Here is a 56,536-nt window from a genome sequence, read left to right as displayed (position 1 = left end):
CGACTTCAGAATCGCTTTCTCGATCGCGCCCAACGACGATTTGTCCCAAGGCTGGATGAACAGCGTACGCGCATCCGGTGTATTAATGTTGGCAAGCTGATTAAGCGGTGTCATCGCTCCATAGTACTCCACTTGAATCCGATCCAGTAAGGAGGGGCTTGCTTTGCCCGCTCTCAAAGTGGCTAAATCACGCTTCAGCGCGGATATCGCCTTCTCCATACGCTCTTCGGCATTTTTCTTAATCGCTTGTGGCATTACTTAGCACTTCCTCTCACTATCGTTCCGATTTTTTCGCCTTGCACAACTCGTTTTATATTGCCTTGCTCCGTAATTGCGAATACGATTAGCGGAATATTATTGTCCATGCACAATGAAGATGCGGTGGAATCCATCACACCCAGATTGCGGTTCAGCACATCCAGATACGTCAATTCCTCGTACTTCTCCGCCGTGCTGTCCTTGAACGGATCCGCGGAATAAACGCCGTCCACCTTGTTCTTCGCCATCAGGATCACTTCAGCTTCGATCTCGGCTGCCCTGAGAGCGGCAGTCGTATCCGTCGAGAAGTAAGGATTGCCTGTGCCTGCAGCGAAGATTACGACACGGCCTTTCTCCAGGTGGCGTATAGCGCGGCGCCGGATATACGGCTCTGCGATTTGCTGCATGGCAATTGAAGTTTGTACGCGAGTTGGCACATCAATTTGCTCAAGCGCGTCTTGAAGCGCGAGCGAGTTCATTACGGTTGCAAGCATCCCCATATAATCTGCGGTTGCCCGGTCGATGCCCTTCGCCGTTCCGGCAATGCCGCGCCATATGTTGCCGCCGCCGACGACGATAGCGACCTCTACGCCCAGTTGAACGACTTCTTTCACTTGCTCCGCAATGGAGGAGATTACTGAAGCCTCGATTCCATAACCTTCCTGTCCGGACAATGACTCGCCGCTGACCTTCAGTACGATGCGTTTAAATACAGGATGTTCCAACGTTTATACCTCCATCTTTCACCTCGCGCACGAGGTCAATCAATTATGTTGCCGTACACAGACGAGGCGGGGCGGACGCCCCGCCCCGCCGCTAGCGTTCGGATTAAAGTTTCGCTTGAGCCATAACCTCTTCAACGAAATTATCTTCTTTTTTCTCCAGACCTTCGCCAAGTTCATAACGAACGAAGCGGCGGATGGAGATGTTCTCGCCGATTTTGCTGATTTTCTCGTTCAGCATTTCGGAGATCGTTTTGTCCGGATCTTTAATGAAGGATTGCTCCATCAGACAGAACTCTTCATAGTATTTGGAGATGCGGCCGTCAACCATTTTCTCAACGATTTTTTCAGGCTTGCCTTCGTTCAGCGCTTGCGCCTTCAGAATTTCGCGCTCTTTCTCCAATTCGTCAGAAGGTACTTCTTCACGACGCACGAATTTCGGGTTTGCCGCTGCAATCTGCATCGCAATATCCTTTGCAAAATCACGGAATTGATCTGTTTTTGCCACGAAGTCCGTCTCACAGTTGATTTCCACAATTACGCCGATGCGGCCGCCCGCATGGATGTAAGATTCAACAACGCCTTCAGTTGCGATACGGCCGGCTTTCTTTGCTGCAGCCGCAAGCCCTTTCTCCCGAAGGACGCCAATCGCTTTCTCGATATCGCCGTTTGTCTCCTCCAGCGCTTTTTTGCAATCCAGCATGCCTGCACCTGTTTTTTCACGTAGTTCCTTTACCGCGCTTGCATTTACCGCCATATTAAACCCTCCTAATTGTTCAGTTCAAGTTATGTTCTATTGGAAAAACCTTTGCTCAAAAAAAGGGCAGCGAGAGGCTTTCACCATCTGACCACCCTTTGTTTTCATAAACAAATATGCAATTTAAAATTACGCAGTTGTTTGCTCGCCTTGGTTCGCTTCCACAATCGCATCCGCCATTTTGGAAGTGAGCAGCTTAACCGCACGGATCGCATCGTCATTGCCAGGAATAACGTAGTCGATTTCGTCCGGATCGCAGTTCGTGTCAACGATGCCTACGATTGGGATACCCAGCTTGCGAGCTTCAGCAACAGCAATGCGCTCTTTGCGAGGATCGATAACGAACAACGCGCTTGGCAGACCGTTCATGCCTTTAATGCCGCCCAGGAATTTCTCCAGACGATCTTTTTCCTTGCGCAGGATGATTACTTCTTTCTTAGGCAGAACCTCGAAAGTACCGTCTTCTTCCCACTTCTCCAGCGTTTTCAGACGATCGATACGCTTTTGGATCGTTTGGAAGTTGGTCAGCGTGCCGCCGAGCCAACGCTGGTTGATGTAGAAGTTTCCGCAACGCTCTGCTTCTTCTTTAACAGAATCTTGAGCTTGCTTCTTTGTTCCTACGAACAATACAGTACCGCCTTCTTCAGCGATGGATTTTACGAAGTTATAAGCCTCGTCAACCTTTTTCACTGTTTTTTGCAAGTCGATAATGTAGATTCCGTTTCTTTCTGTGAAGATATAACGATCCATCTTCGGGTTCCAACGACGAGTCTGATGACCGAAGTGTACCCCAGCTTCCAGAAGCTGTTTCATGGAAATAACCGCCATTCTTCAACACCTCCCGATTGGTTTTTGTGTGCTCCTCCGCCCGTCGCATCTTTCCCCAAAACTTTCGCCTGGCGAAAGCACCCTTGAGAAAATTGACCAGCGTGCGTTTTTAACACCGTCAATTAATATATCATATCTGTCTCCCGGAAGCAACTGTTGCGTTGCAAATCCGCTGGTTTGTTTACGAGTCGGAATCTAGCAGAAGCTGTTGCGCCATTTTGGGGGAGAGCGGCTCGCTTGTCACGATTTTGACGGCGTCCTTAATGCCGGTGCCCTCGGAAAACAAAAAATAGCCCGCGCGAACCATTTTATTTTGCTTTTTCATTTCTTTTATAAAGGCGGCGGCATTATCGATGGCCCCCGATGAAGCGAGCAGATTCGCTGTCTCCGTCAGATTGAATCCAGGCTCAATGCGGATGACGCGCTCGTCGGCCGTTATCGCCGTTACGCTGTCGGCCGTCGCTTCCTCCGCCTTATCCGCTTCAATCATGTTCTCGACATTCGCCGTCTCGTTTGCCGGTTGCTTCTCGGTTGGCAGCTCTTCATCCGCAGGCTCGTCCTGATTAGAGGGGGCTGCGCCGGATGCCTCAGACGGCATATTCCCATCTTGCGGCTCCGGCGACGGAATGCCTTCCTCCGCAGGCTGTTCGATCCCGACTCTGTCAAGCTGTTCCTGATTGCTCTGGCCGATAGAGAACAATTGAAAAAGCGTTGCGCCGATTATTATGCCTGCACCGAGTCCGATGAGCAAGGATCGCTTGTCAAGCACGTGCGGCCTCCTCCTGCTTGGCCAGCTGCAAGATGAGCTGAACCTCGCCTTTATTCATCTCCATACGCCTCGCGATCGCTTCGATGGATTTGCCATTGCGATGCAGTTCCAATAACGATGCATAGCGGGATTGAATCGTTGAGGATACGGCAACTTCCGATGGTTCGGCCCCATCTTCTACTAAAGCGGGCGGCACGCTGTCGGGTTGGGGCTGCGTCTCTACCTGCATCCCGACAGCAGCGGACGCTTGCGCCCTCGGATTGGAGGAACGCAGCGATTGAAGCTGCAACTCCAGCCGCGAGCAAGTTTGCTCCAGCCGGGCGATGCGCGTTTCATACAGCTTTTCCCTTTCGGCAGCGGCTTTGCCGGAGTCGGCCAGAAGCTCCATGAGCTCGCCGTTGTCCTTCTCCATGTTTTCCATGAATTGCTCCAAGGCGATCTCCATGTTTTGAAGCGATCCCCCCTGTTCGCCATTCCGTCCTTTGTTGCGGGGGATCAGGAAGGCGGCAACCAGGATAACCGCTCCGAGAAGTACAATAATTTGCCATGGCCCCATAGTCCAGCCGCCTTTCTTTCATTATAAGGTAATATCAAGATGATGACCCTTGTAGGGATGTACAGGCGCTTCGCTTTCCTCTTCTTCTTTTTCTCCCTGACGCTTGGTCTCCTTGCCGGCATACTGCTGCTTTGGCCCTTCGCCATCGGCGTGGACCATCGCTTTGGAAGCACCCTCCACCGCCGTATTTTGGGCTCTCAGCTCTTCGGTTTTCTTTGCAGCCTGATTCTCAAGCAACGACTGCTCCGCGACCGGTCGCTGCATCGCCTGCTGCTGCATGTTGCCCATCTCCTGTGTCCGCGGGATAGACATCTGCAGATCCAGTGATTTGAATGTCATACGGCCTAATCACCCCTTCGCTACGGCGAGTAAGGCACGATCGCAATGTCGCCTTCCATGTATTGAAAGGAAACCCTTTGCGTCGCATCCTTCACGAACTTCGTGTATCGCCCGATGACAATTTTGGTGCCTCCGAATACCGTCCCGCTGATGTCCACTTTCGAGCGCCCTGTGTCCTCCAGCGTTTTTTCGATTTCCAGCATCCGCTCTTTCGACTCGCCAAGTTCGGCATTCGCTTGCCGCTTCGTGGCATTCAGCTTCACTCTCATCGCCAGCCGATCCGGCGTCAGTTGACCGGAAGCCGCCATCGTATCCAGAATAACGAGCGCCTTCTCGGTTTTGTCCAGGTTATCATAAGTATTCTTGATGAGCTGGCGCAGCTCCTGGAGTTCATCCCGAAGCTCCGGATTGACACCAACCTCCACGAAGGTGGCGGTGGACATCGAATTGCCGATCATACGAGCCTGGACGCTAGTTCCGGCCTGGATGACTCCGCCAACGATCAATCCTTTGGCTCCGGAGCAGATAACGCTTCCGCCGGCTTTCACATTCGCGTGCATAATGCTCTGGCTTACGACAACATCGCCGCTCGCGTGCACATTGCCTTCCTGAATGAAGGAGCAACGCACATTGCCCGCAGCCTTGACGCTGCCCTTGCCTCCCGCCATGATGCCCCCGGTAATTTCAATGGAGCCGCTGGACTCAAGCTCCGCTCCCTCCACTCCGCCGACGACACGGATATCCCCGGTAGCATGAACCTTGAAGCCGCTGAGCACATTGCCGCGGATGACGACTGTCCCTACGAAATCGATGTTTCCGACGCTATAGTCGACGTCCCCGTTCACTTCATAGACCGGGAACACATTGATCTTCCCTTTATCCGTAATCGCGACAAGGCCGTCGATTGCCGCATACAACGCCGTTCCTTCCCCGTTCATGACGACGTTTTTGCCGATTTTAAAATGCGCCGGCTTTCCCGTAACTGGCTGAAGCTCCTCGCCTGTTACGGTTCGTCCTGCGGGTCCTGCAGTTGGCGCCATCAGCTCTGCAAGGAGTTGTCCCCGGTTGACGTTGTTCAGCCGGGTAACCTGTTTCAAGTCCACTTTACCGTGCTCATCCTGGGCAGGAGCGCTGCTCCCCGTATGCTTGTCGTACACATAAGATATTGAGCCGTTCCTACCCGGCATGGGGCTGTGTCCTTGAGCAACCAATGTCTGTTCCTTGCAATAGGCAAGCGGGTTAACGCATATTTGCTCCAGAACCTCGGTAAGAAGACCATGGACAATCCCCTTGCTGCGCAGGAAACGCCCCAGTTCTTCCGGTGTGCATGCGAATTCGTCGGTCATTCGGGCAAATGTTAAAAAGGCAGACAGCTTATCCGTTGATGTCTGTACACGCAGGTATGAGTCCAATGGGAAATTGTCCATCCTTCTCCTCCTTTCTAGTGCTGCAGTAATTGTTCTTTATGTTTAGCCAATACACCCCTGAGCCTTAGAATTGCCTTGGAGTGCAATTGGGAAATTCTCGACGGGGAAAGTGACATGACTTCAGCGATCTCGCTAAGAGAAAGCTCTTCATAATAAAAGAGAGACACGACAATTCGTTCTTTCTCGGTCAATCGTTCGATGCCCTTCACAAGCGATTCCTTCAAATAATACTCATGAACCTTATAGTCCGGATTTTTGGCCTTGTCATCAATAAGCAGCGACATGCGCGTCTCCGACTCTTCTTCTCGAATGGGGTCCTCCAGCGAGCATATCGTCGCGACGGATATATCTTGAAGCATCGTTGCAAATTCACGTTCGCTAACGCCCAGATACTGACTTATTTCCGTATCTGTTACCGTCCGCATATATTGCTGCTCCAACAGCTGATAAGCATCCTCCACACGTTTGGCCTTCTCCCTTACCGAGCGGGGGACCCAGTCTCCCTGGCGCAAGCCGTCGATAATGGCGCCGCGGATACGCCATGAAGCATAGGTCTCGAACTGCAGACCGCGCATATAATCGAATTTTTCGATCGCATCGATCAGTCCCATTACGCCGTTGCTGGCCAGATCGTCCCGCAGGACGTTTTTGGGCAGACCGATCGCCATCCGGTTCGTCACATAATCCACCAGAGGCAAGTAATGCTCAATTAGCCCTTTCTTGGCTTCGATATCACCGTGTTCCTTCCATGCCTGCCACATCTGGATGTTTGTCAAATGAGGCGTTTTTAGCTCTGCCATCGACTCACTCTCCTGTTAGATGACGTAGTGCTTTCGCCAAATGTTCTGGCTGTTTATCATCGGCGGATACGAACTGCGGCGGATTCAGCGGCTTGAAATCGGTCGCTTGAGCATCCTGCGCGTTAGCCTTGCCGGGCTTGTCCGCATCGCCTTGAAGCTGAGCCTTAAGCATATCGTTCAAATCTCCGGATTCGTCCGGAGTTACCAGATCAAGCTGCGAGCCGCCGTCGTCTTGACGATCCTCCGCATCGTCCGCAATGGCAGGCGGCTTCAATATAGCCGCCAGCGCAGCGCGAGCGGCGAACGCCAAGACAAAAAAAGAAACGAAGGCATACAAGCTGCGAAGCAGCACAACGGACATCGGATTGCTGTTCATCGAGAATACGATGATTAGCAGCGCTCCCAGCAGCCCAAAACCGATATTCCATCGCCACGATCCCAGCATTTTTTAAATCTCCTTTACTCCATATTGCATGCTCTTAATCCGCAGCACGCCGTTGTTGCTGTCCAATTCTATCGTTCTTCCAAAATTCCCGCCCGTATCTTGCGATAAGATCGGAATATGGTAGGCGTTCAGTATAGCCGTACAGGATTCTACATTGCGTGGTCCGATCCTCAGCGTGTCCGATTGGCTCGAGAGCGCGAACATTTGCGCGCCGCCGGCCATCTTCGCCTTGAGCCGCTCTCTCTTCGCACCGGCGGCAAACATGCGTTCCAATAATTCAGGGATGGCGGTATCGGCATACTTGGCAATGTTCACTTTCGCCTCCCGGGCAATGTCGGAAGAAGGAAGCATCACATGCGCCATCCCGCCTATTCGCTCAAGCGGATCGAACAACGTAAGTCCCACGCAGGAGCCGAGCCCTGTCGTCTTCAGCTGTGCACCATCACAAGCGATATTCAAATCAGCCATTCCCACCTTTACGAGCAGTTGTTCAATCATCGGAACTGACTCCCAGAGATTGGAATATTTTCCGGAAGGAATCGGGGTCCGGTATGAGGAAGAAATGGCCCTTCAAGGAATGGCAATCCTCTTGAAACTGTGTTTCTATCAATAGCGCCGAATCTCCCATCTCCCCGTATTGCATCAGGCCGTAGCTGAGAATGGCGCCTGCCATATCATGAGCGACAGCCGGCACGGAAGGGAACATGGGCAGCCGGGTGAAATCCGCAAGTGAAGACAAGTAGGAGCCTGCAAGAATATTGCCGATCTCGCAGAGGGCGGAAAGCTCCATCTCGGAGTAACCTTCCCCCTCTTGATGATCGATGGACAACAGCTGGTTCAGCATCCGGTTAACGGACTGCTCTTGAATAATGTAGAACATATTGCCCGGCGCTTCGCCTTCCACGCGAAGGAAGATCGCGATGACGATCTGCTCGGAGCCACCGACCAGCTCAGCCACTTCCTCGAAAGGCAGCAAGCTGACCTTCGGAACCGCCATGTCGACCGGCTTGTCGAGCAGCTTGGACAATGCCGTGGCGGCATTGCCCGCACCGATATTCCCCACTTCCTTCAATACATCCAGTTCAAATGCCTGAAGTCGATGAAATTGCGTCACGGTCTATACCTCCAGCCCCTCTAGCTGGATTATCTCATCCTTGTTCAGCACCTCGGACAGATTCAGCATGATTAGCAGCCTGTCTTCGTCCAGCTTGGCAATGCCGCGCAAGTACTTCGCCTTGATGCCTCCCACGATTTCCGGCGGGGAATCAATCTCATCGGCATCGATATCTGTCACATCGTTCGCCGAATCGACGATAAATCCGACTTCCATCTCGGCAACGGCAACGACGATAATGCGGGAATTGTCGGTAAGCTCCGTCTCGGCCAGATTGAATCTTCCGCGAAGATCGATGACCGGAACGACGACGCCTCTGAGATTGATAACCCCTTTAATAAAGGACGGCGTTTTCGGCACGCGCGTAATCGGGCACATCCTCTCGATCGTGCGCACCTTGTCCACTTCAATGCCGTACTCCTCATTGCCCAAGCCGAATACGATAACCTTCAATTCTTCTCCCATGTTGCAACCCCCCTATTTAATTAACGCATTAGGATCAACTATTAACGCAACTTGCCCGTCGCCCAATATGGTTGCCCCGGATATGGCATGCGTATTGGTCAAATACTTGCCAAGCGACTTCAGAACGATCTCGCTTTGTCCGATGAAGTCGTCGACCGTAACGGCAGCCCACTTATCGCCCTTCTGAATGACGACAATCTCCGTCTCCTCTTCCCCGCCTTCGTCGTAGTCGGGAGACTCCAGCACCCGGCTCAAGGAAACAAGCGGAATAATAGCGTCCCGGAAGCGAATCATGTGATTCCCGTGCACGTTCAGAATGGAAGAGCGCTTAATGATTCCCGTCTCCACGATCGAGGAGAGCGGGATCGCATACTTCTCGGAGCCAAGTTTGATCAGCATCGCGGAAATGATGGACAGGGTCAATGGAAGCTGAACCGAGAACTTCGTTCCTTTGCCCATCGCAGAGGTCACTGTCACATTCCCGCCCAGTGATGTAATCTTCGTTCGGACGACGTCCAATCCTACGCCGCGTCCCGATATATCCGACACTTTATCCGCCGTACTGAAGCCGGGAGCGAAGATGAGCATATTCACTTCATCCTGCGTCAGCTTCTTGCCTTCCTCCTCCGTCAGAACGCCGTTCTTGACGGCAATGCCAAGCACCTTCTCTCCATTGATGCCCTTACCGTCTTCTTCCACTTCAATGAACACATGATTGCCGCTATGGAACGCCCGAAGATGAACCGTGCCCGTCTCCGGCTTGCCCGCTGCAACCCGTTCCTGAACGGTCTCGATCCCGTGGTCGACCGAATTGCGGAGCAAGTGAACGAGCGGATCGCCGATTTCATCAATAACCGTTCTGTCCAACTCCGTGTCCGCGCCTGTAATGACGAGTTCGATCTTCTTGTCCAACGATTTCGCAAGATCCCGAACCATACGGGGAAAGCGATTGAATACGGCGTCAACGGGAACCATGCGCAGCTTCAGGACAATGTTCTGCAAGTCGGAGCTGACTCTGGACATATGCTCGACCGTCTCCGTCAGTTCCGTACGCTTGACTTCGCTTGCCAGCTGCTCCAGACGCACTCTGTCGATCAGCAGCTCGCTGAACAGATTCATAAGCGTGTCCAGCCTTTCGATATCGACACGAATCGTTCTGGAAGCCACTGCGGCCGTGCTCTTCTTGGCGGTGTCCGCTCCGCGTCCACTCTCAGTCGGCGCTGCCGCTTGCGCCTTCGGTGCCGCCTCTGCAGCGGCTGCCGCCGGAACTGCAGACAACGAGGCCAGCGACTCCGCATCCAGCAGCGTAAGCTGGGCGGATTCGATTTCGGAGATAGCCATAATTTTGCCCGTCAGTTCCTCCTCGGAAGCTGTCGTGACGATGAACACCGTGAATGACTGGTCGAACTTCTCCTGCTCCAAATCCTGGACGGAAGGCTCCGACTTGATCACCTCGCCGCTTCGCTCCAGCACATCGAACACCATATATGCTCTTGCCGCTTTCAACACGCAATTCTCGCTGACCGTCACTTTTATGTAATAGGCTTGATGCCCGCTTTCCATGGATTGCTGCAGGACGGAAGCCTGGAATTGATCCAGCATGGCCGCTTCGCCGGAAGCGCCCTTGTCGGAGGCGGATGTTGCGCTCCCGCCGTCGGTCTTGTAGTCTCCCTTCAGAATCGATTGAAGAGACTGTACAATAGCCGTCACATCAGACTTCCCGGTACCGCCGTTAATAATGTCCTGCACCATGGCTTCCAGCGCATCCAGCCCTTTGAACAACGTATCGAAAATAAAGCTGTCCATGCTGAGCTTACTATTGCGAACCAGATCCAGCACATTCTCCATCTCATGGGTGAGAGAGGCCAAATCCTCGAACCCCATCGTTGCTGACATTCCCTTCAGCGTGTGGGCGGATCGAAAGATGGATTGTACGATGGAGAGATCCTCCGGATCGCTCTCCAGCTTGAGCATATTCTCATTCAGCGCTTGCAGATGATCGTTTGATTCGTCGATAAACATGGACAAGTAAGCATTCATATCCATTCGCTTGCACCTCCTGTTGGAATAATTGCGTCTCCTGCTTAGGCTTTCATCACCGCCTGGACGATTCTCGAGGCGATCTCATGCAGAGGAACGATCTGCTGGACAGAGCCGTTCTCCACTGCCGACCTCGGCATGCCGTATACGATGCAAGTCTCTTCCGACTCGGCAATTGTCGTTACGGCTCCTTCATCCGCCAAGAGCTTCATCCCTTTCGCTCCGTCGCTTCCCATACCCGTCATAATGACCGCATGCCTTGCCAGCTCACCGTAAGGCGCTATAGATTCGAACATGACATCGACGGAGGGACGATGTCCATTGCGCGCCGGCTCGTCCGACAGCTGAACGACGTAGTCGCCCCCATGCCTGCTCAGCTTCAGATGTCGCCCGCCGGGAGCGATATAGACGGTACCGCGGCAAAGCTTCATCCCGTCCTCCGCTTCGATAACGCGCAGCGCGCTGAAGCTGTCCAGCCGCTGTGCCAGCGATCTCGTGAATTTGGGTGGCATATGCTGTACCACGAGAACAGGCGAAGGCAAGTCTGCCGGCAAGGAACTGACTACTTCGTGAAGCGCCCTCGGCCCCCCTGTCGAAGTCCCGATGGCAACGATATGATGGAACGCTTTCCCCGTCGATTGCGATGCATTTGCCCCCGCCGCAGCTCTGTCGCTTTCCGGCCGGGCCGTCTTGCTCGGTGTCGGTGCCGCGGAAGGCGCCGTGTTTTTCCTGGGCGGTGCGGGCTTCGCCGGAGCTGCCGCTGCCGGCGGCTTCCGTCCCTTGCTGCCGGTGGCCGGGCTCTGCGGCGCAGCGGCACGCTCATGTCGCGTAGGCGCTTCTGCCGCTATTCGCGGCGCGAGCGGCTTCTGCGGCAGTGTCGGACGCTGTATCTCTGTAGCTGAAGCCGGAGGCTCCTTCTTCACGGATACAGCTGCCCGGAGCTTGTCGAGCAGCACCTCTCCAACTTGCCTGATATCTCCCGATGCGGCGCTGGTGGGCTTGCGGATGAAGTCGAACGCTCCGTATTGAAGCGCCTTGATCGTCTCCCTTGTGTTTGCCTCGCTTATGCCGGACAGCATAATGATCGGCGTCGGCGTCCGCCTCATAATTAGCCCCAATGCCTCAATACCGTTCATAATCGGCATTTCCAAGTCCATCGTAATAATATCCGGCCTGTACTTCGCAGCTGCCGATACGGCTTCCGCTCCGTTGACTGCAGTTGCTACAATGGTGAATTCGCTGTCCTGGCTGATGAGATCGCTAATAATTTTCCGCATGAATGCGGAATCGTCTACCACTAATACGCGATGGGGTGCCATTAGCCTCCCTCCTTCCTCTCAAAGGACTATCTTGAACGACTGAATAATTTATGCAGGAATCCTTTGACGCCGCCGGCGGAAGCCGCGGTCTGCGGAACTTCTAGAAATGCTTTGGCAATGCTCATAATGGATGCGGAGGCGGCGCAGTCGGGATACAGCAGCGTGAACGGCTTCTGCCGCTTTACCGCTTTCGATACCGATGAATCGTCTGGAATGATGCCCAGAGCGGGCAGATCGCACTGCAGGAATCGTCTCGCTACAAGCTCGATCTTCTCTGCCGTCTCCGTCCCTTCTCTCCTGCTGGAAGCCCGGTTAACAATTAATCGGAAGGTAACCTGAGGCTCCATTCCCTTTACCATCTTGATCAGAGCGTATGCGTCCGTAATGGATGTCGGCTCCGGCGTTGTTACGACGATAGTCTGCTGGGCCGACATGATGAACTTGACCGTCTCCTTCGAGAGACCTGCTCCCGTATCGAACAGGATGACATCGTATTCGCCATGCAGCTTGCCAATTTCCGTCCCGAACCGCTCCAGCTCGCGATCGGACAGCTGCAGCAATTCGGTTACGCCCGAACCTCCGGCTATGTAGTGCAGTCCTTGCGGGCCAAGCTGAATGATATCCCATATCGTTTTATCCTGCTTCAGCAAGTGATACAGGTTGTAGCTGGAGGTGACGCCCATCAGCACGTCAATGTTGGCCATGCCGATGTCCGCATCGAAGACTAGCACCTTGCAGCCGAGCTTCTGCAAGGATAAGGCGAAGTTCAAGCTGAAATTGGATTTGCCCACCCCTCCCTTGCCGCTGGTAATCGTGACCACTCGCGTCGTTCTTTGATTGCGAATATTCTCCTGTTGTCTGACGAGATGACGCAGTGCTTCAGCCTGATCATTCATGGTCAGCCTCTCCCAGCAGCATCTCGACGTAACTCTTGCTATGGAAAGGCGCGATGTCGTCCGGAACAGTCTGTCCGCTTGCAATATGCGTCGGAAGCAACTCATATTCCATCACGAGATTGAATATCGCGCCGTATACAACTGTCTCGTCACACTTGGTAAAAATGGCTTTTCGTATGCCGTATTTTTTGAATCGGTCAGCCAGAAGCGTCATATCCTTGAACTTGCCCGTCAAGCTGAGCACCAGAATGATCTCGCTCTGTTCGCTGCTGTGCAGCAGACTGTTCACTTCCGACACATGCAGCTCGCTGCGGTAGTTGCGTCCCGCCGTATCCATCAATATGAGGTCACGATCCTCCAAAGCCTTGTAAGCCTTGGTTAAATCCGCCGGAGAGAACACAACTTCCATCGGAGCATCCAATATATTCGCATAAGTGCGCAACTGCTCCACGGCGGCAATCCGATATGTATCCGAAGTAATAAATCCGATCTTGCGCCCATGCTTGATGGACTGCTCTGCCGCAAGCTTGGCGATCGATGTCGTCTTGCCGACTCCGGTCGGTCCCACGAATTGAATAACGCGCGTATCCTCGCGGATTCCCTCGTTCGTAAAGGGCTTCAGCTTCGCTGAGAACCAATCGTAAGCTAGCGCCCAAGCTTCCCTCTGAGTCAGGATCTCGCCACGGGACTGCTCTTCCTGCTGCAGCGCTTCTGCCAATTCGTCTATCCAGCGCTGCTCCACCTCCTGCTCCAATAGCCGATTCTGCAGAGCAGCTATAGACTCGGAGTATGTCTGTGCGAACGCTCCGCTTTTGGACAGCTTCTTCATATAGTCGCGAAGCTCCCTGATTTCGTTAATAATGAATTGCTCCTTCTCTTCCTTGAGCGAAGCCGGCTTCGCGGGAGACGACTCTGTCGGTCGAGAGACGTTATGAGCAACCGGTGCGGACTCTGCTTCAGAAGCGGCCGCAGGGGAAACGGCAGCGGCTGTGCCCTTAGAGGATTGCAGCAGCAATTGCTGCAGAGCGGCCCCCACTTCCGGAGCGGGAACCTGCTTCGGCTTGGCAGGCGCCTTCCCGGCGCCTCCTTCGACTGCCGCAATGACTTCCATCTTTTTTTTGCGGAACATGCCCATGAAGCCGCCGACATGAATTTGCTTCGTTTCCAATATGACAGCGTCATGGCCAAGATCGGTGCGAATCATGGCCACGGCTTCAGGCAGTGCATTCACGATATATCGCTTCATTCTCATAGATTGACCACCCCGACGCTTTGTACTTCAATACTCGGCTCCAGCTCGCTGTAAGACAATACCGGCACATCCTGCATCGTTCTCTCAATGATTTGCCTCAGATACATGCGTATCGTCGGCGATGTCAGCACGATAGGCTGCCCGCCCGACTGAATCTGCCGGCTCACCTGATCGCTTAGCCGTTGATACACCTGCTGGGTTGAGACAGGGTCCAATGCGATGTAGCTGCCCTGATCCGACTGCTGAACCGACTCTGCAATCTTCTTCTCCAGTGCTGGTCCGATTGTAATAACCCTAAGCGTATCCCCCTCGGAGGAGTATTGCTGGGTAATCTGACGGGAGAGCGCTTGCCGCACATATTCCGTCAGTATGTCCGGGTCTTTCGTGTAGCTGCCGTGATCGGCCAGCGCTTCGAATATCGTAACCAGATCGCGTATGGAAATTTTCTCCTTCAACAGCTTCGCCAGCACCTTCTGCACATCGCCTACGGTCAAGATGGCAGGGATCAGCTCTTCGACAAGCGCCGGATAGGATTCCTTCACATTCTCGATCAGCATCTTCGCTTCCTGACGGCCAATCAGTTCATGCGCATGACGCTTGACGATCTCCGTCAAGTGTGTGGCGACTACCGAAGGCGGGTCGACCACTGTATAACCCGACAGCTCCGCTCTCTCCTTCATCTGTTCATCGATCCATATGGCAGGCAGCCCGAATGCGGGCTCCATCGTCTCGATGCCTACGATCGAATCGTCCTCGAAGCCCGGACTCATCGCCAGATAATGATTCAGCAGCAGATCGCCGCGCGCAACCGTATTGCCCTTGATCTTGATCACATATTCGTTCGGCTTCAATTGGATATTGTCCCTGATCCGAATGACCGGTACGACAAGTCCGAGCTCCAGCGCGCATTGCCGGCGGATCATAATGATCCGGTCCAGCAAGTCTCCGCCTTGCGAAGTGTCCGCGAGCGGAATCAAGCCGTAGCCGAATTCGAACTCAATGGGATCGACCTGCAGCAGGCTGACGACACTTTCCGGACTGCGCACTTCCTCGATCTCCTGTTCCTCTACAAGCAACTCTTCTTGCTCCTGCTTCTTCTCGAATGTGCGCTGCATGAACCATGCGCCGACGGCGAACAGAATCGCGAATGGCCATGTTCGCAGAATGCCGATCGGCGTCAAGCCGAGCATGGCGATCGCGCCAGCTGCAACGTACAGCATTTTCGGGAACTTGAGCATCTGCCCCGTCAAGTCCTCTGCCAGATTGCCCGTCGACGCTGATCGCGTCACGATCAGACCTGCTGAGGTGGAGATGAGCAATGCAGGGATCTGCGCGACAAGGCCGTCGCCGATCGTCAGAATCGAGAATCTTTCCATCGCTTCCTGGAAGCCCATGCCGTGAATGGCCATACCGACGATGAATCCACCGATCAGGTTAATGATCAGAATAATGATCGTCGCAATGGCATCGCCTTTGACGAATTTGCTGGCGCCGTCCATCGCTCCATAGAAGTCCGCTTCTCTCTCGATCTTGGAGCGGCGCTCCTTCGCCTGCGCTTCATTGATCAGCCCCGAATTCAGATCGGCATCTATGCTCATCTGCTTGCCCGGCATCGCATCCAGTGTGAATCTGGCCGCAACCTCCGCTACCCGCTCCGAGCCTTTCGTAATGACGATGAACTGCACGAGAACGAGAATGAGGAAGACGATAAATCCGATAATGACTTCACCGCCGCCCACCCATTTCCCGAAAGTGTCAATGACATCGCCAGCCTCTGCATGTTTCAGAATGCTTCTGGTTGTCGATACGCTGAGCGCCAGCCGGAATAACGTAGTGATTAGCAATATGGCGGGAAATATGGAGAAGTCCAGCGCTTCCCTTGTATTCATCGCTACCAACAGGATCGTCAGTGCGAGCGAGATATTCAGTATAAGAAGAATATCGATGAGAAGGGTCGGGATGGGAATAATCATCATAAGTACGATGCCAATGATTCCGACGATTACTATTAAATCCCTTACTTTCATGAGAGTGCCTCCTCCCGCACGTTGATGTAGACTTACACTCGACCCTTCATTTTATATACGTATGCCAGCACTTCAGCCACAGCCTGGAACAGATCGCCCGGTATCGCATCACCGATTTCGGCCCGTTCGTACAACGCTCTGGCCAGCGGCTTGTTTTCCATCGTTATGATGCCATACTCCTTGGCTACTTCCTTTATCCGCAAGGCGACGTGGTCCATCCCCTTCGCTACAATCGTCGGCGCATCCATCTTCTCTGCATCATACTTTAGCGCAATGGCGAAGTGGGTCGGGTTCGTAATGACGACATCGGCTTTGGGCACTTCCTGCATCATGCGCTGAAGCGCCATCTTCCGCTGCCGCTCGCGAATTCGGCTTTTGATCAGCGGATCGCCTTCGGATTTTTTGTACTCGTCCTTAATATCCTGCTTGGACATCTTGATACTCTTCTCATGCTCGTATCGCTGATACATAAAGTCGAAGTAAGCCAGCACCGCAAGCACGGCTCCAATCAATATGCCAAGCTTCACGGTCAATCCTGCGGCAAAGGAGAATATCCGCTCGATCGGCTGCATGGAGAGCACCAGCAAGTTGTCCCATTCGTTCATTATCGTGATATAGACCAAAATAGCGATAATTGAAACTTTCAAGATGCTCTTCAAAAACTCGACAAGGCTCCTCATGGAAAAAATCCGCTTAAAGCCCTCTATCGGATTCAGCTTCTTCAGCTGCATCTTCAACGGCTCTCCTGTGAACAGAAAGCCGAATTGTACAACGTTGCCTACTACGCCTATAACCATAACGATGGCGAATATGGGAAGGAGCATGAGCAGGCACTTCATCAATACGTTCATTAACAAGTCCATGACATTCTGCGGCGTTACTTGCAGCAGGAGCCAATCTTCGAACAAGCTGTGAAACAAACCGTATATATGCTGGCGGTAATAACTTCCTAGCATAAGGAATGAAGCAAATACGAACAGAAGAATAAATGCGCCCGGCAAATCAGCAGACTTGGCAACTTGTCCTTTCTTCCTGGACTCCTGCCTCTTCTTCGGGGTAGCCTTCTCCGTCTTCTCTTGGTTGAACAGCTGCAGATCCAGCCGAAATCTGTATGCTTGCATAATACCAGCCTCCTATTAAGCGCCAGGCGGCCCTTGTACAATTCCCATCAGCTGCTCTAGAGACTGGAACAGGATTGAAAACAGCTTCTCGAACAATATTGCCATCCCGGGCATTAGCAGGAAGAGCAAAAACAAGCCTACAATGATCTTGAGCGGAATGCCGATTACAAATACGTTGAATTGCGGCGCCGTCTTGGTCAGGAAGCCGAGCCCCACGTCCGTCAGAAACATGGCGACGACAAGAGGAGCCGCGACCTGCACAGCCAGCAGAAACGTATTGCCGAACACTCTTACCAAATAATCGGAAATGCTGCCGCTCATCATCCTCTGGAACAGCTCATTGGACAAGGGCATCCATTCGTAGCTGTCCATCAGGCCCGCCAGCAAGTAGTGGTGGCCGTTCATCATCAGAAAGACGAGCAACATCAGCATATACTTGAAGTAACCCAAGAGCGGAGCGGAAGCTCCGGTATGGGGATCGACCACATTCGCCATTGCGAATCCGATCTGCAGATCCATGAATGCACCGGCAGTCTGGACAACAGCAAAAAACAAGTAAACGACAAAGCCGAGCAGCAGGCCGATTAGTATTTCGCGTATCAGCACAAGCACATATTCCGCATTCGGCACCATTGTCTGGTCGAAGCCATAGGTCAAAAAAACAATAAGTGCGATAAAAAAACTCAAGCCAATCTTGAATACGTTGGGCACTCCTCTGGAGGAGAACACGGGAACAACGACGAAAAACGCTGTAATTCGACAAAAGATTAACAAAAAAATAGGAAAGCCTTGTACGATTGCATTCATTCATCCACGACCTAACCGATGTAATTATGAAGATTGTTCAGCAATTGGTAGGTGAAATCGACAACCGTATTCAGTATCCATGGACCGAATATAATGATGGAAATAAAGACAGCCACAATTTTCGGAACGAACGCAAGCGTCTGCTCCTGGATTTGGGTTGTCGCTTGAAACACGCTGACGAGCAGACCAACAACCAGAGCAAGCACTAGCATGGGAGCACTGGCTTTCAGTACCGTAAATACAGCCTCACCGGCCAGGCCGATGATGAAGTCGGCACTCATTCCTCTTCCTCCTCTTCAGGTTCCTCATGTGTTAAAGCTTAGCAGCAGGGATTTGACGATCAGATACCACCCATCGACGAGTATGAACAGCAGCAGCTTGAACGGCAGCGAGATCATAATGGGCGGAAGCATCATCATCCCCATCGCCATGAGCGTACTGGATACGATCATATCGATGACAAGGAACGGTATGAATATCATAAAGCCCATCTGGAAAGCCGTCTTCAATTCGCTAATGGCATAAGCCGGAATAAGAACCGTCAAGGGAATGTCCTCGTAAGATGCCGGCTTCTCCGTCTTGGTGTAGTTCATGAACAGCAGCAAATCCTTCTCCCTTGTATGGGAGAACATGAACTTCTTCATCGGTACGGCTGCTTGCTCGAAAGCTTCTGTCTGTGTAATCTCTCCCTTCAAATAAGGCTGCAATGCCACTTCGTTCACTTGGCCGAATGTAGGCGCCATAATGAAAAAGGTCAGAAACATGGCGAGCCCAATCAACACCTGATTCGGAGGCATCTGCTGCGTACCGAGAGACGTCCTGACAAAGCCAAGTACAATGACGATACGCGTAAAGCTGGTCATCAGCACCATAATGGCAGGCGCAATGCTCAATACCGTAATCAGCAGAAGAATCGATAATGCGCTAGTCCCCGGCGATTCGCCGCTGCTATCGCCGATATTAATTTGAACGTCGGGCAGAGAAGTAGCGAATGCTCCGCTCGGCATCATCAAACATAACAGAGCGACTATAGCAAGAGACAGCAACCTCTTATTTCTCATCATCCATCAACCGTTCATCTCTAGTTTTGTCTTGCAGCATGCTCTCGAGCTGCTGCTTGCGGTCGGCTTGCTTCAATAGCTTCTTCTGCAGCATCTGCTGGAAGGAGTCGGCATCATTCCGCTCCCTATGGTCCAAGGCCGATTGCTGCTCATCCTTCCCTTGCACTCCCGAACGCCACTTCTTCAGCTTGTCGCCCCAATCGGCGGACATCCATCCGCCCTCGCTCTGCTGCTCCATTGCAGCGACGACCGCGGCTGCCTGCTCCGGATCGTCCAGCTTGTCCAGCAAAGTGACATCTTCTCCCACACCTACGATGTAGACGCGACCTGCCAGCTCTACGACTTGCAGAGAATGACTCTGACCGAGCGATATTCCGCCGAGAGAACGAAGGGAGCGATTCGCCCCCCAAATTCTGTTGCGTCTGGAGAGCCACTTCATAGCGAATACGACAAGCACAATAACGATGGCCAGACTGACCATAACCCATACCAAGCTCCCCAGCAACTCCCCAGGCTCGCTTATCGGCTTCAGCTGATCATCCTCGGTTGTGCCGCCGCCGAAACCTCCTGCCCATGTACGGACAGGCAGGAACGGCAGCAATGCGCAGGATGCGGCTGCGACACGCGCGGCATATGTAAAGCGGCGCATCATTATCCCAACGTTTTCTTGATCGCTTCGATAACGCGATCGGATTGGAACGGCTTGACGATAAAGTCTTTGGCGCCTGCTTGAATCGCATCGATAACCATAGCCTGCTGTCCCATCGCAGAGCACATAATGACTTTCGCGCCGGCATCCAGTTGTTTAATTTCTTTCAAGGCCGTAATGCCGTCCATCTCCGGCATCGTGATGTCCATCGTCACCAGATCCGGCTTCAGCTCCTTGAATTTTTCAACCGCTTGTGAGCCGTCCTGCGCTTCTCCAACGACCTCGTAGCCGTTCTTAGTTAAAATGTCGCGAATCATCATACGCATAAATGCTGCGTCGTCTACGATAAGAATGCGGTTTGCCATCTTCATTTCCTCCCAGGGTGTTATTGTAATTTTTGAATTCGGTCCCATTGGCTGACGATATCTGTTACGCGCACGCCAAAGTTCTCATCGATGACGACAACCTCGCCCTTGGCAATCAGCTTGCTGTTAACCAGAATATCCACCGGTTCGCCGGCCAGCTTGTCCAATTCGATGATCGAGCCTTGCGACAGTTCCAGAATATCTTTGATCTGCTTCTGGGTCCTTCCTAATTCTACAGTGACTTTGAGCGGGATGTCGAGCAATAAATTCAGATTTGTCCCGTCTCCTTGCGCGTATGACGAAGAATTGAAATTCGCGAATTGTACAGGCTGCACATTCACATTTCGATTCATTCCTTGCGGCCCGCCTGCAGCGGAATTGAGCATCGACATATCGTAATGCTGAGGCGGCATCTGTCCCATCGGCATCGATGGCGGCACGTTCATTGATGCTGCGGCTGCCTGTTCGGCTGCAGCTTGCTGCATATAGGCTTGCTGTTCGGCAGCAGGTTGCGGCGGAGCAGACTGGGACTGCGGCGGCGCAACCTGCTGTGGAGCGGGTTGTGCTGGCGCCTGCTCTTGTACAACATCTTGGGACGCAGGCAGCGCATCGGATGTATCCTCGCCCATCAGCGTAGCGACCATCTGCTTGGCGAACGAGACCGGAAGCAACTGCATAATCGTAGAATCGATCAAATCGCCGATCGTCAGATGGAACGATACTTTAATGAAGACATCCACCGGCGGCAAATCATTCACACCGTCTCCGCTGCTGACATCCAGTATGTTGATGCCCGGCGGAGAAATGTTGACAAACCGGTTGAATATCGTCGACATCGATGTTGCCGAGGAGCCCATCATCTGGTTCATGGCTTCCTGAACGGCGCTAATATGTATCTCGTTCAATTCCTCAACGGTAATATCGCCTTCGCCGCCCAGCATCAAGTCCGCAATAACTTGCGCATCCTTCGTGCGAATGACCAGAGAATTGATGCCTTCGAACCCGTCCACATATTGTACAGTTACAGCTACATGAGGCTTGGGAAAGACATCTCCCAGCTCCTCCCTGCGAATCAGCGAAACTTGAGGTGTCGTAATGTCGACCTTCTTGCCCAGCAAGGTGGACAATGCGGTCGCCGCACTACCGAATGTAATGTTGCCGATTTCACCCAGCGCATCTTGTTCGATCGATGACAAATAATCCGAAAGCTGCACTTCGTTGGCAGGAGCCGGCACTTCATCAGGCTCATTGGAGGATTGACGAAGCAATGCGTCGATTTCCTCTTGTGACAAATAGTCTTTACTCGTCATAGTCTTCTTCCGCTCCTTCGCTTACAATCTGTTCCACTTGAATTGCCAGCCTATCTTTAACCGAGCCGGGGCTGCCGATAAATTTCAGCTTCTCTCCAACCTTTATTTTCAATCCTTCTTCAACAGGTTTGTCCAATACGAGAACATCGCCGGCAGTCAGCCCAAGAAACTCGCTAATGGTAATGGCAGTCTCTCCAAGCTCTGCAATAATAGGAAGCTTCGCTTTATGAACGCGCTGCTCCAGCATTTCCACTTCTTCCGGTATGCGATCTTTCTTCTGCGATACAAACCAATGATGAACGGACAGTTTTGGCATAATCGGCTCCAGCACGACATGCGGGATACACAGATTGATCATTCCCGTCGTATCGCCGATTTTGGTGCTGAAGGAAATCAATGCAATCGTTTCATTGGGCGATACGATTTGCATGAACTGCGGATTCGTCTCAAGCGCTTCAAGCCGAGGCGAAATGTCGATGACCGTCTTCCATGCTTCTTGCAGGCTGTCGAATGTTCGGGCGAAGATACGCTCCATGACGATCGTCTCGATTTCCGTCAAGCTGTTTATTTTTGAAGGCGCAGAGCCCGGACCTCCCAGCATCCGGTCCAGCATCGCGTAAGCGATGTTAGGATGCACTTCCAGCACCATCCGGCCTTCGAGCGGCTCGGCTTCGAATATGTTCAAGATCGTCATCTTCGGTATTGAGCGAATAAATTCGTCATAAGGCAGTTGTTCTACATCGACAACGTTGATCTGAACGAACGTTCGAAGCTGTGCAGAGAAATAGGTTGTCAAATATCGCGCGAAGTTCTCGTGAATACGAGTAAGACTTCGAATATGATCTTTCGAGAAACGAACTGCGCGCTTGAAGTCGTATACACTTACTTTGCGCGAGATCTCTTCCTTCTTCAAATCCTCGGCGTCCATCTCACCGGAAGACAACGCAGCGAGCAGAGCGTCTATTTCATTCTGCGATAGTACATCAACCACATCTCTCACCTCCTAGTGAGGGTATTCGCGTTACATTATGTCTTTTAAATTTCTGAGAGCAGGAAATTCGTAATTTCGACCTTGATCAGCTTTCCTTTTGGCAGCATAGGATTGATCAAGTTCAGCAGCTTGGCCTCCAGCGCGTCTTCGCCAGCCGATCCGTTAAGCTCGTCGACCGACAGGTCGGCGACCGTCCTGCTGATAACAGGTCTAATCTCGATCTCAAGCAGCTTGTCGAATTCTTCTTTCGTCTTTTTGCTATCCAGTTGAAACGCAAAATCCAGCATGACCAAATAGTCCTGATCCTTCAGATTTCTGCGAAAGTCCTTCAGCTCCGAAGTCACTTCCACCCGCTCTTTCGCAGAAAGCTCCTGTACCTTGACCGTCTTTGGCTTATTGGCGTCTGCGGTGTCCGAGAACATGGATTTGAACAGAATAATGCCTACAATTGCAATAAGCGTAATGGACAGTAATATCGTTATTAACCATGGCAGCATCTTTTTCATTATGCAGGATCCTCCGTTTGTACACTCTTGTCAACCGCGGCAACGAGCCCGATGGATTGAAGAAACTGTTGATTGAGCAGGATCAGCTCCGAAGCTCTCTCCTTAACTACAAGCTTGTTGCCGGTCGAAAGTGTAATGACCGTATCGGCCGCCTCTTCGATCATCTCGATCAGAAGCGCGTTGATGACCAGTTTCTTTCCGTTCAGACGCGTTACGGTAATCATCAGCTACCCCCTCCAATTGCGGGGGACGAAAATCGCCCCCCAATATCAGACCGCTAATTCATTATCGCTTCAAATTCACGACTTCTTGCAATATTTCATCAGAGGTGGTAATAATTCTGGAGTTGGCCTGGAAGCCGCGCTGAGCGACGATCATCTCCGTGAATTCGCCTGTCAAGTCCACATTGGACATCTCCAGCTGTCCGGCAATGATCTTGCCAGTGCCCACTTCCGGATCATTCGGAGCTACCAGCTCGAATTCGCCATCCGGGTTGGCATTGACGGTCATCCGGTACAGATTGCCGCCCATCTTCTCCAATCCTCCCGGATTGACCACTCTCGCCATTCCGATCTGTGCGACCTCCACTTGCCCATCAGCCGTCACGCCCAGAATCATGCCGTCTTGACCGATAGAGAATGCCGTCACCTCTTCATCCAGCACGATCGGCTCCCCGTCCACACTCAGGACGAACAAGCCGTCGCCATTCACAAGTTGACGGTTCGCATCCAGCGTGAAGTTGCCGGCACGCGTAAGCATCATCTCCGCATCACCTCCGGCGGATACGACGAAGAATCCGTCTCCGTCGATGCGCAGATCAGTCGCTTGATTCGTATTCATAGAGCTGCCTGGCGTATGTACCGTATCGATCGAGCTGATAGCAACGCCCAAGCCGATCTGCTTGGCATTGACGCCGCCGCGCTCTCCCTCTTCCGGTGCAGTTACGCCGGCGACGGTCTGGCTGAGAATGTCCTGGAACATAACGCGCCCGGCCTTGAAGCCAATCGTATTGACATTGGCGATATTGTTGCCGATCACGTCCAGTTTCGTTTGAAATCCTCTCATTCCGGAAACACCCGAGTACATCGATCTCAACATGGATAATATGCCTCCTATACTTTAGTCATGCATTGCTTGAGCTGCTTCAGTCGGTCCGCAGCCCGTGGCCCCCATTGCGGTCCGGCCTGTATCAAGATAAGATAATCGCACTATCGATCTGCGTGAACACATTGCTCTTCATCGCTTGGCCATCCAAGGCGGTCACGACGGTTCTCGTCGGCACATTTACGATCATGGCGATGTCGCGATAGACGATCAGGGAATCCTTAGCGCCCTTTAGCGCCGCTTCATCGACAGCCTTCATGATCTGCGTCAGCGATTCCGGCTTCAGCCTGATCCCCCGCTGTTCCATGCGAAGCTCGGCGTGATGGCTGAACTTAAGCAGCTCCGACTGGAGCATATTCCGGAATTCGGATGGAGCGGCGGTTTGCTCCTTCCCCTGCACTGCCCTTCTGTCAAGCGATAAGGGCGTTCCTTTTACCGGGAAGAAATGTCCAATTTTCACACTGTCGCTCATGCGCCTTCCCCCTCACCAGGGGTTCCGCCGTTATCGCCCGAATTGCCAGTACCACTGCTGTCCCCAGGATTCTCGGGATCAACTTCTCCAGGCTCTTCAGTGCCCGGCTCCTCCGGCTCAGGCTCTCCAGGCTCTTCGGTATCCAGCGGATCATCAGAGATCGAGATGACGTAATCCATGGCAACTTCCTCGTCCCCGACCTTCGCGTACAATAATCCGTCCTTCGATAGTACGGCATCCACTGTCCCGCTTAACGTAACCACTTCGCCTTGACCATCGTACTCGTGCCACTGTATCGACTTGCCGATAATACTGGACGCTGATCCGATGCTTTGGCGCAGCAGCGCCAGCTCGTTGGCCATGTTCATCTGTTGCTCAACAGCGGTGAATTGCGCCATCTGGGCGATAAAGTCCCGGTCCTGCATCGGCTGCATCGGATCCTGATTGCGCAGCTGAGCGACGAGAATCGAGAGAAACTGGTCTTTGCCCAATGCATCTGAAGGCTTCCGCTTATCCGCTTGCATAATATTATCTTTACTGTAATGTGGCCATACGACGCGAGGTCCAACTACGCTATCTGCCAATTCTGTTCACCTCCATTCTCAAGAAGCGGAAATGTCCACACACTAGATTGTTTCGTTGATGGCGCGTCCATAGCCAAGTCCTTGTATGGCTTCCTGCTGGGACAATTCCGATTGAAAGGCGGACTCGTTATCCCCGTCGGCATTGTGGAAGCCCTGCTCGCGGGATGGAGAGCCTTCCCCTTGTCCTCTGCCGTCATGGCCGGAGAACAAGTCGGCTGCTTCGCCTTGCGTCACTTCAAGCTTGTCGACGTTCAATCCTTGCATCTGTAAAGCGTGCCTCAGATGAGCCAGCTGATTTTCCAGCATTTCTTTCGCTATCGCATTGTCTGCCTGGAACAATGCCGTCAGCAGACCGTTCTGAACGGTGATCTTCACATCCACTTGACCTAGCTGTTCAGGGAACAGCATCAATTTGGCTTCGGATACTCCGCCATGAGCGGACAGCTGAAGCTTGGATACCAGTAGACCTGTCATCGTCTCCGCGAACTCGTCGGCCAACACATAGGCAGTCGGCGAGGATGCTTTGACCAGAAGCGGCATCATCTCTCTCGCATTATCGGGCCGCATGAACGGAATCGGCATGGTAGCCTCCCCTTCCGGCGTGTTGCGAATCGTATCCATCATGCCGGCTGTGCCCTCAGCCGTGTCCGTCACGACCGGTTGCATAACGGAAGGATGAAGCGACTGCTGATTAAGACGTTGCAAAAGCGCAGCGGCATCCTTCGTCTGTGGCAGCACCGCATCAGTCTTCAGCCAGTTCGGGAGCGTCTGCTGATCATTGTTGCTTCGCTGAACCTGCGGCTGTGCCTGATCATCCAATACAGCTTGCAAGGCTTGCAATTGATGAGCAATCAGCGTTAGAGGCTGAGCGCCTTGCATCGTCATTGGCCGATTGCCTTGCTGCAGCACCATCTGCATACGCAGCAGCGCGTCCTGAAGCATGTTCTTCACCTGCTCCGGCGCAGCATCCTGCAGTTGCTGTCCGGCTTCTGTCCCATCCGCTTGACCAGCGGCAGCCAGCGAAGCATTGGACAGCATCGGCGCCCCCATCCAAGCCAGCAGCTCTTCCATCTGCTGCAGCAAATCCCGCAGCTCATCAAGCTGCTCCTCGGTTAATGGCTTGCCGCCTTCTCCAAGCTCCTCCAGCTTATCGGTCAACAGCTCGATCATGGCCATTAATTGCTCAACCATAGAAGCGTCTCCCTCTGTCGCCTTTACCGTCACTCCCGCGAGCAAAGCTGCAACTTGCTGCATAGGCGCGGCTTCCATCATCTCGCCTTGCCCTGCTACATTCCCCGTACCGCTAATTTGCTGCACGAGCATATGCTGAAATGCCGGGGACGATCCTCTCCCGCCCGCAGCTCCGCCAATCTGGCCTGCAGGCTGAACGGGAGCAACACCTGGAAACATCATTTCCATTTTTTTCACCTCCTTTCCATGAGGAGTAGCCTCGAACCTTCATCACTACGCATCTGCCATTAATGCAGACACGATTTGAGCGGTCACTTTCTCATCCTGATCCGACATGGCCGACAATATCGCCGACCGCGCCCCGTCGTTGACAGAACGGAGCACCCGCAGCACTTTCGTTGCATTGATCTCGCGCATTTTCAGAAGCAGTTCGGCCGCGCTCACCGGGTCCATCGCCGCGAAGGTTGCGCCTAGCTGCTCTTCATCCAGCTTGGTGGCGGAGGCTCCGTTGTCGCCTTCTCCGTCCTTGTCCAGCCTTGCCTGCAGTGCCGCAATCTGCAGATCTTTTACCGGCACATTGTCCTTCAGCATCACTGTCGCATCAGCCGCTACTTTTGGACTCATCTTCTCCATGATCCGAACGCGGTCGTCCGCGCGCATATACGAGAACATGAGAACCATTTCTTCCAGCTGCATATTTTGGATGATAGGAGCTGCTTTGCTTGGCGTCATCTTGGTGAACATGCTCGCAAGCTCGCCAATTTTTGCGCCATATTGCTCGTCCTCCAGCTGCTCCGTTTCCACCATCCGTTTTAATTGTGCATTTTCTCCTTGCAGTTGCGCCACGATGTCTTCTTGCGTTTTTTTGTCTTCGTTGGCTTTAGCCAGATCGGCTGTCAGACTGGCTTGTTCTGTCTCCAGCTCCTCAATTCTTTCGGTCATCTTAATCGTTCGGATGCTTTCATCATCCATGGCATTGCCTGCAACCTTTGGTTCAGGCAGCACGTTATTAAGGACAGGAACCGATTGGCCGAATTGCAGCGCGCGATTGCGGAAGTCGACATCGAATATGGTCAACAGCACAAGGAGCAGCACAGCGACGAACAACAGCGGAATTGTGAAAAACATGAATCGTTCAAAGCCGCTAGTTCCTTTTTCAACACCTGTATCCGCCAATTTCATCACTCCCTCTTGCAGGCGTTCAACTTTCTCTTATGGGGTCGGTACCATGAAACGGACGGTTGCCAGCTCATCCAGCTCGTTCTGTTCCTTCAGCTGCAGCGCTTGACGAAAGCGGGATAACGCATGGTCCTTGGCTTTCAGCCAAACCTTCTCATCCTTCATCCGGTCGGCAAGCCGGTCGCGCTGCTGGGATACATGCCGCTCCGCCTGCTGCACGTCCTTCTGCTTATTGGCGATGCAGGAATCAAGATGGTCCAGATATTGGCCGATTGTCTGAAGCTCGGACAACGGGATGGCATTTTGAGCCGCGCTGTGAAGCCGCTCCTCCCATTCCTGCTTCGCTATAAGCAATTGCTGGAGGGACTGCTCTTCTGCGGCCAATGAGCTTAGGGCACTCGACAGGAGCCATTCCGCTTGCATTTTCTCGCTGCTCTTCAGATCGACAATTTTTTGGAACGAATATTGAAAGGTAGCCACTGATGCACTCAACTCCTATAAAATTCGTTGATCAAACGTTCTTGAGCTTCATGAAGCGTGGTCTTTTCCGACGTTTTTTGCTTAGTAAATGCCTGTATTGCATCAATATATTGCAAGGCCGCATCAATTTCTTTGTTGGAACCTTGTTGATACGCCCCTATATTGATGAGGTCTTCCGAATCTCTATAAATAGAGAGCAGACGCTTTAGCTCGTTAGCCGCATCAAGCTGCTGTTCCGACACGATTTCCTTCATGACGCGACTTACGGAGGCCATCACATCAATCGCCGGGAATTGGCCTTTGTGGGCCAGATGCCTGCTGAGTACGATATGGCCGTCCAGAATGCCCCTAACGGCATCCGCGATCGGCTCATTCATATCGTCGCCATCCACCAGCACAGTGTAGAAGGCTGTAATGGAACCGCTCTTGCCGGTACCGGCGCGCTCCAGCAGCTTCGGCAGCGCGGCGAATACGGACGGGGTGTAGCCGCGGGTAGCGGGCGGCTCGCCGATGGCAAGCCCTACTTCGCGAAGTGCCATCGCATAGCGTGTGACGGAATCCATCATAAGCATGACATTCAAGCCGCGATCGCGGAAATATTCGGCGATCGTCGTCGCGATTAGAGCGCCTTTCATCCGGATGAGCGCCGGCTGGTCCGAAGTGGCCACAATGACGACAGATCTGGCCAAGCCTTCCGGCCCGAGATCCTTCTCGATGAACTCCAGCACCTCTCTGCCGCGCTCGCCGATCAAGGCGATGACATTGACATCGGCAGAAGTGTTGCGAGCGATCATGCCGAGCAGCGTGCTCTTGCCGACGCCCGAACCGGCGAATATACCGACACGCTGTCCTTCGCCTACCGTAAGCAGTCCATCGATCGATCTGACGCCGATGCTGAGCGGATCTACTACTCTGGGCCTGTCGAGCGGATTGGCCGGCTCATTATGCGTCGAGTAGTGCGGCATTCGGCTAGGCAGCCGCGATCCGTCAAGCGGATGACCTAGACCGTCGAGCACTTTCCCCAGCAGCTCGGAGCCAACCTGGACGGTCAGCGGCTTGCCGGTGCCGACAACATCGCATCCGGGACTGATCGCATGCAGCTCGCCAAGCGGCATCAGAATGACCCGGTTATCTCGGAATCCGACGACTTCCGCTTTCAGCGGCTTTACCCCCTTGGCGGGATAGATCAGACAGACGTCGCCGATGCTGGCGTCGGGTCCTTCCGACTCTACCGTCAACCCGATGACTTGCGTTACCTTGCCGTTGACGCGCACGGGATCGATGGTTCGGATATGCTCGGTGTACTTGCGAATGTCAAGATTAACGCTGCTCATCGCTCAGTCCTCTCTCCTCGGCGCTATGATGGGCGATGCTGATCAGCTCGCGTTTGATCTCGGACAATTGCGTATCGATGCGGGCATCGATGCTGCCGAATACGGAACGGATGACGCAACCCTTGTCAGTTACCGACGCGTCGGGAAGAATATGAAGCTCGGCCTGCGAATCGATCGCGGCGTGCAGTTCTTCTCTTGCAGCCTGTACAAAGGCCAGCTCCGAAGGTGCGACACATAACGTAATGACGCCTGTCTCCCGTCTTCTGGAGAGCGACTTGCGTATCAGCTCAATTGCGACGTCAGGCGATAAGCTGAGCTGTTGTCCGATAATTTTCTCTGCGATCGTACAACTTAACTCAACGAGAAACGGCTCCGCTTCCTGAATGATTTGCTCGCGCATCGCATAAGCCTGCTTCAACACATCGGCCGACTCGCTCAGCCTATCTTGCCATTGCTGCTGCAGCTGCGATTTCACCTCTGATTCGCCTTGTGCGAATCCTTGCTCGTAACCAGACTGTCTGGCTGCTTCAGCCGCGGCTTCGTCATCTGCCCGCTTCTGTTGCCACCAGCCGTCGATTTCTTCCCGGGCGGATGTCAGCATCGCCTCGCATTCCTGAGCAGCCTCTTGAAGCCTGTTCCCAGCGAATGCCTGCGCATCCTCCAGAATCTGATCCCGAAGAGAGATCGTCTCTTCGTCCGGCTCCGGTTCCCGTTCGGGCTCCTGCACTTCTTCTTCTTCAGTCGCTGCAGGATAACGGTTCAGCCATTGCAGCTTTTTGAATTCATCGATCGGAATAACGCTGGAAGACTTGATCAATCTAGACAATGATGTCATCTCCTCCGCCGCGAGCTATGATGATCTCACCGGATTCCTCCAGTCTGCGTATCGTAGCGACAATGCGCGTCTGCGCTTCTTCGACATCACGCAACCTGACAGGACCCATGAATTCCATCTCTTCCTGGAACGTCTCGGCCATGCGCTTCGACATGTTGCGGAATATAGCCTCGCGCACTTCTTCGCTTGCCACCTTGAGCGCCAGCTGAAGATCTGCATTCTCGACATCGCGGATAATGCGCTGAATGGAACGATTGTCGATGTTGACAATATCTTCGAAGACGAACATCCGTTTCTTGATCTCTTCCGCCAGCTCAGGGTCTTGAATTTCCAAAGCGTCGAGTATGGTGCGCTCCGTGCCGCGGTCAACTCCGTTAAGCACTTGGACGATCGCATCGATTCCGCCTGCGTTCGTATAGTCCTGAGTAACTGTTGCGGAAAGCTTCTGTTCCAGCACTCTCTCCACTTGAGAGATGACTTCCGGCGATGTGCTGTCCATCAGAGCGATTCTTCGCGCCACATCAGCTTGCTTGTCTTGAGGCAGTGAAGACAGAATTTGCGACGCTTGCTCCGATTGCAAGTAAGACAATACAAGCGCAATTGTTTGCGAGTTCTCGTTCTGAATAAAGTTCAATATTTGAGCGGGGTCCGCCTTGCGGGCGAAATCGAACGGCCGTACTTGCAGTGTGGCCGTAAGCCTGGTGATGACTTCCATCGCTCTCGATTCGCCAAGCGCCTTCTCCAATATTTCTTTCGCATAGGAGATACCGCCTTGCGAGATGTACTCCTGCGCCAAACAGATTTGATGGAATTCGCTTAAGATGCTTTCTCGCGCTTCGCTGTCGACCTTGCGTACATTGGCGATCTCCAGCGTCAGCTGTTCAATCTCCTCGTCTCGCAAATGCTTGAATATTTGTGCGGACACTTCTGGTCCAAGTGTAATTAGCAAAATTGCGGCCTTCTGGCGACCCGTTAAACCTTGTGCAGCTTTAGACAATTTCAGCACCTCTATTCATCCACAAGCCAGGTGCGTAGAAGGTTGACGAATTCGTCAGGTTTGCGTTTGGCGAGTGTCTCAAGATTTTTGCGAGCTTGACTGTCGTTGTTGACACTTTCCAGATCAAGCGTCGGATATTCGACTTGGGAAGGCGTCTCCATCTCATACTCTTCCGGCTCTTCCTTCTTCCGCCTGCGTACGAGCATGATTCCGAGTCCACCGATCAGAGCAAGCGCGGCTGCGCCGATTCCGATTGCCCATGGTAGCGATATGCCTCCCGCTGTTGACGATTCGCCGCTATCCGCGAAGTCCCGAGCAATCAGGGATACCTTCTTGTTGATGAGCAGGTCGTCGTTTACTTCCTGACCGGAATCCGCCAACTGGGAACGAACCAGCGTCGTCAGGTAGTTCATGATTGATTCTCTGTCTGCTTCGTCCGCAAGCTGCTCAGCTTGAATGCCGACGCTGATGGACAAGTCCTTCAGCAAATAAGGAGACGACTCGATACTATTGTTGATGCGGTTCACTTCATAGTTCCGAATCTGCGAATTCGATTCGGATGTAGATTGATCCTGCCCTCCAGCTTGGTAGCTTGGAATATCCGTCTCTCCGGTACCCGCCACTCCGCCTACCGCTCCACTGGAACCTGTCGATGACGAGGATTGAATTTCTTCGCTAATGACAATACCGTTGTTGTTGTTGTTATCGAGCGGCTTCACCAGATTCTCCTCGCTGCGCTTCTTGTCGAAGTTCATGCTGCTGGAGACGCTGACGACGAGATTGTCCGGTCCGACGAGCGGACCAAGGAATTGCATAATATTGCTCTTCAGGTCTGTTTCGAATTTGCGTTGGATTTGAAACTGCATTTCTACTATTTCCGAACTTCCCTTGATCGTGTTGCCTTCGTGGGAAGGCACGAGCACGTTCTGTCTGCTGGAGATGGTAATGTCATCAATCGCCAGATCCGCTACTGTAGCGCTGACCAGATTATAATAACCATCTATTTCCATCTGGGATGGCCGATAGCCCGGCTTGAACTGCATGACGATGGCAGCCGATGCCTTCTTCGCATCCTCCGGCGTGAGAAACACGCTTTCTTCAGGAGAATTGATGAGTACCTTTGAACTCTCCACGCCTTCCAGACTGTTCAGAAGCTTCTGGACTTCGCCATTCAGCGCATTTTGATAGATGACGTTGAACTCGTTCTCCGTTGTCCCAAGCTGTGACGTCTTGGCGTTGAAGATGTCGAATCCGATGGAGCCATTTTGCACCAGTCCCTGTGAACCGGCTTCCACCTTAACTCGGGCAGCGTCCTTGCTAGGTACAGATATGCTTGTCCCTGCTGCGCTTAGCTCGTAGGGGATGCCGCTTGCATCCAAGTAACCCATCACAGCGGCTGAATCAGTAGCATCCAGATTTTGAAATGCGATTTCATATTCAGTTCGAGTAAATACGATCGTCAATAAAATAATCGCTATTAATATTCCGCCTACTGATGCCCCCAACCAATTTTTTTGTTTTTTGCCCATCTGACCCCAAAATTGCTTGAGCCTTTCGCGATATTGGGCGATTTTCTCGTTCACGTTGTCACCTCACCCAAATTCTGTGCTGGAAAAAGAAGTAGATTTAGATTTGCATCCGCATCATTTCCTGATAAGCCTCTACGACTTTGTTGCGGACTTGTGAGGTTAGCTGCAAACTGAGTTGTGCTTTTTCTGCGGCAATCATCACCTGTGTGACATCAACTTGCCCCGTTAAATACAAATCGTTCATTTTGTGAACATTTTTCTCTTGGGCGCTTACCCCATCCAGAGCTTTCTGCAGATATTGACCGAATGTTTCTGTCAATTCCGCTGGTGTCGCTTGTTGAATCAGTTTATTCTCGCTTGGCTTGACAAGCAAGCTGGAGCCTAACGACATCGCTTCGATCACTAATTATCCCTCCGAACGGTTATGTATTACCCTCGGCCTATCTCAAGGGCTTTGACGAACATCGCTTTCGTCGCGTTTAACGCAGTCACATTGGATTCATACGATCGCATGGCAGAGATCATATCGACCATTTCCTTGGCCATATCCACATTCGGCATATGTACGTACCCGTTGCCGTCTGCATCGGGATGGGTTGGATTATAGACCAGCTTGCTTGGCGTTTGGTCTTCTTGAATTTTAGTAACCTTGACGCCGCGCGCAGTTCCCTTGTTCCCCATTTCATTGGCCAACATGCTGGAGAATGACTGCTGCATAGGCTCCATTACAACCATTTTCCGCTTATACGGCTCGAATTTGCCATTGACGAAGCTCCCTCTTGTCGTCTCCGCATTCGCTATGTTGGAGGAGATAACATCCATTCGCATACGTTGAGCTGTAAGCGCCGAGGCGCTAATGTCGAATCCCGTCGTCAATTTCACCCGTTAAGCCCTCCCGTCGATTGCTGTTCTCATCATCTTGATCTCATGGCTGATTTGCTTCGTGTACAGGTTGTAGTTCAACTGATTTTTGGCCAACAGCGCCATTTCGCGGTCCAAATCGACATTGTTCTCGTTGATATTCATCGTTGTTGAATCGTCGGTTACGACCTTGGCAGCAGGCATGTTCGATTTTTGGGAGCCGATTGCGATATGTCTGGCATCCGTCCTGTAGCCCGATACGCTACTCGGCTTGTTCCCCATGCTCTGCTCCAGTAGCTGTTCGAATAATACTTCCTGCCGCTTGAAATGTGGCGTTTCAGCGTTGGCAATATTATCCGTCATTACTCTTTGTCTTAATTCGGAGGCATAGGCCGCGTTTTCCAATCGAGCGAACGCTGCACTGTTCAATACGTTCATGTCGTTCTCACCACTTTCGCTTTGAAAATCATCACTAAACCTATTCAACAGAATGACCCGCATTCCTCCTTTATTCGACATAAAATTATTAAAAAAATGAGATCATCCTGTCGAGATTTGCCACAAAAATATCTTCGACAATTCCCCAAATTATTACAATAAGAAAAAAGCCCTATCTTTTATTTCAGATAGGACCTTCGTGGTAATAAGGAACTAGGTTCAGTTCTTGATTTTCTCCAGCTCCAGCAACAGCTGATGGTTCAATATTTTGATATAGGTTCCCTTCATGCCTAGCGATCTAGTCTCAATGACTCCGGCGCTTTCAAGCTTCCGCAGCGCATTCACGATGACGGAGCGCGTAATGCCGACGCGATCCGCAATCTTGGAAGCGACCAACAGCCCTTCCTTACCTTCCAGCTCCTCGAAAATATGCTCGACTGCCTCCAGCTCGCTGAAGGAAAGCGAACCGATCGCTACGGAAACAACCGCTCGGCTGCGCACTTCCTGTTCAATCTCATCCGCGCGCTCACGCAATATCTCCATGCCCACAATGGTAGAGCCATATTCCGCCAGCACAAGATCGTCTTCGTCGAATTCACCCAATGTGCGGGTAAGCACCAGGGTGCCCAAGCGATCGCCGCCACCGATTATCGGAACCACCGTCATGACGTCTCCGCCGCCAAGTCTAGGGAACGTCTCATAGATGCCGCGGTCCGGCTCCACATTCGTCACCGACTCCTGCATGTCCATAAATCGGGCATTACTATCCGCAGGAAAGCGCAATTCTGCACCGGATTGCGAACGAATAAACTCGTGATCGTACACATCCACCGCTGCGCATCCCAGTATTTTGCCTCTGCGGCTTACGACGAATACATTGCTCTGAATGGTGGTGCAAAGAACTTCAGCCATTTCCCTGAAGTTTACCGCTTTTCCGGCTGCTTTTTGCAGCAGCCGGTTCAGCGTTCTCGTTTTATTCAATAAACTCATTCTAATTGCCTCCCAAAAAACTCATCGCCATTACAATATATATTGACTTAAATCCCGATCTTTCGCAATGCCGCCCAGCTTCTCCTTAACATATTGCGGCGTAATGACCATCTTCTCCAGAGAAAGCTCAGGCGCTTCGAAGCTCAAATCCTCAAGCAGCTTCTCCAGAATAGTATGCAACCTTCTCGCGCCAATATTCTCCATATTCCGATTCACATCCGCTGCGATGGAAGCCAGCTCCGCAATGGCGTCCTCCGAGAATTCGATCTCTATGCCTTCTGTCTCAAGCAGTGCGGTATATTGCTTGGTCAGCGCATTCTTCGGCTCCGTCAATATGCTGATGAAATCCTCAAGGCTGAGACTGGTCAACTCGACACGAATCGGGAACCGCCCCTGCAGCTCGGGAATCAGGTCTGAAGGCTTAGCGATATGGAAGGCGCCGGCAGCAATGAACAGGATATAGTCCGTCTTGACGGAACCGTATTTGGTCATCACCGTAGAGCCCTCCACGATAGGAAGAATATCCCGTTGCACCCCTTCTCTGGAAACATCAGGACCTGAGCCTCTTGACGGACTGGCAACCTTGTCGATTTCATCGATAAAAATAATTCCGCCCTGCTCTGCACGAGCAATGGATTCCGCAATGACGTCGTCCATTTCGATCAGACCGTTCGCTTCCTCTTGAATAAGCGCTTTGCGCGCTTCCTTGACGGGCAGCTTGCGGCGCTTGGGCTTCTTCGGCATCAGTTGGCCGAACAGTTCGCTCATGTTCATACCCATGCCTTCCGGGCCCTGGCCGGATGACAGCATATCCATCATGCTTGGCGTCGTATCTTCCACTTCAATTTCGATGACTTCATTTTCAAGCCTGCCCTCAGCAAGCTGCTCTCGAATCGAGGCGCGCTTTTGCTCCAACGCCTGATCCACTTCTGTGTTTTTCTGCTCTTCTTTCTCGTCCGATCCGCCTCCGAACAGCATTTCGAACGGATTTTTGGCCGATTTCGCTTTCGCTGCGGACGGCGCGAGCAATGTAACGATACGCTCGTTGGCCAGCTTCTCCGCCTGTTCTTTCACTTCTTCGGTCTTCTCGGACTTCACCATCCGGATCGCCGTCTCCACCAGATCTCGCACCATGGATTCAACGTCTCTTCCCACATAGCCGACTTCTGTGAATTTGGTCGCTTCCACCTTTACGAACGGGGCTCTCACCAGCCTTGCCAGCCGTCTAGCGATTTCCGTCTTGCCAACACCGGTAGGACCGATCATGAGTATATTCTTCGGCATGATCTCATCCCGCAGCGCCTCGTCCAGCTTACTTCTGCGGTACCGATTGCGCAGCGCCACTGCGACCGATCGCTTCGCGTCCTTTTGGCCAACGATGTACTTATCCAGCTCCGCCACAATTTGCCGCGGCGTCAATGTGTCATTACCCATCCTATCATCGCCTCCGCTATCTATACGATCTCTTCTACAATAATATTATGATTCGTGTACACACATATTTCCGCTGCAATGCCGAGAGCCGATTGCGCCATCTCTTTCGCGCTCATAGCGGGAGCGTGACGCTTCAGCGCTCTTGCAGCCGACAACGCGAACGTGCCCCCGGAGCCGATAGCCAGAATGCCGTCGTCCGGCTCGATAATTTCTCCGTTGCCGGATATGAGCAACAGACCGCTTTTGTCCATCACGATCATCATCGCCTCCAGCTTGCGCAGCACCCGGTCGGAACGCCAGTCCTTGGCCATCTCGACGGCGGCTCGCTGCAAGTTGCCATGATGCTCCTCCAGCTTCGCTTCGAATTTCTCGAATAGCGTTATCGCATCGGCAACCGAGCCTGCGAAGCCCGCCACTACCTGATTGCGGTATAATCTCCTTACTTTCTTCGCATGTTGCTTCATCACCATGCTGTTGCCGAATGTGACTTGACCGTCTCCGGCAATGGCGCCTTTGCCTTCGTGACGAACCGCACAAATCGTCGTGGCATGAAACTGCATTTCCATTACAATGCCTCCCTAACAAATCGTAGTTTGAAAGCTGGCTTATAGTTTACTGTACGGCAATACGGGGCAAATGTTGCTGCTTAAATTTCTCAAGCTCGTCCAATGCGCGATGCGCGATCGCCTCATTCTTCTCCTTCTTGCCCTTTATCCGCTCCTCCAATGGAGGAAATAAGCCGAAATTCGCATTCATCGGCTGGAAATGCTTGAAGTCGGCTGTCGTAATATAGTTGGCCATGCTGCCAAGCGTTGTCTTTATTGGCAATACCAGCGGCTCTTCGCCTTTCGCCGCCCTGGCGGCGTTCATTCCCGCAATAAGACCGGAAGCGGCGGATTCCACATATCCTTCCACCCCTGTCATCTGTCCGGCGAAGAACAATGTATCGCGATTATGAGCCTGATACGTCGGCTTCAGAAGCTTCGGCGAATTAATAAAAGTATTTCGGTGCATGACGCCGTACCGGACGAACTCCGCGTTCTCAAGACCCGGAATAAGATTGAAGACGCGCTTCTGCTCCCCCCACTTCAAATGCGTCTGAAAACCGACAATATTGTAGAGGGTGCCTGCAGCGTTGTCCTGACGCAGTTGAATGACCGCGTGCGGCAGTTTTCCCGTATGAGGGTTAACCAGTCCTACCGGCTTCATCGGCCCGAATAGAAGCGTCTTGGCGCCTCTGCGAGCCAGCACCTCGATCGGCATGCAGCCTTCAAAGTAGATTTCCTTCTCGAATTCCTTCAATTGAGCTGTCTCCGCGGTTATCAACGCTTCGTAGAAGCGCTGGAACTCCTCTTCGGTCATTGGACAGTTCAAATAAGCGGCTTCGCCTTTATCGTAACGCGAGGCCAAATAAACCTTGTCCATATCGATGGAATCCTTATCTACGATCGGTGCAGCTGCATCATAGAAATAGAAGTATTCCTCGCCAAGCAGTTCCGCGATCTCCTTCGACAGCGAAGGGGCGGTAAGCGGACCCGTCGCAATGACGACAATGCCATCGGATGGAATTCCCGCCACTTCCTCGTTGCGGACTTCAATAAGCGGATGCTCGCGCAGTCTGCTCGTCACTTCGCCGGAGAAGCCCTCTCTATCAACCGCAAGCGCTCCGCCGGCCGGCACGGCATGCTTGTCCGCACAGCTCAATATAAGCGAATCCAGACGGCGCATCTCTTCCTTCAACACACCGACTGCATTGCTCAGTCCGTTGGCACGCAAGCTGTTGCTGCATACCAGCTCGGCGAATGAGTCCGTATGATGAGCGGGCGTCTTCCTTACCGGCCGCATCTCATACAGGATGACCGGTACGCCTTGTGAAGCGATCTGCCAAGCCGCTTCACTTCCCGCCAGTCCCGCTCCTACAACTGTTACCTTCTGGCTTGACATGAATATTCATTCCTCTCGTTTCATTGCGATAGAACAACATCATCCCCCCTGGTGAGGGAGGACGGAGTTGTGTGTATTAGTTATACGGATCGATTCCGCAGCATTAAGCTTGTTCTTCTTCTTCAATCAATTCTTCCGTGTAGTCGCAGGAGACGCATTGCAGTCTTGCGCCAGAGCGATTGCGTTTCTCGACCAGCATGCTGTCGCAACTAGGACAGGTTTTGTTCGTCGGCTTATCCCAAGAGACGAAGTCGCAGCCCGGATACTGGTCGCAGCCGTAGAAGATTCTCCCTTTCTTGCTGCGCCGCTCGATGATTTTGCCCTCTCGGCATTTCGGACATTCGACGCCGACATCCTTCACGATCGGCTTCGTGTTGCGGCAATCCGGGAAGCCCGAGCAAGCCAGGAACTTGCCGAATCTGCCCATCTTGTATACTAGCGGCATTCCGCACTTCTCGCATATCTCGTCGGATACTTCATCCTGAATTTCGATTTCCTTCATTTCCTCTTCGGCTACTTCCAGCCGTTGCTCGAAGGACTCATAGAAGTTCGCAAGCACCTTGACCCAATCCTCCGTGCCTTCTTCCACATGGTCGAGATCCCCTTCCATGTTGGCCGTGAACTCGACGTCCAGAATTTCCGGGAAGAACTCCTCCATCAGTTGAATCACCAATTCGCCCAGCTCGGTCGGGAAAAACTTCTTCTCTTCCATGGCGATGTATCCGCGCTTCTGGATCGTCTCCAGCGTCGGAGCATAGGTGCTCGGCCTGCCGATGCCCAGCTCCTCCAACGTGCGAACGAGTCTCGCTTCGGAGTATCGCGGAGGCGGCTGCGTAAAGTGCTGCTTCGGTTCAATTTCCTCGGCCTTTACCACATCGTCTTGCGCAAGCGGCGGAAGCAGCTTATGCTCCTCCACCGTACCGTCATCATTGCCCTCCACATACACCTTCATAAAGCCCGCGAATTTGATCTTGGAGCCGGTAGCGCGGAAAGTTGAATCGCCGCATTGCAAATCTACCGTCATCGTATCCAGTACGGCTGAAGCCATCTGGCTAGAAGCAAATCGCTCCCAGATGAGCTTGTAGAGCCTTATCTGGTCTCGCGACAAGAATGGCTTCATCGTATCGGGATCGCGCATAATGGACGTCGGACGAATCGCTTCGTGCGCATCCTGCGCGTTGCTGTTCTTCTTCGTATAGACGCGTGGCTGCTCCGGCACATAATCCGCACCATACTTCTCGGAAATATACGTCTTGGCCTCTTCTTGGGCCACTGGTGATATCCGGGTAGAATCGGTTCTCATATACGTAATAAGACCGACCGTTCCTTCTTTGCCCAGCTCCACTCCTTCATAGAGCTGCTGTGCGACCGACATCGTCTTGGACGCGCGGAAGCCGATCTTGCGCGCGGCTTCCTGCTGCAAGGAGCTGGTAATGAACGGCGGCGCCGGATTGCGCAGACGCTCCTTCTCCTTCACATTGGCTACGACGAAGTCCTTGCCCTCGATTCCCTTCAGAATCTCCTGTACTTCGGCCTGGTTGCCAAGCTCCTTCTTCGACCCGTTCAAGCTATGGAATTTCGCTTCGAACGGTTTTCCTCCATGCTGCAGCTTGGCCGTAATCGACCAGTACTCTTCAGGAATGAACGCGTCGATCTCGTTCTCCCGGTCAATAATCAGCTTGACGGCTACGGATTGCACGCGGCCTGCCGATAAGCCTTTCTTCACTTTCTTCCACAGCAGCGGACTAATCTTGTAGCCGACCAGCCGATCCAGTATCCGTCTCGCTTGCTGCGCGTTAACGAGATCCATATTAATTTTGCGAGGCGTCTTGAACGCCTCCTTAACGGCTTGCTTCGTTATTTCATTAAACACTACACGACAGGTATCCGTTTCGTTAAGCTCCAGATAATGAGCAAGATGCCACGCGATCGCCTCGCCTTCGCGATCGGGGTCAGCCGCCAGATACACATGCTTCACTTTCTTCCGCGCATCCTTCAGCTCTTTCAATACGTTGCCCTTGCCTCTAATTGTAATATATTTAGGCTTAAATTCGTTCTCGACCTCAACGCCGATCTGGCTCTTAGGCAAATCCCGAATATGACCCATAGACGCTTTCACGATATATTTGCTTCCCAAATATTTGCCGATCGTTTTGGCTTTAGCAGGTGATTCCACGATAACCAATGAATCTGCCATGTGAGGTGCCTCCTCTCTCTACGACAAGTTACAATACCATGTATAAGGATCCCGCTTGCTGCTCGATCCTTCGTTTTATACATAAATTTAGCAGAATGGAGCTCAAATGTCCAAATGGAAACGCCGTTAGCTCCTGAAGCTCATCGAGGCTCATAGGGCGCTCGCACAGCAGCGCCAATACCTTCCGTTCCTCCGAAGTCGCCGGCTCCGCCTCCTTCGCTGCGGATGCTGCGCTGTCATGCTGCCCCTCCGCCCTGTCGCAAGCCTCCACCATTCCGCGCAGCCACAGCAATTCCTGGAACACTTGCTCTGCAGAATGCATAAGGATGGCCATCCCCTTCGCAATCAGTTCATTAGGGCCTTCGCTCCTGGGCGAGTTGATCGGCCCCGGAACCGCGAACAGCTCCCGATCCATGTCGCGCGCGTGAGCAGCCGTAATAAGTGAACCGCTTCGACTGGCTCCTTCTACGACGATCGCCGCTCTGGAAAGTCCCGCAATGACACGATTGCGCTGGTGGAATTGACCGGGATGCAGCCCGGAGCCCAGCGGAGTCTCCGATAGAAGCAGTCCGCGCTCCGCGATGCGCCGATACAGCGATTCGTTCTGAGGGGGATAGCAATCGTCGATCGGTGTAGGCAATACGGCAATCGTCCCGCCCCTCTCCTCCAGAGCCGCCTCGTGCGCCCGACTGTCGATGCCTCTGGCCAGTCCGCTAACGATGGTCAATCCTGCTGCAGACAGCTTCCTTGCCATTACTGTTGCTACATGCCTGCCATATGCTGTCGGCACCCTTGTGCCAACAATCGCAACTGCAGGTCTCTCCAGCAGCTCCAACCTTCCAATCGCATACAGTACCCATGGGGGCTGCGGGCATTCCTTCAGCAGCGTTGGATACTGAGCGTCATAAGGTGTCAGAATGGAAGCACCGCAATGCTTCATCTTCAATGATCCTGAAGTTGTGCTGCGCCATGCATGCTCCCGGAAGTAGTCCGCAGCCTTCTGAGCTTGACCGGGACGAAGGCCGATATCCAGCAGATCGTCTCGCGTCCAATTCTCTTTGCGCCATAACTGATGCTTGACCGCCTTCTTAATGGCGTGCCAGCCAATTCCGGGAATCTCATGAAAGGCTAGCACCATTTCTTTCTCTTGCTGCTGCCATGTATCCATGTCCACCAACCCTCTCTCCTGAATAGGTTCATTAGGGCTGGCTTGCATACTTTTCTATTGTGTCTTACACGGCTGCAGAATGCAAGTCAACCTTTTCATTTCTTTCATGCAATTTCAACATTTTTTCCAGTACATGTATGACAAAACGAAAAAAACAGCCCTCCGGACGTCCTTGACGCCGAAAGGCTGCTTGCCTCATAAATTACATCTCTTCGATTAAGAAGATTTGACTGTCGTGCACTTCTCCAGAAGTCCTTGCTCCTCCAGGACGCTTACGAGCGTGGAGCCCATGTCGGAAGGCGTTGGAGCCACTTTAATGCCGCATGCTTCCAAAGTTGCAATTTTCTCGGCTGCTGTTCCTTTACCGCCGGAAATGATGGCGCCCGCATGGCCCATGCGCTTCCCTGGAGGCGCTGTAGCGCCGCCGATAAAGCCGACAACCGGCTTCTTCATGTTCGCTTTAATCCACTCAGCTGCTTCTTCCTCGGCCGTACCGCCGATTTCACCGATCATGATCACGGCATACGTATCGGGATCGTCATTGAAGCGACTCAATATGTCGATAAACTCGGAGCCTTTCACCGGGTCGCCGCCAATACCTACAGCGGACGATTGTCCAATGCCGCGAGTGGTAAGCTGATGAACGGCTTCGTATGTGAGCGTTCCGGATCTGGATACGACGCCTACATGGCCTATCGTATGGATATAGCCAGGCATAATGCCGATCTTGCATTCGCCAGGTGTAATAACGCCAGGGCAGTTAGGTCCGATCAGAACGGTCTTGCTGCCTTCCATATAACGCTTCACTTTCACCATGTCCAGCACCGGAATACCTTCTGTGATGCAGATGACGAGATCGAGCTCCGCGTCAACTGCCTCCATAATGGCGTCCGCCGCGAATGCCGGCGGTACGTATATAACGGAAGCGTTAGCACCGGTAGCCGTAACGGCCTCCTGTACCGTATTGAACACTGGAAGAGAGACGGTGGAGCCGCTCTCCAGCGTAATGTCCACATTGGTTCCGCCTTTACCCGGTGTTACGCCGCCCACCATTTGAGTACCGTAGTCCAGCGCACCTTTCGCGTGAAACTTGCCAGTCTCGCCCGTGATGCCTTGTGTGATCACCTTTGTATCTTTGTTTACCAGTATACTCAACTTAACTCACATCCCCTGAATGAATTCTATACGCGATAGAGGTAGTCTTATTAGTAGAGCCGCAATCAAGCTTATTTCACGAGGGCAACGATCTTCTGCGCACCGTCGGACATGGAGTCAGCTGCTACGATATTCAAGCCGGATTCGTTCAGAATGTTCTTGCCCAATTCCACGTTCGTGCCTTCGAGGCGTACGACGAGCGGGCGGTCAAGGCCAAGCTCTTTCGCGGCAGCCACGACGCCTTCGGCAATAATATCGCATTTCATAATGCCGCCGAAGATGTTGACGAAGATGCCTTTTACTTTTTCGTCGGACAGAATGATTTTGAAAGCTTCCGTTACTTTCTCTTTCGTCGCGCCGCCCCCTACGTCCAGGAAGTTCGCAGGGTCGCCGCCGTAATATTTGATAATGTCCATCGTAGCCATCGCAAGGCCTGCGCCGTTAACCATGCAGCCGATGTTGCCGTCAAGCGCGATGTAGCTCAGGTCGTACTTGGACGCTTCGATTTCCTTCGGATCCTCTTCGTCCAGATCGCGCAACTCCAGAATGTCCTTGTGACGGTACAGCGCATTGGAGTCGAAGTTCAGCTTGGCGTCAAGCGCCATCACGTTGCCGTCGCCGGTTACAACGAGCGGATTGATCTCCGCAATGGAGCAGTCCTTCTCGACGAAAGCCGTGTACAGAGCAAGCATGAACTTCACAGCCTTGTTCACAAGCTCCTTCGGAATGTTGATGGCATACGCCAGCTTGCGCGCCTGGAATGCTTGCATGCCGACGGCGGGATCGATGACTTCCTTGAAAATCTTCTCTGGAGTCGCTTCCGCCACTTCCTCGATTTCCGTGCCGCCCTCTTCGGAGGCCATCATCGTTACGCGGCCTGTTGCGCGATCAAGCACCACGCCGATGTAATATTCTTTCTTTATATCGCATCCTTGTTCAATAAGAAGGCGCTTAACTTCCTTGCCTTCAGGACCTGTTTGATGTGTAACAAGCGTCTTGCCCAGAATCTCGCTTGCGTATGCACGAACCTCGTCCAGATTTTTTGCAACCTTGACACCGCCTGCTTTGCCGCGGCCGCCCGCATGAATTTGCGCTTTTACGACCACAACGGAAGTGCCGAGCTCCTTGGCCGCTTCAACCGCCTCGTCGACGGTGAATGCCACCTTGCCCTCCGGCACGACTACACCATACTGCTTCAGTACCGCTTTCCCTTGATACTCATGGATGTTCATGTTGAAATCCTCCATTTCACAGACTCTTATCAGTCATATGTACACACAAACTTTTCTTATTGTAGCATCTTTCGACGACTTGCACCTTATTTTTCTGACAGAATCCATAGGCTTTTTTGATATGGATATCATCTCAAAATGAGATGAAATAAAGCCACGACAACTAGTATGGCCTAAAGCTTGCCAAATAATCGCTCCGCACAGATTGACATCCGAACATGTTTTGAGATATTCTGTCGATAAACGTTAAATGTGAGGAAGCACCTTCATTCGTAAACAATGGAGGTGCTTTTTTTGTGTACAATGCCATACACAGTGCCAGTGTATTCGGAGTAGAAGGTAAAAATATCTGTGTGGAAGTGGACATCAGCAACGGATTGCCCCAGGTGCATATCGTCGGCTTGCCCGACCCCGCCGTGCGGGAATCGGTAGAACGGGTTCGCGCTGCGCTGAAGAACAGCGGCTTCAACTTTCCGATGGAACGGATCACGGTGAACCTTGCACCGGCGGATCTGCGCAAGGAGGGCACTGCCTTCGATGTGGCAATCGCCGCTGGCATCCTGACCGCAAGCGGACAATTGGGCGGCGCTCCCTTCAAGGACACGCTTCTTATCGGCGAGCTGTCGCTTAGCGGTTCCATCGGCCCGGTGCCGGGCGTACTTGCCATGCTGGAGCGGGCGAAGCGAAGCGGTATCAGCCGCGTGCTCCTTCCGGCAGGCAACGTGCAAGAGGCGGCATGGATATCCGGTATGGAGCTGTATGGCTTGACGCATCTGCATGAACTGGCGGGCGGAGGCGCGGAGCGGGGCTGGGAGCGGCTTCGTCATGCCGCAGCGGACAGCGGCAAGCGTCGCCTTCCCGACTCTCCCCCGCAGGACGGACTCGACTTTCATGATGTGATCGGGCAGCAGCAAGCGAAGCGGGCCATGCTCATTGCCGCGAGCGGCAAGCATAACATTCTACTGTGCGGACCGCCCGGAACGGGCAAAACAATGATGATCCGCCGATTGCCCGGCATTCTGCCGCCTCTCGTCGAAGAAGAAGCGCTTGAGGTGACGAAGATCTACAGCGTTGCGGGCAAGCTGTCGGATGGGGCGAGAGGGCTTATGGCGAGCCCTCCCTTCCGTGCCCCGCACCATTCCATATCGGCCGGAGGCATGATCGGCGGAGGCTCCATCCCCAAGCCCGGAGAAGTGACGCTGGCGCATCGCGGCATCCTGTTCCTGGATGAGCTGCCCGAATTCCCTCGCGCCGTTCTTGAGCTGCTCCGGCAGCCGCTGGAGGACCGCATCGTCACCATCTCCCGCTCCCGGGCGACTGTGCAGTTCCCGGCCAATCTGATGCTGGCCGTATCTTACAACCCCTGCCCATGCGGCTACTTCGGCTATGAGCATGGCGAGAAGATATGCACATGCAGTCCGACTTCGATCGCCCGTTACCGCTCCAAGCTGTCGGGACCGCTCCTGGATCGGATCGATCTGCAGCTGGAGGTGCCCCGCCCCCGCTTCGATCAGCATCGGGCCGGAGAGCGCGGGCTCACGACTGTCGAGCTGCAGCGGCAGGTCGTTGCCGCACGCACGAGGCAGCTGGAGCGCAACCGGACATACGGAGTCCGCTTCAACAGCGAGCTTACAGGGAGCGGACTTCTGCGCGCCGCCGCATTGCATGCCGACGCCCGCATGCTGCTGGACAACGCTTTCGAAGCGCTGGGCATCAGCATGCGGGCTTATGACCGGATATTGAAGCTGGCGAGGACGATTGCCGATCTTGAAGATTGCGACTCCGTTCGTTCGGAGCATGTTGCCGAAGCGATATCTTATCGGAGAGTTGAGCCTTGATTGAATCTAGAATGCGTATTCGTAATGCTTATATCTCTCCATCTTCCCGTCATCTCCGATATAGATGGCGATGACGTCGAACCGAAGGCGCTGGGCCGGCTGCTTCAGCGTCTTCACATAGGCCTGGGCCAGACTTCTCAGCTTCATCTTCTTGCGGAAGCCGACGGACTCCTCCGCCATTCCGTATCGTCCCAATGTAGCGGTTCGCCTCGTCCTCACCTCCACGATAACAAGCACATCGCCTTGACGAGCGACAATATCCAGCTCACCAAGCTTGCAGCGCCAATTCCGTTCCACAATGGCGTAACCCGCCGATTCCAGCAGACGGCATGCTGCCTCCTCCCCTATTCTTCCGACGGCCCCTCTGTCAAAGCTCATGCTGCATCTCCCTCGCCCTCCGGTCGGACCGGTACACGAAGCTTAAAATCTCCGCGACCAGCGTATATAGCTCAGGAGGAATTTCCTGATCGACATCCAGCTTGGACAATACTTCCACAAGCGAAGCATCCTCTTGCAACGGGACTCCGCTCTCCCTTGCTTTCTCCACGATGCGATCTGCGAGCTCGCCGCTTCCCTTCGCAACGAGTACTGGCACAGTCTTCTCGCCGGGCTCGTACTTCAATGCAACCGCCTTGCGGATGGCAGGACGCGCCGACTGTTCGCTCCCCTCTTGCTCCTTCGTCATACTTTCAGATCAACTCCTCGGTAACGGGTCGATGTGAACTGGGCCAAGTCCGGCGGCTGCTGAAGCTTCTTCTTCGCCGGAGCTTCAGCAGCAATATCCCCTTCCTTCGGCAATGGTGTCGTTCGCAGCGACAACAGCTGGTAGCCCGCCGCTCCAATCCGCTCTCCCATATCGTCCCTGAACTCCTCCAGCATTCCTTCCATGTACGGGTGGTCGTTCCATATGTTCAAGCTGACAATTTTGTCCATGACATGAACATCCACCAGCATATTGCCCAGCGTGCGCATGGACAGATCGAACAGCAGACGGCAGTTGTCGGCATCAAGCTCGCCTCGCCGCCCCCGCCTTGTCTGGATATGTACGGAAGCTGTCTCCCTGCCATCTCCGTCATGGATCGGAATGAACATCGTTACATGCGACAACACGGAGCTGTTCCGCTCCGGCGTCATAAGCAGCTGCTGACCGGTAATCTGATTCAGCAGTTGCTGGGCCGTCTCCTTGACAGTAGCAGGGATGTCGGTCGCATGAATCAACTGGAGCAGCGCACTCTTCATCGTATCCGGAACTTGCGCTTCCTGCGCAGCCATTCCCGACGTTGCAGCTCCTCCGGCAGCAGGCTGCGGGACAGCTTCCGTCAACGGCCGCTCACCAGCGACTGCATGCTGCATCGGCGCGCTTCCCGGTGTCTGGGCAGGCGCCGGTCTGCCACCCGCCTCTTGCGAGGGCGCTTCCGCACCTGCCGCCTGAGCCGCTATCGTTCCGGCAGACGCACTCGAAGCCGCTGAAGCTGCACCTGCAGCAGCTTGCGCTCTAGTACCGGCTTGCTGCGCCTCCGCCGCTCCGCCGTTCGCTCCCTCTTGTCTGGTTACCTGGCCGTTCCCGGCAGACATCTGGTTCTCGGCCCCCGCTATGCCGGCCCTTGCTGCCGAGCCTGCAGCCGCTCCATCGGCCGTTCTTGGCGATGAGGCGCCAGCTTGGTCCATCGCTACGGATTTGGCGAGCAGGTGTTCATGGTCGACGCCGAGCCATTTCATCATGCTTCCCAGCCAGTTGCCCGAAGGATTCGGCTTGCTTGACGACAAACCGCCCCCTTCGTCGGCCATCATCGCGTTAAGCGCTGCCGCAGGAGCCTGTACTGCCGCCTCTCGCATGCCCCCTCCCGGCGGTTGCATCTGCAGGGCTGCTCCTTGCCCCTTGGCAGCGACAGAGCCCTCCCCGGGCGCCGCAGAACTCCCCAGGGCGCGCAGAAGCTGCTCTCCCCCCTCCAGCAGCGTAAGCAGTCGTGTTACTGCAGCCTGCCCTGTCTCTGCACCTGCGGCCGGCAGAGCCGCTTGCAGAGTGCCTTGCGCTTGCTGCTGCGATAAGCCGAGCAACTGGCCGCGCATCGTATCCAGCAGCGTATGGAGCTGCTGTCCGAACATAAGCTGATGCATGGCGGCTATCGAGCCAGCCGTCATCGGCAATCCCCTCTTGAACGCGGCGGCGGCAGCCTCAATCCACTGCTCATGCTGCATGCCTCCCGGCATGACAGTCACCGCTTGACGGAATGCGCGGCCTGTCTCCCTGTCGAACGGAATGCCTTCGCTTCGCAGCCCCTTGACCAACTCCTCCGCCCATCTGCCGTCCGGCAGACCGAGCAGCTTTACCAGATCTCGCAGCGCGCCGTCCGCCAGCCCAAGCGCGCCGGGGTCGACCCCCTTCAGCACGACCATAGAGCCTCTGGATTCCGGTTGTACCTGCAAGTAAGCCGACTGTCCCGCTTGCAGCGGCATCTCCAGCTTCGCCCGTATCGTGACCCCGTTGATCTGTACAATCGCTTCATTATTATCCAGCAACTTCATGACGACGCCCCTCACGACCTGACCTACCTTCAGCTCCATGGCGCGGGTCTCGCCGCTCACCGCATCCCCCAGTAATCCTCTCATCATTTGACTGATATTCATTGGCCCAACTCCTCCGAACGCTAACACGCTTGCTTCATACTTAGTACTTATTATATCGGCTTCGGTCCCCTTCGCCTGTAGGGATACCGAAAAATCGCCCGTTCAAGGCTAGCGGCGGGAATCCGCACTGCCTCAAAGGGGCGATTGGTACGATCGTATTCAAACATCTCCAAGCAGCTTCTTCAAGAACGTGCGGCGATGCAGCGAGCTGGGGCCATGCTGCAGCAGCATCTCCCGGTGCTGCTTGGTAGCGTAGCCTTTATGTACGGCAATGCCATATTGCGGGAACTGCTCTTCCCATTCCTGCAGGCATAGTCTGTCTCTTGTCACTTTCGCCACGATAGACGCCGCGGCGATGGATTGGCTGTTCGCGTCGCCCTTCACGATGCCTTGCTGCGGCACATCCAGATCAACCTGCTCCGCATCCACCAACAAGTATTCCGCCGGAACGGCGAGTGATTGCACCGCTAGCTTCATGGCGAGCCGAGCGGCCTGCTTAATGTTGATCTCATCGATCGTTCGCGCGTCGACGCGTGCGACAGACCAAGCAACGCATTGCTCCGTTATGATGGCGAACAACTCTTCCCGCTTCTTCTCACTAAGCTTCTTGGAATCGTTGATGCCGTCGATTACGAGATGCGGAGGCAGGATAACCGCGCCTGCAACAACATCACCGAACAGACAACCTCGGCCTACCTCGTCGACCCCTGCGACAGAGGCATGCCCGTCATCCCATAATATTTCTTCGTATTGCAGCACTTGACATCTACTCCCTTGCTCCCTCGCTCCCATGAGGAATACACTCTATTGCTCCCGTGCAGGCATATCGTCATAAGGCATCTCCAGCGTAATCCGTCCCAGCTTGCCTGCCCGAAGATCGCGCAGTATAATGCCGGACGCTTTCTCCAGATCGACATGGCCGCCACTGACGAGACAACCGCGCTTGCGGCCTATTCCTTCCATTACCGATACGATCGCTTCATTATCTTCAGGATCGTCAGGTCTATCCAGCTCCAGGCCGTATCTAGCCTTCAGTTCCGCCCAGTAGCGACCCAGCAATTCCCGTATGGCATAGAAGGCAATGTCGTCGATATGCAGCACCTGCTCCTTGATCGCTCCGGTCATCGCAAGCCGATACCCAACCTGCTGATCCTCGAACTTCGGCCACAATATGCCCGGCGTATCCAGCAGCTCCATCTCGCTACCGACCTTGATCCACTGCTGCCCTTTCGTCACGCCTGGCTTATCGCCAGTCGCCGCAATATTCCGTCCTGCGAGACGGTTGATCAGCGTAGACTTGCCAACATTGGGAATGCCGACAATCAGCCCTCTTACGGCTCTTGGATTCATCCCTTTGGCCTGCTGCTTCGCAATCATCTCATGCAGAATTTCTCTGGCCTTATGGGGAATTTCGCCGACATGGCTGCCGGTAGAGGAATCGACCGCCAGACAGACGTGGCCTTCATGCTGGAAGTAAGCCTTCCACTGTTCCGTAGCCGTGGCGTCGGCAAGATCGCTTTTATTCAAGACGATCAGCCTTGGTTTTCCTTGCAGCACCTCGTCAATCATGGGATTGCGGCTGGATAGCGGAACGCGGGCGTCAAGCAGCTCGATTACGATATCGATCAGCTTCAGCTTGTCCTGTATTTGTCTTCTCGCCCGGGTCATATGGCCCGGGAACCATTGTATGGTCATGGCTTGCTTCACCCTAACTAATAATTGTGCTTAATGAATTCGATTTTGTTAAGCGGCCAGAAGATGACGTCGGCTCGACCTACAATTTCATCCTCCGACACGAAGCCGATCGCCCGGCTGTCTGTGCTGTTGCCTCTGTTATCGCCGAGAGCGAATATCATGCCTTCCGGCACAGTCGTTTCCTTGAAGGAATCGTTAGGGAAGTTGTATCGGGTACCGATCCCGTTATATAGTTCCCCATTTGCCCGGCTTTTCTCAATCGCTTCTTTAATATACGGCTCTTCCATTTTTTGATCGTTAATGTACAGATCGTCGCCCTCGACGCGAATCCGGTCGCCCGGCACGCCGATGACCCGTTTAATGAACTTTCTGTTCTGCTCCGGCACGTCGAATACAACGACTTCTCCGAACTCCGGCTCTCTGAATCTGTATAATATTTTGTTGACGATCAAGCGTTCGCCCGTCTCAAAGTTAGGCTGCATGGATGGTCCATCTACAATAAAAGGAGAGAATAGGAATTGACGAATGATAAATACCAGCACGACTGCTATGGCCAGCGCTTTAATCCACTCCACAATTTCCTTGTAGGCGGAATTGCTCTTGCGCGAAGCTTTCCCTTCGGGCGATGCGTCATCAGCATGCTGAGGATTTAACGGTTCAGTCAAAGGTTGATCACGCTTCGTTTCCTGTTCGTCGTTTGGATGCTGCGAATCCATATGCATGCCCTCTCTTCTTGTACGTAATTTGCATAAAAAACGAAAAGGAGCTTGTCTTTGCAAGCCCCTCTTGACGTTTCATCTTAACGAATCTCTTTAATTCTTGCCGCCTTGCCACGCAGGCTGCGCAGATAGTACAGCTTAGCGCGACGCACTTTACCGCGGCGAGCCACTTCGATCTTGTCGATCTTCGGCGAGTGAAGCGGGAATGTTCTCTCCACGCCAACACCGTAAGAAATTTTGCGAACAGTAAAAGTCTCGCTAATACCGCCGCCACGACGTTTGATTACAACGCCTTCGAACAGCTGGATACGCTCGCGGGATCCCTCGATAACCTTTACGTGCACTTTCAACGTGTCGCCAGGGCGAAACGCGGGAATGTCTTGGCGAATCTGTTCTTTCGTAATTTCTTGTACAATGCTCATTCGGGTTCACTCCTTCCACCATAGACGTTCTTATAAGCTCCAGCAATCCCCATTGATTCCATCATCACTTATAGCGGACCGTCCGACTATACAAACAACATTAGAAATATTACCATAAGACGGGCATGAAATCAATATTTATTTATTTGTTGCGGCACTTCTCTCCGCAAGCCACTTTCGTTCCTTGTCCGTCAGCTCCGCATCGCCCAGCAGATCGGGACGCCGCGACAGCGTGCGCATCAGCGATTGCTCCCGTCTCCACCGCTCAATGTTCTCATGATGACCCGACAGCAGCACCTCCGGCACGCTCCAGCCCCTGAATTCAGGGGGGCGTGTATAATGAGGATGCTCCAGCAGTCCGGTGCTGTAAGAATCCGTAACGGCCGACGATTCATTGCCCAGCACACCGGGCAACAAGCGGACTACGCTGTCGATGACCGCCATAGCGGGAATCTCCCCTCCAGTGAGCACGTAATCGCCGATAGACAGCTCGTCCGTCACGAGATGCTCCCGAATGCGCTCATCGTAGCCTTCGTAGTGACCGCATATGAGCACCAAGTGTTGTTCACCGGCCAGCTCCTCCGCTTTTCGCTGTGTGAAGGGCTCGCCTTGCGGGCACATCAACACTACCCTCGGCGCAGTCTTCGACTTCTCCTGCAAGTCTTCTACCGCGGAGAATACAGGCTCCGGCTTCAGCACCATGCCCCCGCCGCCCCCATAGGGATAGTCGTCTACCGTTTTATGCTTGCTCTCGGAATACTCCCTGAAGTTAACCGCCTCCAGAGCTACAATGCCCTTCTGACGCGCTTTTCCCAATATGCTGGCGTTTAACACTCCTTCGAACATCTCCGGGAACAAAGTGAGGACGTCGATTCTCATTGCTAGACCAGCCCTTCCATTAGAGAGACCGTCACAACCTTCTCCTTCACATCCACCGACTTCACGACCTCATCGATGACAGGCAGCAGGATCGGCTTGCCGGCTCCTTTGGGGCGCTCCACCACCCATACGTCATTGGCGCCTGGACTCAATATTTCGGATATAGCTCCGAGTTGCTCTCCAGCTTCCGTTACGACGCGGCAGCCGATGATCTCATGGTAATAATACTGGCCTTCATCCAGATCCCCTTGCTGCTCCTCCGACACCTTCAATATCCAGCCTTTATATGTCTCGACTTCATTAATGTTGCCGTAGCCTTCCAGCTTGACGATGTACATGCTCTTATGGGCGCGGGAAGAAGCGATCGTGACGGGCACGGACTGCTTCTCATCATCCGACACCATCATAAGGGAGCTGCCCGGCGCGAATCTCTCCTCGGGGAAGTCCGTCTTGGAGACAACCTTCAGATCGCCTCGTATGCCATGCGTATTGACAATGATGCCGACCGTATACCAGTTTCCGTTCATGCCATTCATCCCTCTAATTATGTAGTCTGTTCATTATAACATGCAGAAGAGGGCCAGGACATATACATCCCGACCCTCATGGCATATGCGCTTATGAGTTAATGTCTACGATTACCCGCTTGCCCGATTTCACAGATGCCGAGGTTACAACGGTCCGCATCGCCTTGGCAATGCGCCCTCCCTTGCCGATAATCTTGCCGACATCGCGAGGGTGAACCGTCAGCTCGTAAACCGTACTGCGGTCGTCGTCCCTTACCTCCACGCGCACTTCATCCGGATGATCCACCAAAGCCTTCGCAATGACAAGAATTAATTCTTTCATAACAAAGCCCTCCGCTACTCAACAGTTATTTCTGTTGCTTAAGCTCATGGAACTTCTTCAGAACACCAGCTTTGGAAAGAAGATCGCGAACGGTATCAGAAGCTTGCGCTCCTGTTTGAAGCCACTTCAGAGCCTTCTCTTCGTTAATGGAAACTTGAGCTGGCTGAGCGACTGGATTATAAGTACCGATCTCTTCAATAAAACGTCCATCGCGCGGGGAACGGGAATCCGATACAACAACGCGGTAGAATGGCGCTTTGTGCGCACCCATACGTTTCAAGCGAATACGTACTGCCATTATCATTCACCTCCTTCAATTAGTCGGCAGCGGTCAAGCTGCCGTCAAAACGGAAATTTCATATTTTTGCCCATGAGGCCTTTCAGCCCTTTGCGACCGCCCTTCATGCCTTTCGGTCCTTTCGGCCCCATCATGGAGGAGAATTGCTTCATCATGCGGCGCATGTCGTCGAATTGCTTGATCAAGCGGTTCACTTCTACGATCGTGGCGCCGCTTCCGGCGGCAATCCGCTTGCGCCTGCTATGGTTGAGCAATTCCGGCTTGCTCTTCTCTTCCTTCGTCATGGAACGGACGATCGCTTCCACCCGGCCAAGCTGCTTCTCGTCCACCTTCATATCCTTCATGCTGCCCTTCATCTTGCCCATGCCGGGAAGCATATCCATAATCTGATCCAGCGGTCCCAGCTTGCGGACCTGCTCCATCTGATCCAGAAAATCGTCGAATGTGAACTCAGCCGTACGCATCTTCCGTTCCATCTCTGCCGCCTTCTCGGCATCGATGCCGGCCTGCGCCTTCTCGATCAGTGACAGCATATCCCCCATGCCAAGAATTCGCGAAGCCATCCGCTCGGGATGGAACGGCTCCAGGGAGTCGATCTTCTCGCCCATCGCGGCGAATTTAATGGGACATCCAGTAACGGATTTGACGGACAGCGCGGCACCGCCCCTTGTATCGCCGTCCAGCTTCGTCAGCACGACGCCGGTCAGCTCCAATTGCTCATGGAAGCTCTTGGCCACGTTCACCGCATCCTGGCCCGTCATCGCATCCACTACGAGCAGCACTTCATCGGGCTTCACCACGGCATGGATCTGCTTCAGCTCCTCCATAAGCGCTTCGTCAATATGAAGGCGGCCCGCCGTATCGATGATGACATAGTCGTTGCCGTTCTCCTTGGCATGGCGCAAGCCCTCTTCGGCGATCTGCACCGGAGAGACTTGGTCTCCCATGGAGAAGACGGGAGCGGCAATGCTGTCTCCCAGCACCTGCAGCTGCTTGATCGCAGCGGGACGATAGATGTCGCACGCGACGAGAAGCGGCTTGTGATTGCCCTTCTGCAGGAGCTTCGCAAGCTTGCCTGTCGTCGTCGTCTTGCCCGCGCCCTGCAGACCCGCCATCATAATAATGGTGGGCGGCTTGTTCGCCTTCGCCAGCTTGGCTTGCGTACCACCCATTAACTCCGTCAATTCTTTATTGACAATGTCAACGACGACCATGCCTGGAGTGAAGCTCTTCGACACTTCCAGTCCGACGGCCTGCTCCTTCACCTTGGCTATGAATTCCTTCACGACCTTGAAGTTGACGTCGGCTTCCAGAAGCGCCAGACGCACCTCGCGCATTGCATCATTAACGTCGCTTTCCGATACTTTGCCTTTGCCCTTCAGCTTGCTGAATACGCTCTGCAGTCGGCTGCTCAAGCTTTCAAATGCTGCCATGATCTGTCGCCACCTCCTATTGCCGATTCCTCATCGTTGCGAAATTGTGCGATAGCCTCCTTCAGGGATTGCTTATCCGATTCCTCCATCGCTATCGCATCAAGCCGTTCCTCCAGCAGCTCCGTCAGCCGAAGCAGCCGCTCATGCCTGATCAACAGACCCAGCTTGCTCTCGTAACCTTCCAGCGCGCCTTCCGCGCGCTTTATATTATCATACACTGCCTGACGGCTAATATCGAATTCCAGCGCGATCTCGCCTAGCGAGAAGTCGTCGCGGTAATAATAAGTAAGTATGGTGCGCTGCTTCTCCGTCAATAAGCTGTCATAGAAGTCCAGCAGCAAGTTCATTCTTGTCGTCTTCGCCAGGGCATCCGGTTCCTGCATGGTCATCCTTCATTGCCCCCTATTCCATTGCTATGATCAGGCCGTCAAGGTCATTCCCTTGACAGTGATGCAACGCTACTTATCATACACGAAGGCCTATACCGCTGTCAAGTATATTTCCTTGTCAGACATTACTGCTCGGAATAGCGCTCCTTCGTGACGAGGCTCACGGTTCTTGAGTCCGCATCCCACCCCACTTGGAAGTCTATCGCCCTTGCGATGTCCCTCAGCTTATAATAGTTGCTTCCTTCAATGTTGTAAGCGGCCGCCAGCACTTGCACGCCATCCAGATACAGCGATGCCGAAGCCGGCTTCCCTCGCTTCGCCGCCACATCGGCCCCCGCCTTCAGTTCATTCCCGACAGGCTGATAAGCGTCTCCCGGCAACAGGTCGATCGAAGCGGAATCCGCGTCCCACGCCACAGCGAATCGCTTGGCGCTTCCGTTCAGCGCCATCGCAACGTCCCGCAGCTTGAAGTAATTGTTCCCGCCAATCGTATAGGCTTCGAATACGACCGTCTTGCCGTCAACCAGTACCCGGGACGATGCCGGCTTAGCCTTAACCGGAGCATCGCCGATCGCCCCTACGGCGTTGTCTGCGAACCGGAAGTGGATGTCGTGAGCTTCGAAGATGACCTCCCCTTGCTGGTCGAGAACCGAGAACTGCAACGATATCAAGCGATTTCCGATCATCGCCAATGTCGCTTTGTCCAGCTTGTAGGCCATTTCCCCGTCTTTAAGCTCGCTTTCGACGTAATCAATCTTCCCGTAGCTGTACAGGCTGACATAGAGCGCAACTCTATCCGCTTCCGGATTTTGCGCCAGCAGTTGGAACAAGACGGTCTCGCCATGCTCGTCCCACTCCGGAGCGTGCAGCTCCACCGCTTCCACCTGCAAGGGATGACGGCTGGAGTCTTCCGACTCCACTTCCACCATTCCCGCATATGCCGGCATCTTCAATCGATACCCGGATTCCTCTCGGAGCACGTCGATTACCTCTGCATCGTCCACCTTCGCCAACACGTCAGGTATGGCAGCGCCAATCAGACACACTGCAAGCGTCATCCACACCGTTATCCTTGCCAGTTTTTCAAAACGCAACATGAATTCCCTCCGCTCCTTCTTCTTTTTCAAAAAATTGGGCTGTAACATGACGAATGACGCAGGGAGCAGTGCGTTGCACTGCTTCTGCGTCATTATGTCTGCCATTCACACGCTATTCGATTGTGCGTACGTACCAGTTCTCGGAGACAGCGCTGAATTCCTGCTTCTTTTTTATCTTTTTCACAAAATAATTGCTCTACTGCTCGAAGATAGCGGCGACGACAAACGCAATTACTGGACATCATTCCCATTGACATATTCATGACCATTGTCAATTCATGCCCAGCCTTCGAAAGTTGATCATTTTCCATATGCTTGTCTAATTTCAATATCGGCCCACA

Annotated in this window: 65 protein-coding genes (1 of these 65 cut by a window edge); 1 reads left to right on the top strand and 64 read right to left on the bottom strand. The window is 53.3% G+C overall.

Annotated features, from left to right (window positions below; translation table 11 throughout):
• The 49 genes from frr to sucC all read right to left on the bottom strand — a co-directional run.
• A protein-coding gene (frr, locus tag M6D81_RS00325; protein WP_262674751.1) for a ribosome recycling factor crosses the window boundary here: on the bottom strand, window positions 1–255 show its start. 300 nt of this gene lie to the left of the window's left edge; the window shows 255 of its 555 coding nt (coding positions 1–255); the start codon lies at window positions 253–255; the stop codon falls past the left edge of the window.
• On the bottom strand, window positions 255–983 hold the full coding sequence (pyrH, locus tag M6D81_RS00320; RefSeq protein WP_262674750.1) for a UMP kinase: 729 nt from the start codon (window positions 981–983) through the stop codon (window positions 255–257). Before pyrH ends, frr begins: the two co-directional genes overlap by 1 nt.
• 103 nt (window positions 984–1,086) lie before the next feature.
• The gene (gene tsf / locus M6D81_RS00315) at window positions 1,087–1,737 is read right to left on the bottom strand and encodes a translation elongation factor Ts (RefSeq protein WP_262674749.1); all 651 of its coding nucleotides are present in this window, start codon (window positions 1,735–1,737) and stop codon (window positions 1,087–1,089) included.
• A gap of 129 nt (window positions 1,738–1,866) precedes the next feature.
• Window positions 1,867–2,565 carry a 30S ribosomal protein S2 gene (gene rpsB / locus M6D81_RS00310; protein WP_262674748.1) on the bottom strand — a complete coding sequence of 233 codons (699 nt, stop codon included), beginning with the start codon at window positions 2,563–2,565 and terminating at the stop codon, window positions 1,867–1,869.
• 181 nt (window positions 2,566–2,746) lie between these two features.
• Window positions 2,747–3,334, bottom strand: a complete 588-nt coding sequence (locus tag M6D81_RS00305; RefSeq protein ID WP_262674747.1) for a hypothetical protein — start codon at window positions 3,332–3,334, stop codon at window positions 2,747–2,749.
• A complete protein-coding gene (locus M6D81_RS00300) occupies window positions 3,327–3,890 on the bottom strand; it encodes a DUF6115 domain-containing protein (RefSeq protein ID WP_262674746.1) in 564 nt (187 codons plus the stop codon). The genes M6D81_RS00305 and M6D81_RS00300 overlap by 8 nt, the downstream gene beginning before the upstream one ends.
• A 21-nt stretch (window positions 3,891–3,911) precedes the next feature.
• Complete coding sequence (locus M6D81_RS00295) at window positions 3,912–4,229, bottom strand: hypothetical protein (RefSeq protein ID WP_262674745.1); 318 nt, start codon at window positions 4,227–4,229, stop codon at window positions 3,912–3,914.
• Between the two features lie 20 nt (window positions 4,230–4,249).
• A complete protein-coding gene (locus M6D81_RS00290; protein WP_262674744.1) occupies window positions 4,250–5,656 on the bottom strand; it encodes a flagellar assembly protein A in 1,407 nt (468 codons plus the stop codon).
• 14 nt (window positions 5,657–5,670) lie between these two features.
• Window positions 5,671–6,456, bottom strand: coding sequence for a FliA/WhiG family RNA polymerase sigma factor (locus M6D81_RS00285; protein ID WP_262674743.1), 786 nt, complete (start codon window positions 6,454–6,456; stop codon window positions 5,671–5,673).
• Between the two features lie 4 nt (window positions 6,457–6,460).
• The gene (locus tag M6D81_RS00280) at window positions 6,461–6,901 is read right to left on the bottom strand and encodes a hypothetical protein (protein ID WP_262674741.1); all 441 of its coding nucleotides are present in this window, start codon (window positions 6,899–6,901) and stop codon (window positions 6,461–6,463) included.
• Window positions 6,902–6,904: 3 nt separating this feature from the next.
• A complete protein-coding gene (locus M6D81_RS00275) occupies window positions 6,905–7,399 on the bottom strand; it encodes a chemotaxis protein CheD (protein WP_262674740.1) in 495 nt (164 codons plus the stop codon).
• Window positions 7,392–8,015, bottom strand: coding sequence for a chemotaxis protein CheC (locus M6D81_RS00270; RefSeq protein ID WP_262674738.1), 624 nt, complete (start codon window positions 8,013–8,015; stop codon window positions 7,392–7,394). The genes M6D81_RS00275 and M6D81_RS00270 overlap by 8 nt, the downstream gene beginning before the upstream one ends.
• A gap of 3 nt (window positions 8,016–8,018) precedes the next feature.
• A complete protein-coding gene (locus tag M6D81_RS00265) occupies window positions 8,019–8,480 on the bottom strand; it encodes a chemotaxis protein CheW (RefSeq protein ID WP_262674737.1) in 462 nt (153 codons plus the stop codon).
• Between the two features lie 12 nt (window positions 8,481–8,492).
• Complete coding sequence (locus M6D81_RS00260) at window positions 8,493–10,526, bottom strand: chemotaxis protein CheA (RefSeq protein WP_262674735.1); 2,034 nt, start codon at window positions 10,524–10,526, stop codon at window positions 8,493–8,495.
• Between the two features lie 38 nt (window positions 10,527–10,564).
• Window positions 10,565–11,839 (bottom strand): protein-glutamate methylesterase/protein-glutamine glutaminase, encoded by a 1,275-nt coding sequence (locus M6D81_RS00255; protein WP_262674734.1) that lies wholly within the window; start codon window positions 11,837–11,839, stop codon window positions 10,565–10,567.
• 26 nt (window positions 11,840–11,865) lie between these two features.
• Window positions 11,866–12,735 carry a MinD/ParA family protein gene (locus M6D81_RS00250; protein WP_262674732.1) on the bottom strand — a complete coding sequence of 290 codons (870 nt, stop codon included), beginning with the start codon at window positions 12,733–12,735 and terminating at the stop codon, window positions 11,866–11,868.
• Window positions 12,728–13,987, bottom strand: coding sequence for a flagellar biosynthesis GTPase FlhF (gene flhF, locus M6D81_RS00245; RefSeq protein ID WP_262674731.1), 1,260 nt, complete (start codon window positions 13,985–13,987; stop codon window positions 12,728–12,730). Before flhF ends, M6D81_RS00250 begins: the two co-directional genes overlap by 8 nt.
• Window positions 13,984–16,014: a flagellar biosynthesis protein FlhA gene (gene flhA / locus M6D81_RS00240; protein WP_262674730.1), complete on the bottom strand. Its 2,031-nt coding sequence runs from the start codon at window positions 16,012–16,014 to the stop codon at window positions 13,984–13,986. Before flhA ends, flhF begins: the two co-directional genes overlap by 4 nt.
• 32 nt (window positions 16,015–16,046) lie before the next feature.
• Complete coding sequence (gene flhB, locus M6D81_RS00235) at window positions 16,047–17,135, bottom strand: flagellar biosynthesis protein FlhB (protein WP_262674728.1); 1,089 nt, start codon at window positions 17,133–17,135, stop codon at window positions 16,047–16,049.
• Window positions 17,136–17,150: 15 nt separating this feature from the next.
• On the bottom strand, window positions 17,151–17,942 hold the full coding sequence (gene fliR / locus M6D81_RS00230; protein ID WP_262674726.1) for a flagellar biosynthetic protein FliR: 792 nt from the start codon (window positions 17,940–17,942) through the stop codon (window positions 17,151–17,153).
• Window positions 17,943–17,953: 11 nt separating this feature from the next.
• Entirely contained in the window at window positions 17,954–18,223 is a 270-nt protein-coding gene (gene fliQ, locus M6D81_RS00225) for a flagellar biosynthesis protein FliQ (RefSeq protein WP_262674724.1), read from the bottom strand.
• 24 nt (window positions 18,224–18,247) lie between these two features.
• Entirely contained in the window at window positions 18,248–18,952 is a 705-nt protein-coding gene (gene fliP, locus M6D81_RS00220) for a flagellar type III secretion system pore protein FliP (RefSeq protein ID WP_410795678.1), read from the bottom strand.
• A gap of 40 nt (window positions 18,953–18,992) precedes the next feature.
• Complete coding sequence (locus M6D81_RS00215; protein WP_262674723.1) at window positions 18,993–19,655, bottom strand: flagellar biosynthetic protein FliO; 663 nt, start codon at window positions 19,653–19,655, stop codon at window positions 18,993–18,995.
• Complete coding sequence (locus tag M6D81_RS00210) at window positions 19,655–20,017, bottom strand: response regulator (RefSeq protein ID WP_262674722.1); 363 nt, start codon at window positions 20,015–20,017, stop codon at window positions 19,655–19,657. Before M6D81_RS00210 ends, M6D81_RS00215 begins: the two co-directional genes overlap by 1 nt.
• 20 nt (window positions 20,018–20,037) lie before the next feature.
• Window positions 20,038–21,327, bottom strand: coding sequence for a flagellar motor switch phosphatase FliY (fliY, locus tag M6D81_RS00205; protein ID WP_262674720.1), 1,290 nt, complete (start codon window positions 21,325–21,327; stop codon window positions 20,038–20,040).
• Window positions 21,317–22,318 (bottom strand): flagellar motor switch protein FliM, encoded by a 1,002-nt coding sequence (fliM, locus tag M6D81_RS00200; protein WP_262674718.1) that lies wholly within the window; start codon window positions 22,316–22,318, stop codon window positions 21,317–21,319. Before fliM ends, fliY begins: the two co-directional genes overlap by 11 nt.
• Before the next feature lie 44 nt (window positions 22,319–22,362).
• Window positions 22,363–22,824, bottom strand: a complete 462-nt coding sequence (locus M6D81_RS00195; protein ID WP_262674717.1) for a flagellar basal body-associated FliL family protein — start codon at window positions 22,822–22,824, stop codon at window positions 22,363–22,365.
• Complete coding sequence (locus M6D81_RS00190; RefSeq protein WP_262674716.1) at window positions 22,824–23,048, bottom strand: flagellar FlbD family protein; 225 nt, start codon at window positions 23,046–23,048, stop codon at window positions 22,824–22,826. Before M6D81_RS00190 ends, M6D81_RS00195 begins: the two co-directional genes overlap by 1 nt.
• 61 nt (window positions 23,049–23,109) lie before the next feature.
• On the bottom strand, window positions 23,110–23,922 hold the full coding sequence (gene flgG, locus M6D81_RS00185; protein WP_262674715.1) for a flagellar basal body rod protein FlgG: 813 nt from the start codon (window positions 23,920–23,922) through the stop codon (window positions 23,110–23,112).
• A 91-nt stretch (window positions 23,923–24,013) separates the two neighbouring features.
• The gene (locus M6D81_RS00180) at window positions 24,014–24,400 is read right to left on the bottom strand and encodes a TIGR02530 family flagellar biosynthesis protein (protein WP_262674714.1); all 387 of its coding nucleotides are present in this window, start codon (window positions 24,398–24,400) and stop codon (window positions 24,014–24,016) included.
• Complete coding sequence (locus M6D81_RS00175) at window positions 24,397–24,984, bottom strand: flagellar hook capping FlgD N-terminal domain-containing protein (protein WP_262674713.1); 588 nt, start codon at window positions 24,982–24,984, stop codon at window positions 24,397–24,399. The genes M6D81_RS00180 and M6D81_RS00175 overlap by 4 nt, the downstream gene beginning before the upstream one ends.
• A gap of 42 nt (window positions 24,985–25,026) precedes the next feature.
• Window positions 25,027–26,403 (bottom strand): flagellar hook-length control protein FliK, encoded by a 1,377-nt coding sequence (locus tag M6D81_RS00170; RefSeq protein ID WP_262674712.1) that lies wholly within the window; start codon window positions 26,401–26,403, stop codon window positions 25,027–25,029.
• 45 nt (window positions 26,404–26,448) lie between these two features.
• Window positions 26,449–27,357, bottom strand: coding sequence for a MotE family protein (locus M6D81_RS00165; RefSeq protein WP_262674711.1), 909 nt, complete (start codon window positions 27,355–27,357; stop codon window positions 26,449–26,451).
• A gap of 30 nt (window positions 27,358–27,387) precedes the next feature.
• Window positions 27,388–27,834, bottom strand: coding sequence for a flagellar export protein FliJ (gene fliJ, locus M6D81_RS00160; protein WP_262674710.1), 447 nt, complete (start codon window positions 27,832–27,834; stop codon window positions 27,388–27,390).
• Window positions 27,835–27,842: 8 nt separating this feature from the next.
• Window positions 27,843–29,168 (bottom strand): flagellar protein export ATPase FliI, encoded by a 1,326-nt coding sequence (gene fliI, locus M6D81_RS00155; protein ID WP_262674709.1) that lies wholly within the window; start codon window positions 29,166–29,168, stop codon window positions 27,843–27,845.
• Window positions 29,155–29,994 (bottom strand): FliH/SctL family protein, encoded by an 840-nt coding sequence (locus M6D81_RS00150; protein WP_262674707.1) that lies wholly within the window; start codon window positions 29,992–29,994, stop codon window positions 29,155–29,157. Before M6D81_RS00150 ends, fliI begins: the two co-directional genes overlap by 14 nt.
• Window positions 29,987–31,000 (bottom strand): flagellar motor switch protein FliG, encoded by a 1,014-nt coding sequence (gene fliG / locus M6D81_RS00145; protein ID WP_262674706.1) that lies wholly within the window; start codon window positions 30,998–31,000, stop codon window positions 29,987–29,989. The genes M6D81_RS00150 and fliG overlap by 8 nt, the downstream gene beginning before the upstream one ends.
• An 11-nt stretch (window positions 31,001–31,011) precedes the next feature.
• Entirely contained in the window at window positions 31,012–32,583 is a 1,572-nt protein-coding gene (fliF, locus tag M6D81_RS00140; RefSeq protein WP_262674705.1) for a flagellar basal-body MS-ring/collar protein FliF, read from the bottom strand.
• Between the two features lie 43 nt (window positions 32,584–32,626).
• On the bottom strand, window positions 32,627–32,920 hold the full coding sequence (fliE, locus tag M6D81_RS00135; RefSeq protein ID WP_262675074.1) for a flagellar hook-basal body complex protein FliE: 294 nt from the start codon (window positions 32,918–32,920) through the stop codon (window positions 32,627–32,629).
• 38 nt (window positions 32,921–32,958) lie between these two features.
• Entirely contained in the window at window positions 32,959–33,411 is a 453-nt protein-coding gene (gene flgC, locus M6D81_RS00130) for a flagellar basal body rod protein FlgC (protein ID WP_262674704.1), read from the bottom strand.
• A 3-nt stretch (window positions 33,412–33,414) separates the two neighbouring features.
• Window positions 33,415–33,828 (bottom strand): flagellar basal body rod protein FlgB, encoded by a 414-nt coding sequence (flgB, locus tag M6D81_RS00125; RefSeq protein ID WP_262674702.1) that lies wholly within the window; start codon window positions 33,826–33,828, stop codon window positions 33,415–33,417.
• A 219-nt stretch (window positions 33,829–34,047) separates the two neighbouring features.
• Window positions 34,048–34,818: a GTP-sensing pleiotropic transcriptional regulator CodY gene (gene codY / locus M6D81_RS00120; RefSeq protein ID WP_262674701.1), complete on the bottom strand. Its 771-nt coding sequence runs from the start codon at window positions 34,816–34,818 to the stop codon at window positions 34,048–34,050.
• Window positions 34,819–34,848: 30 nt separating this feature from the next.
• The gene (hslU, locus tag M6D81_RS00115) at window positions 34,849–36,252 is read right to left on the bottom strand and encodes an ATP-dependent protease ATPase subunit HslU (RefSeq protein WP_262674700.1); all 1,404 of its coding nucleotides are present in this window, start codon (window positions 36,250–36,252) and stop codon (window positions 34,849–34,851) included.
• A gap of 20 nt (window positions 36,253–36,272) precedes the next feature.
• Window positions 36,273–36,818, bottom strand: a complete 546-nt coding sequence (gene hslV, locus M6D81_RS00110) for an ATP-dependent protease subunit HslV (RefSeq protein ID WP_262674698.1) — start codon at window positions 36,816–36,818, stop codon at window positions 36,273–36,275.
• Window positions 36,819–36,864: 46 nt separating this feature from the next.
• Window positions 36,865–38,196: an FADH(2)-oxidizing methylenetetrahydrofolate--tRNA-(uracil(54)-C(5))-methyltransferase TrmFO gene (gene trmFO / locus M6D81_RS00105; RefSeq protein ID WP_262674697.1), complete on the bottom strand. Its 1,332-nt coding sequence runs from the start codon at window positions 38,194–38,196 to the stop codon at window positions 36,865–36,867.
• 103 nt (window positions 38,197–38,299) lie between these two features.
• A complete protein-coding gene (gene topA, locus M6D81_RS00100; protein ID WP_262674696.1) occupies window positions 38,300–40,393 on the bottom strand; it encodes a type I DNA topoisomerase in 2,094 nt (697 codons plus the stop codon).
• A gap of 28 nt (window positions 40,394–40,421) precedes the next feature.
• Complete coding sequence (gene dprA / locus M6D81_RS00095; RefSeq protein ID WP_262675073.1) at window positions 40,422–41,561, bottom strand: DNA-processing protein DprA; 1,140 nt, start codon at window positions 41,559–41,561, stop codon at window positions 40,422–40,424.
• Window positions 41,562–41,777: 216 nt separating this feature from the next.
• Entirely contained in the window at window positions 41,778–42,716 is a 939-nt protein-coding gene (gene sucD, locus M6D81_RS00090) for a succinate--CoA ligase subunit alpha (RefSeq protein WP_262674695.1), read from the bottom strand.
• Window positions 42,717–42,787: 71 nt separating this feature from the next.
• Window positions 42,788–43,948 (bottom strand): ADP-forming succinate--CoA ligase subunit beta, encoded by a 1,161-nt coding sequence (gene sucC, locus M6D81_RS00085; protein ID WP_262674694.1) that lies wholly within the window; start codon window positions 43,946–43,948, stop codon window positions 42,788–42,790.
• A gap of 296 nt (window positions 43,949–44,244) precedes the next feature.
• On the opposite strand from sucC, the gene M6D81_RS00080 reads away from it, so the two are divergent.
• The gene (locus M6D81_RS00080; protein WP_262674693.1) at window positions 44,245–45,786 is read left to right on the top strand and encodes a YifB family Mg chelatase-like AAA ATPase; all 1,542 of its coding nucleotides are present in this window, start codon (window positions 44,245–44,247) and stop codon (window positions 45,784–45,786) included.
• A 6-nt stretch (window positions 45,787–45,792) separates the two neighbouring features.
• Here the strand turns inward: M6D81_RS00080 and M6D81_RS00075 are convergent, their stop codons facing one another.
• From M6D81_RS00075 to M6D81_RS00005, 15 genes are all read right to left on the bottom strand, one after another.
• On the bottom strand, window positions 45,793–46,164 hold the full coding sequence (locus M6D81_RS00075) for a YraN family protein (RefSeq protein WP_262674692.1): 372 nt from the start codon (window positions 46,162–46,164) through the stop codon (window positions 45,793–45,795).
• A complete protein-coding gene (locus tag M6D81_RS00070) occupies window positions 46,154–46,471 on the bottom strand; it encodes an EscU/YscU/HrcU family type III secretion system export apparatus switch protein (RefSeq protein ID WP_262674691.1) in 318 nt (105 codons plus the stop codon). Before M6D81_RS00070 ends, M6D81_RS00075 begins: the two co-directional genes overlap by 11 nt.
• Complete coding sequence (locus M6D81_RS00065; protein ID WP_262674690.1) at window positions 46,468–48,414, bottom strand: hypothetical protein; 1,947 nt, start codon at window positions 48,412–48,414, stop codon at window positions 46,468–46,470. The genes M6D81_RS00070 and M6D81_RS00065 overlap by 4 nt, the downstream gene beginning before the upstream one ends.
• A 159-nt stretch (window positions 48,415–48,573) precedes the next feature.
• Window positions 48,574–49,206, bottom strand: coding sequence for a ribonuclease HII (locus tag M6D81_RS00060; protein ID WP_410795670.1), 633 nt, complete (start codon window positions 49,204–49,206; stop codon window positions 48,574–48,576).
• Between the two features lie 12 nt (window positions 49,207–49,218).
• Entirely contained in the window at window positions 49,219–50,109 is an 891-nt protein-coding gene (ylqF, locus tag M6D81_RS00055) for a ribosome biogenesis GTPase YlqF (RefSeq protein WP_262674688.1), read from the bottom strand.
• Window positions 50,110–50,126: 17 nt separating this feature from the next.
• On the bottom strand, window positions 50,127–50,831 hold the full coding sequence (lepB, locus tag M6D81_RS00050; RefSeq protein WP_262674687.1) for a signal peptidase I: 705 nt from the start codon (window positions 50,829–50,831) through the stop codon (window positions 50,127–50,129).
• 77 nt (window positions 50,832–50,908) lie between these two features.
• Window positions 50,909–51,250, bottom strand: a complete 342-nt coding sequence (gene rplS, locus M6D81_RS00045) for a 50S ribosomal protein L19 (RefSeq protein ID WP_262674686.1) — start codon at window positions 51,248–51,250, stop codon at window positions 50,909–50,911.
• Between the two features lie 138 nt (window positions 51,251–51,388).
• Window positions 51,389–52,129, bottom strand: coding sequence for a tRNA (guanosine(37)-N1)-methyltransferase TrmD (gene trmD, locus M6D81_RS00040; RefSeq protein ID WP_262674685.1), 741 nt, complete (start codon window positions 52,127–52,129; stop codon window positions 51,389–51,391).
• A 2-nt stretch (window positions 52,130–52,131) separates the two neighbouring features.
• On the bottom strand, window positions 52,132–52,656 hold the full coding sequence (gene rimM, locus M6D81_RS00035) for a ribosome maturation factor RimM (RefSeq protein WP_262674684.1): 525 nt from the start codon (window positions 52,654–52,656) through the stop codon (window positions 52,132–52,134).
• A 91-nt stretch (window positions 52,657–52,747) separates the two neighbouring features.
• A complete protein-coding gene (locus M6D81_RS00030) occupies window positions 52,748–52,978 on the bottom strand; it encodes a KH domain-containing protein (protein WP_262674682.1) in 231 nt (76 codons plus the stop codon).
• Window positions 52,979–53,003: 25 nt separating this feature from the next.
• Window positions 53,004–53,276, bottom strand: coding sequence for a 30S ribosomal protein S16 (gene rpsP, locus M6D81_RS00025; RefSeq protein WP_262674681.1), 273 nt, complete (start codon window positions 53,274–53,276; stop codon window positions 53,004–53,006).
• 44 nt (window positions 53,277–53,320) lie between these two features.
• Window positions 53,321–54,709 (bottom strand): signal recognition particle protein, encoded by a 1,389-nt coding sequence (gene ffh / locus M6D81_RS00020; RefSeq protein ID WP_262674680.1) that lies wholly within the window; start codon window positions 54,707–54,709, stop codon window positions 53,321–53,323.
• A complete protein-coding gene (locus M6D81_RS00015) occupies window positions 54,688–55,098 on the bottom strand; it encodes a putative DNA-binding protein (protein WP_410795669.1) in 411 nt (136 codons plus the stop codon). The genes ffh and M6D81_RS00015 overlap by 22 nt, the downstream gene beginning before the upstream one ends.
• A 125-nt stretch (window positions 55,099–55,223) precedes the next feature.
• Entirely contained in the window at window positions 55,224–56,195 is a 972-nt protein-coding gene (locus tag M6D81_RS00010) for a copper amine oxidase N-terminal domain-containing protein (protein WP_262674679.1), read from the bottom strand.
• Window positions 56,196–56,287: 92 nt separating this feature from the next.
• A partial coding sequence (locus M6D81_RS00005) for a hypothetical protein (protein WP_262674677.1) occupies window positions 56,288–56,536 on the bottom strand: 249 nt, incomplete at its 5' end.

The sequence above is a fragment of the Paenibacillus sp. J5C2022 genome, from assembly GCF_025567625.1.
Taxonomy (GTDB): Bacteria; Bacillota; Bacilli; order Paenibacillales; family Paenibacillaceae; genus Pristimantibacillus.
Note: the sequence above shows the minus strand (reverse complement) of the source record. Positions and strands in the feature narration are given on the sequence as shown.

Excerpts from the sequence above, each read along its gene's own strand:
- tsf (WP_262674749.1), bottom strand. The coding sequence starts at position 1,737 with ATGGCGGTAAATGCAAGCGCGGTAAAGGAACTACGTGAAAAAACAGGT.
- rpsB (WP_262674748.1), bottom strand. The coding sequence starts at position 2,565 with ATGGCGGTTATTTCCATGAAACAGCTTCTGGAAGCTGGGGTACACTTC.
- M6D81_RS00300 (WP_262674746.1), bottom strand. The coding sequence starts at position 3,890 with ATGGGGCCATGGCAAATTATTGTACTTCTCGGAGCGGTTATCCTGGTT.
- M6D81_RS00295 (WP_262674745.1), bottom strand. The coding sequence starts at position 4,229 with ATGACATTCAAATCACTGGATCTGCAGATGTCTATCCCGCGGACACAG.
- M6D81_RS00290 (WP_262674744.1), bottom strand. The coding sequence starts at position 5,656 with ATGGACAATTTCCCATTGGACTCATACCTGCGTGTACAGACATCAACG.
- M6D81_RS00285 (WP_262674743.1), bottom strand. The coding sequence starts at position 6,456 with ATGGCAGAGCTAAAAACGCCTCATTTGACAAACATCCAGATGTGGCAG.
- M6D81_RS00280 (WP_262674741.1), bottom strand. The coding sequence starts at position 6,901 with ATGCTGGGATCGTGGCGATGGAATATCGGTTTTGGGCTGCTGGGAGCG.
- M6D81_RS00275 (WP_262674740.1), bottom strand. The coding sequence starts at position 7,399 with ATGATTGAACAACTGCTCGTAAAGGTGGGAATGGCTGATTTGAATATC.
- M6D81_RS00265 (WP_262674737.1), bottom strand. The coding sequence starts at position 8,480 with ATGGGAGAAGAATTGAAGGTTATCGTATTCGGCTTGGGCAATGAGGAG.
- M6D81_RS00260 (WP_262674735.1), bottom strand. The coding sequence starts at position 10,526 with ATGGATATGAATGCTTACTTGTCCATGTTTATCGACGAATCAAACGAT.
- M6D81_RS00255 (WP_262674734.1), bottom strand. The coding sequence starts at position 11,839 with ATGGCACCCCATCGCGTATTAGTGGTAGACGATTCCGCATTCATGCGG.
- M6D81_RS00250 (WP_262674732.1), bottom strand. The coding sequence starts at position 12,735 with ATGAATGATCAGGCTGAAGCACTGCGTCATCTCGTCAGACAACAGGAG.
- flhF (WP_262674731.1), bottom strand. The coding sequence starts at position 13,987 with ATGAGAATGAAGCGATATATCGTGAATGCACTGCCTGAAGCCGTGGCC.
- flhA (WP_262674730.1), bottom strand. The coding sequence starts at position 16,014 with ATGAAAGTAAGGGATTTAATAGTAATCGTCGGAATCATTGGCATCGTA.
- flhB (WP_262674728.1), bottom strand. The coding sequence starts at position 17,135 with ATGCAAGCATACAGATTTCGGCTGGATCTGCAGCTGTTCAACCAAGAG.
- fliR (WP_262674726.1), bottom strand. The coding sequence starts at position 17,942 with ATGAATGCAATCGTACAAGGCTTTCCTATTTTTTTGTTAATCTTTTGT.
- fliQ (WP_262674724.1), bottom strand. The coding sequence starts at position 18,223 with ATGAGTGCCGACTTCATCATCGGCCTGGCCGGTGAGGCTGTATTTACG.
- fliP (WP_410795678.1), bottom strand. The coding sequence starts at position 18,952 with ATGATGCCGAGCGGAGCATTCGCTACTTCTCTGCCCGACGTTCAAATT.
- M6D81_RS00215 (WP_262674723.1), bottom strand. The coding sequence starts at position 19,655 with ATGATGCGCCGCTTTACATATGCCGCGCGTGTCGCAGCCGCATCCTGC.
- M6D81_RS00210 (WP_262674722.1), bottom strand. The coding sequence starts at position 20,017 with ATGGCAAACCGCATTCTTATCGTAGACGACGCAGCATTTATGCGTATG.
- fliY (WP_262674720.1), bottom strand. The coding sequence starts at position 21,327 with ATGACGAGTAAAGACTATTTGTCACAAGAGGAAATCGACGCATTGCTT.
- M6D81_RS00195 (WP_262674717.1), bottom strand. The coding sequence starts at position 22,824 with ATGAAAAAGATGCTGCCATGGTTAATAACGATATTACTGTCCATTACG.
- M6D81_RS00190 (WP_262674716.1), bottom strand. The coding sequence starts at position 23,048 with ATGATTACCGTAACGCGTCTGAACGGAAAGAAACTGGTCATCAACGCG.
- flgG (WP_262674715.1), bottom strand. The coding sequence starts at position 23,922 with ATGTTGAGATCGATGTACTCGGGTGTTTCCGGAATGAGAGGATTTCAA.
- M6D81_RS00180 (WP_262674714.1), bottom strand. The coding sequence starts at position 24,400 with ATGAGCGACAGTGTGAAAATTGGACATTTCTTCCCGGTAAAAGGAACG.
- M6D81_RS00170 (WP_262674712.1), bottom strand. The coding sequence starts at position 26,403 with ATGGAAATGATGTTTCCAGGTGTTGCTCCCGTTCAGCCTGCAGGCCAG.
- M6D81_RS00165 (WP_262674711.1), bottom strand. The coding sequence starts at position 27,357 with ATGAAATTGGCGGATACAGGTGTTGAAAAAGGAACTAGCGGCTTTGAA.
- fliI (WP_262674709.1), bottom strand. The coding sequence starts at position 29,168 with ATGAGCAGCGTTAATCTTGACATTCGCAAGTACACCGAGCATATCCGA.
- fliE (WP_262675074.1), bottom strand. The coding sequence starts at position 32,920 with ATGTCGTTAGGCTCCAGCTTGCTTGTCAAGCCAAGCGAGAATAAACTG.
- flgB (WP_262674702.1), bottom strand. The coding sequence starts at position 33,828 with ATGAACGTATTGAACAGTGCAGCGTTCGCTCGATTGGAAAACGCGGCC.
- codY (WP_262674701.1), bottom strand. The coding sequence starts at position 34,818 with ATGAGTTTATTGAATAAAACGAGAACGCTGAACCGGCTGCTGCAAAAA.
- hslU (WP_262674700.1), bottom strand. The coding sequence starts at position 36,252 with ATGGGTAATGACACATTGACGCCGCGGCAAATTGTGGCGGAGCTGGAT.
- hslV (WP_262674698.1), bottom strand. The coding sequence starts at position 36,818 with ATGGAAATGCAGTTTCATGCCACGACGATTTGTGCGGTTCGTCACGAA.
- trmFO (WP_262674697.1), bottom strand. The coding sequence starts at position 38,196 with ATGTCAAGCCAGAAGGTAACAGTTGTAGGAGCGGGACTGGCGGGAAGT.
- topA (WP_262674696.1), bottom strand. The coding sequence starts at position 40,393 with ATGGCAGATTCATTGGTTATCGTGGAATCACCTGCTAAAGCCAAAACG.
- dprA (WP_262675073.1), bottom strand. The coding sequence starts at position 41,561 with ATGGATACATGGCAGCAGCAAGAGAAAGAAATGGTGCTAGCCTTTCAT.
- sucC (WP_262674694.1), bottom strand. The coding sequence starts at position 43,948 with ATGAACATCCATGAGTATCAAGGGAAAGCGGTACTGAAGCAGTATGGT.
- M6D81_RS00075 (WP_262674692.1), bottom strand. The coding sequence starts at position 46,164 with ATGAGCTTTGACAGAGGGGCCGTCGGAAGAATAGGGGAGGAGGCAGCA.
- M6D81_RS00070 (WP_262674691.1), bottom strand. The coding sequence starts at position 46,471 with ATGACGAAGGAGCAAGAGGGGAGCGAACAGTCGGCGCGTCCTGCCATC.
- M6D81_RS00065 (WP_262674690.1), bottom strand. The coding sequence starts at position 48,414 with ATGAATATCAGTCAAATGATGAGAGGATTACTGGGGGATGCGGTGAGC.
- M6D81_RS00060 (WP_410795670.1), bottom strand. The coding sequence starts at position 49,206 with ATGGGAGCGAGGGAGCAAGGGAGTAGATGTCAAGTGCTGCAATACGAA.
- ylqF (WP_262674688.1), bottom strand. The coding sequence starts at position 50,109 with ATGACCATACAATGGTTCCCGGGCCATATGACCCGGGCGAGAAGACAA.
- lepB (WP_262674687.1), bottom strand. The coding sequence starts at position 50,831 with ATGCATATGGATTCGCAGCATCCAAACGACGAACAGGAAACGAAGCGT.
- rplS (WP_262674686.1), bottom strand. The coding sequence starts at position 51,250 with ATGAGCATTGTACAAGAAATTACGAAAGAACAGATTCGCCAAGACATT.
- trmD (WP_262674685.1), bottom strand. The coding sequence starts at position 52,129 with ATGAGAATCGACGTCCTCACTTTGTTCCCGGAGATGTTCGAAGGAGTG.
- rimM (WP_262674684.1), bottom strand. The coding sequence starts at position 52,656 with ATGAACGGAAACTGGTATACGGTCGGCATCATTGTCAATACGCATGGC.
- M6D81_RS00030 (WP_262674682.1), bottom strand. The coding sequence starts at position 52,978 with ATGAAAGAATTAATTCTTGTCATTGCGAAGGCTTTGGTGGATCATCCG.
- rpsP (WP_262674681.1), bottom strand. The coding sequence starts at position 53,276 with ATGGCAGTACGTATTCGCTTGAAACGTATGGGTGCGCACAAAGCGCCA.
- ffh (WP_262674680.1), bottom strand. The coding sequence starts at position 54,709 with ATGGCAGCATTTGAAAGCTTGAGCAGCCGACTGCAGAGCGTATTCAGC.
- M6D81_RS00015 (WP_410795669.1), bottom strand. The coding sequence starts at position 55,098 with ATGACCATGCAGGAACCGGATGCCCTGGCGAAGACGACAAGAATGAAC.
- M6D81_RS00010 (WP_262674679.1), bottom strand. The coding sequence starts at position 56,195 with ATGTTGCGTTTTGAAAAACTGGCAAGGATAACGGTGTGGATGACGCTT.